This window comes from Corynebacterium sp. HMSC064E08 (genome assembly GCF_001811805.1).
GTDB lineage: Bacteria > Actinomycetota > Actinomycetes > Mycobacteriales > Mycobacteriaceae > Corynebacterium > Corynebacterium jeikeium_D.
In genome coordinates, this window is record NZ_KV806700.1 from 314,042 (window position 1) to 371,712 (window position 57,671).

Genomic DNA, 57,671 nt, shown 5'->3' on the forward strand with positions numbered 1-57,671 from the left:
CCCCACCCCCCACAACTGGCCACGCCCCAGAGCCAATCAAACCAATCCGTACTAAGCGGGCTATAGCACTCTCGACACAGATACACACACCCTCTTACCTTGGGTTTTTCCAAAACTTTGCAATAGACAGCTTGGTTCACTATTGTTTGTAAGCAACGTTTTGAACAATCTCAAAAACCGCAAGGAAGTATCTGAAATGACCACCAAGTACGACAACAGCAACGCCGCCAACTGGGGCCTGTCCACTCGCGCTATTCACGCCGGCTTCGCTCCGGACGCACAGACCTCCGCGCGCAACCTGCCGATTTACAACACCTCCTCCTACGTCTTCGATTCCGCTGAGCACGCTGCCAACCGCTTCAACCTCTCGGATGCAGGCCCGATTTACTCCCGCCTGACCAACCCGACTGTGGATGCCGTCGAGCAGCGCATCGCCAGCCTCGAGGGCGGCGTCGCTGCCGTACTGTTCTCCTCCGGCCAGGCAGCTGAGACCGCTGCTGTCCTCACCCTGGCTCGTGCAGGCGACCACTTCGTCGTTTCGCCACGCCTCTACGGCGGTACTGAGACCCTGTTCAAGGTCACCCTGCCGCGCCTTGGCATCGACTGCACTTTCGTCGAGAACCCGGATGACCCGGAGTCCTGGCAGGCAGCAGTTCAGGACAACACCGTCGGTTTCTACGGTGAGTCCATTGCCAACCCGCAGATCGATGTCCTCGATATCCCGGCCATCGCCGAGGTTGCACACCGCAACAACGTTCCGCTGATTGTCGACAACACGGTTCCGACCCCGGCCCTGCTGCGCCCGCTCGAGCACGGTGCTGACGTCGTGGTTTCCTCCACCACCAAGTTCCTGACTGGTAACGGCTCCTCCCTTGGCGGTGTCATCGTCGACGGTGGCAAGTTCGACTGGACTCAGACCCGCAACGGCCGTTCCATCTTCCCGAACTTCACCGAGGCCGACGAGGCTTACCACGGCCTGAAGTTCGCCGACCTGGGCGCCCCGGCCTTCGCACTGCGTGCTCGCGCTGGCATTCTCCGCGACACCGGCGCTGCCCCGGCTCCGTTCAACGCCTGGGTTCTGGCTCAGGGCCTCGACACCCTGGCTCTGCGCATCGAGCGCCACAATGAGAACGCCAAGGCTGTCGCTGAGTTCCTCGAGAACCACCCGCTGGTCGCCAAGGTCAACTACGCCGGCCTGCCGAGCTCCCCGTGGTACGAGACGCTGAACAAGCTGGGCCTTTCCGGCGCCAGCGGCGTACTCTCCTTCGACCTGAAGGATGCCGACACCGCCAAGGCTTGGAAGTTTATTGACGCTCTGAAGCTGCACTCCAACGTCGCCAACATCGGCGACGTCCGCTCGCTGGTTGTCCACCCGGCCACCACCACCCACTCCCAGTCCGATGAGGAGGGTCTGACCCGCGCCGGCATTTCCCAGGCCACCGTTCGCCTCTCTGTCGGTATCGAGAACATCGATGACATCATCGCCGATCTCGAGGGCGGCTTCGCAGCACTCGCGTAGACCGTTTGTACACAGACACAGAACGGACTAAGTAGTCTATAAGGCATGAGCTTTTCCCCATCTACCCCGGCCGCCCTCCCACCCGAGGGCGAGCCGGGGCGTGTCTTTATCGGCGATGTCACAACCGAGGCTGGCGCGGTCATCCCCGACGTCACTGTCGAGTTCGAACGCTGGGGTCGGCTTAACGACGACTGCTCGAATGTCATCCTCCTCGAGCACGCTCTAACCGGCGACGCCCACGCTTCCGGCCCCTCGGATGAGTACCACCCGACTGCGGGTTGGTGGAACGGGATGATCGGCTCTGCCCGCGCACTAGATACCGACGAGTACTGCATTATCTGCACCAACGTCATCGGTGGCTGTCGCGGTACAACCGGCCCTTCCAGCCCACATCCGGACGACGGCAAGCCCTGGGGCTCTCGCTTTCCCGCTATCTCCGTGCGCGACACGGTGACGGTGGAGCACCTTGCGCTGCAGGAACTGGGAATTTCCCGCCTCCAAGCTGTCATTGGCGGCTCCTTGGGTGGGGCCCGCGCGCTTGAGTGGTCACTGATGCACCCTGATTTCGTCGGCAAGGCATTGGTGATGTGTGTCGGCGCACGTGCGTCTGCTTGGCAGATTGGTATTCAGTCTGCGCAGATTCAATTCATTGAGTCCGATCCCGATTGGCATGGCGGCGACTACTACGACCGCGGTGTGACTCCGGCTCGAGGTCTGGGTTTTGCACGCAGGGTCGCGCATTTGACGTACCGTGGCGAGCTGGAGATGGATGATCGCTTTGGCGCGGCAGCGCAGCCCGGTGAGGATCCGCTGGGCGCGATGCGCACGGAAGATCGCTTCCAGGTAGAAAGCTACTTGGATCACCAAGCGGAGAAGCTTGCCCAGCGTTTCGATGCAGGCTCGTATGTCGTGCTCACCGATACCTTGAATCGGCACAATATTGGCCGTGATCGCGGTGGCCTCAATGAAGCGCTGCACTCGTCAACCGTGCCGACCATGGTTGCCGGTGTGGACACGGACATTCTCTACCCCTTCCACCAGCAGGAGCACCTCGCCCGCAATCTGGGCAACTGCTTGGGGCTAGAAAAGATTGAATCCGCCGTGGGGCACGACGGATTCTTGACGGAGTTCGAACGAGTGGATTCGATTGTGCGTAATTTCCTCGCTCGCGATGTCAGTTAATGTCAGCTAGCTTCCCAGCGCATCCACGCTGACTGCAAGGAATACGATTCCCATCCCGATTATGGAGCAAAACCAAAGGTCAAAGGCCCGGGATCGCACAGAGAACACACCTAGAATGCTGTCCGGCAGGTACTGCCTAGCCACACCGAGCAGCATCATTGTGCTTCCCAGCATGAATGTGGCGCGTCGCCACCGCTCCAGCCCCAGAAACACAACGAAGGCGGACATGCCGAAAAAGAGCGCGCCGTAAATCGTATACTGCACCCACATTGGCCACGATGCCCCCGGCGGCGGGGTCTTCGGGCTGTGCGGGTTCAGCATTGGATCCGGCAGGTCTTCCCGCCGGGCACGCTGCGCAATTTCCCTTTTCGACACGAGTTGTTCCTCCTGGCTGGCTAGGCCAGGCCAGCGAGCTTTTCAGCGCGCTCGACGACATTGCGTACGAGGAAAGCGCGAGTCAGTGGGCCGACACCACCTGGGTTCGGGGATACGTAACCGGCAATGTCCCAGACGTCATCGGCAACGTCACCGGCCAGCTTGCCGTCGACACGCGAAACTCCCACGTCGAGTACAGCAGCGCCAGGCTTGACCATGTCTGCAGTAAGCATATGAGCGACACCAGCGGCTGCGATGATGACATCAGCCTGACGGGTTTCAGCGGCCAAGTCCTTGGTGCCGGTGTGGCACAGCGTCACGGTGGAGTTCTCGCTGCGGCGAGTGAGCATCAAGCCGATTGGGCGACCAACGGTGACACCGCGGCCGATAACAACAACCTTGGCACCGTTGAGCTCGACGCCGAAGCGTCGCAGCAGGTGGATACAGCCGTTTGGGGTACACGGCAGTGGTGCTGGCTCGTTGAGGACCAGCTTGCCCAGGTTTACCGGGTGGAGGCCATCGGCGTCTTTCTCCGGATCGATGAGCCCCAGAATACGGTTTTCATCCAGGTGCTTCGGCAGTGGCAACTGAACAATGTAGCCTGTGCACTCCGGGCTTTCATTCAGCTCGGTGATTACTGCCTCAAGTTCTTCCTGCGTGGTGTCAGCCGGAAGGTCACGGCGGATAGAGGCGATACCAATCTGCTCACAGTCGCGATGCTTCATCTTGACGTAAGAGTGGCTGCCCGGATCATCACCAACCAACACGGTGGCCAGCCCCGGGGTGTAGCCGGCTTCCTTCAAACGCTCAACGCGCTTTTCCAGGTCTTCAAAGATTTCGTCTCGGTAGAGTTTGCCATCAAGCTTTGTCGCTGCCATGGCATTTATCTTAGGCACAGGAGCGAATAATGCCCAGAAACGCCCCGTAACCGCCCTCGCCTTGGCCCTATTTACCGCCCACAAAGCCCTGCTGACGCCAGACTTCATAAGCAGCCACTGCTGCGGCGTTGGAAAGGTTCATGCTGCGACGAGCTGGCAGCATCGGAATTCGGATTAATTGTGTAATTCGCGGATCATCGAGCACTGACTGTTCCAACCCGGTTGGCTCTGGACCAAAGAGCAGTACATCGGTGTTCGTGTACTCAATATCTGTGTGCCACGTGTCAGCGTGTGCGGTAAAGGCAAAGATGCGGCACCCTTGGCTGGCAAAGGCCTCCAACGCTTGATCGATGGAATCGTGAATACGCACATCGGCCAGGTCATGGTAATCCAGCCCGGCGCGACGCAGATTCTTGTCATCGAAGTTGAACCCCAATGGCTTGGCCAGATGCAGCATAGCTCCAGAGCCCGCACACATGCGGATAGCGTTTCCGGTGTTCGGCGGGATGACAGGCCGGTCAAAAAGCACGTGGCAGGTGTGGCTCGTAATCCAGTCTGTGGAGTTGGTTGGCTCGGCGTTCGTTGGCTCGGTCGTGGCGCTATTCATTTCTTCCGTCAGTTCTTTTCCGCTGTTTCTTTTACTGCTCGTTGTTGGTTTCTGCTGCCGCTGTCGTGGCAGGCGCCGCATCGCACACACCGTGCTCGGTGAAAAACGCGATGATGGTCTCACCGATTAGCGCTCGGCTCCTCGGCTTCGAGAACTTATGGCCCTCTCCCTCGACCACTAGAAAATCGGTGGGCACGCCGTATGCGTCCATGGCGTTGCGCATCTGACCGGACTCTCGCGGAGGCACGTTGGTATCCCACTCGCCGTGGATAAAGAGAGTTGGAACCTTCATTTCCTCCGCACGGTGCAGCGGCGAGATATCGCGCAGAAGCTCAGCATCCTGGTACGGGTAGCCGTATCGGGGGAACGCGGCCTGCGCCAACCAGGGCTCGGTGGATTGGTAGTAGGTTTCAAAACTTGTCATTCCGCAGGCATCGACGATGGCCGCAAACTGATCCGGATACCATGCCGAGGCCAACAACGACATGAAGCCACCGTAGGATCGCCCGCCCAGAGCAATGCGTTCTGGGTCCGCCAACCCGGCATCAACGAGGAAGGCACGCGCCGCTGCGATATCCGCAATAGCGGCAAAGCGTCCATAGCGGTCACCTGCGTGCTCGAATGACCTACCGGACCCCGAGGAACCGCGCACGTTAGGAGTGAACACCACGAAGCCCGCCTCCACAATGCTGGCTAGAACATCGTGGTGGATGGGTTTCGCCTGCAGCTCTGGTCCGCCGTGGATGTGGATAAAAGCCGGCGGTAGTGCGTTTCCGGAAACGTCATTAGAACTATTGCGCACCGACTCCGGAAGGTAGAGCCAACCAGACAGTTCCAACCCATCGCGGGAGACAAAGTAGACCAGCTCTGGGGCCGGCATAGTCTCCAGATTCTTCTCTTCCAGAGCCAAAATCCGTTCGGTGCGATCCATGTCCAATGGCTCAATGACACCACCGATATTGCGCAGAATCTCCACCGTTGGCGCAAGGCCTGGCCCTTCTACTGTCAGGGAGATCAGCTCACCGTCACCGGAGATTGACAGCTCACGCGCAACCATGCCCGGCAATTCCACATTGCGGCGCACCATCACCCGCATGTCGTCAGTCTGCGGGTGAAGGCCAAGGGTAAGCACCTCAAGCGTGCTGACCCCACCGCTGTTCCACAGCACAGCCGCAGTGGAGGAATCCTCACTGATGACAAATTCTTCGACGTCTTGATCCGGATTGCCAATGAACTCCTCGACATCAACTTCGATGCCGATCTTCATATCCAAAATCTCCGCTGCGGTCGATTCCGCTGTGCGCGGCTCAGTAGTGCTGATACCGCTATCGGGAGTAATACCCAGGCGCAGGATGCGACGCTGTTCCGCGCCATGATCTGAGAGTACGAATGCGGTCAGCTTCTCCTGCCCCGGATGCGCCAATAAGACACCGGCATCTGTGGTGGAGCCGGGATCGGACGGCAACAGCGGCTGCCACTGCTGCCCCGGCCCGACCAGCAGTAGCTCACGGTGGCCTCGCGGCCCCACCCGCACGAGGCCAAACCCGCCTTCAGCCGCTACCAGCTGGCTGTCAGTGCGTTTATCAATGACCTCATACTTTGAGTCCGTCGGGTTGACCAAACGCGCATAGTTAATGCCCTGGGCATCGACCGCGTTCATCGCTAGGAGATCGTTATCCCATTCCACCAGTGTGGCGCGCATATCCGCATCCATACGCAGGGGGCGGGCACCGTCGACCTCCGGATCGGTGGATACCAGCCAGGTCTGCAGTCGCTCCGTACCGTACGGAGAGACCTCGCAGGCGATCCACTTTCCATCCGGGGAGTGCAGCACCCTGGTAACCGGGCCTTCCACCGGCAGTTTCACGGGGCGCTCCGCCCCTAGCCCCTCCGGAGTAATCTCCTGCTGTACCGCATGCGGGTAGCCGCTATCGCGGACAATAAAGGCGATTGCACTCCCATCCGGTGCTAACGAGGATTCATAGGTCTGGCGCATGACAATCCATTCTAGTAGTCAGCGAAAATCTCTACTTCGACCTGCCACCACTGGCCGCCCCAGTGCCTCGGACATATCCACCAGACGATCGGCCACGATTGTCACCGCACCAGAGGCTGTCTGCGCGATACCGCGCACCACCATCGCCCGCGAATTCACCGCTACCGGCCGAAATCGATTCCACAGCCCCGGCGTACACAGCACATTCACCAGCCCAGTTTCGTCCTCCATTCCCAAAAATGTCACTCCGCCAGCGGTCCCCGGACGTTGCCTATGCGTCACGACTCCCGCCACTTCTACTCGTGTTCCATCGGGCACTGTTTTCAGTTCCGCCGCAGGCACCACTCCACGTTCCTGCAGGTCTGCCCGCAACGCGGCCACCGGGTACTGCCCCGGGGTCACTCCCGTTGCCGTCAAATCGGCAGCTGCCAGCTCAAACTCCGTCATGCCGGGCAACGCAGGTGCGTCGGCAAGCGTGAGCCCCGGCAGCATGCCCTCACTTTCCGTCGCCGCCACGCCCGCCGCCCACAGTGCTTGACGACGGTCAATCCCCAGCGACCCAAGTGCTCCTGCGCGCGCCAGTGCTTCCATGTGCCCAACACCCAGCCGAGCTCTGCGGGCGACATCTGCTGCGTTGACAAATGGCCGCGCTGCGACGATACGTTCCGCCACGTCATTGCCCACACCGGCAATGGCGCCGAGCCCCAAACGAATACGCCCATCGATGACGCGGGCTTCCACGCCTGAAACCGCGATATCCGGACCATCGCAGCCGATACCGTGCCGGCGGGCATCGGCAATCAACGACTGCGGAGAGTAAAACCCCATGGGCTGAGCACGGAGCAATGCGACACAGAACTCCGCCGGATAGTGGTACTTAAACCAAGCCGAGAAATACACCAAGGAGGCAAACGACTGCGCGTGTGATTCCGGGAAACCGTAGGCGGCAAAGGCCACTATCTTGTTCCACAGTTGTTCCCCAATATCCGCATCAATGCCACTGGTGCGCTCCAGCCCAGCCAGAAAACGGGCATGAAGCGCTTCCATTTTGGCCACTGAGCGCTTCGACCCCATAGCGCGACGCAGCGAGTCCGCTTCCGCCCCACTGAAACCCGCCGCATCGACGGCCATTTGCATCAGCTGCTCTTGAAATAGCGGGATGCCCAGTGTCTTCCCGAGGGACTTCTCCAGCACTGGATGCTCATAGGTCACTGGTTCGAGTCCATTTCGGCGGCGAATGTAGGGGTGCACGCTACCGCCTTGAATGGGGCCTGGGCGAATGAGTGCCACCTCCACCACCAGATCAAAGAACTCCCTCGGCTTCAGTCGGGGCAAGGTGGCCAGCTGCGCGCGCGATTCCACCTGAAACACGCCCACCGCGTCCGCGCGTGCCAACATCTCATAGACCCCCGGCTCGGCGACATCTATTTCCCACAGGTTCACTCGGCGCCCATGCTGTTCATAGACCAAGTCAATGCAATGGTGGATGGCCTCCAGCATTCCGAGGCCAAGCAGGTCGAATTTCACCAGTCCCGCTGCCGCACAGTCATCCTTATCCCACTGCACTACCGAACGACCTTCCATGCGTGCCCATTCCACTGGCACGACATCCGCAATCGGCCGATCACAAATCACCATTCCGCCAGAGTGAATGCCTAAATGACGAGGCTGCCCACGAAGATGCTCCGCCAGTTGCTGCACCGGCTCCGGCGGGCACACCTCCCGGTCTCTGACCCACGCATCGATAACGCCCGGCGAGTACCCCAACACCCGCGCCGCATCGCGCAATGCACCGCGCCGCCGGTAGGTAATGACATTGGCCACCTGCGCGGCATTGTCACGACCATACTTTTCATAGACGTATTGGATGACCTCTTCCCTACGGCCAGACTCGATATCTACATCGATATCCGGTGGCCCATCCCGTTCTGGCGACAAAAACCTCTCAAACAACAGCCCGGCACTAATGGGGTCAACATTGGTGATCCCCAGCGCAAAACACACCACCGAGTTAGCGGCCGAACCGCGGCCCTGTGCCAGAATTCCCGCCCGGCGACAGAACTCACAGATGTCATGCACGATGAGGAAGTAGCCCGGAAAACCCAGCTCTCGAATCACAGTCAGCTCATTCTCTAACTGCGCCCACGCCCGCGCTTGCACGGAGCTATCCCCAGCTCCATCGACCGGACCATACCGCCGCCGTGCCCCTGCACGAGCAATTTCCCGCAACCATGAGTCCTCATCGTGACCAGCAGGAACCTCCCAGCGAGGCAACTCAGGCGCAATGAGATCAAGCGTAAAAGCACACTCACCTGCAATGTCCTGTGTTGCCTGCAGTACCTGCGCCCCCAGATACCGTGTTGCCGCCGATAGCTCCTCCCACGAACGCAACCAAGCTCCGCCTGCGGGCTCCAGCCGTGACTCGAACCCGTCTAGGTCCTCCCGCACAGCAAGGGCCTGCTTCGCCCCGGCCAACCGGCTTGCCGCAGGCGAGGCCGCCGTCGCAGCAGAGGAAACCACCTCTCGCAGGCCATACTTCACAGCTGCGGCCGAAATCGCCTCCGCGTCATCGGCCACCTGTGCGGTGGGGCTCAGGCGGTGCTCGAGCGCCACGTTCTCCGCACCGAAGGCCGCAATGAGCTCTTCCAAGTCGCCGACCCAGCTGACGTCGGCAAGCACCTGCCAGAAACCACCTGCGGCCTCCCCTAACTCTGGCAGCGAGGGATAGCGGACGACGGACTTCTCCCCTGCCGACATATGCGCATCACACAGCGTGTGGCTCAGGCGCCGATAGCCCTCGGGCCCCCGCCCCAGCACTGTGAGGGGCCGCTGCGGAAGCCCCAGCTCCGCGCCGATGATTGTGGCGATACCAGCCTCCGCTGCAGCCTCGGCAAAACGAGCGATTCCATAGAAACCATCGCGATCTGCGAGCCCCAACACGTTTAACCCCAAACGCGCAGCCTCGGACACCAATTCTTCCGGATCCGATGCGCCATGCAGGAATGAATAGCTCGAACGACAGTGCAATTCCGCCTTAATATCCGCAGGCGAAAATGACACGCCACCTCCGCCACTAACACCGCTTTCCGGAGCTTCAAAAGCCCCAACGATGGAATCTGACAGCTGCCCCCGCCAGCCATTGAAGCTGCCATTAGGCTGTAGTTTTCCTGAAAATTTACCCGATAGAATACGCTCAATCCGCGACCAGCTCAGTGGCCGACCGGACTGCTCCGACTGTCCGTCCGAGATGTTTTCCATGCCATGAACATTAACCCACCCTACGGACTGCATTCAAACGTATTTTCGATTAGTATGTGCATTAAGCGCCACCCCCGGGACGCATCCGTAAGTCACACCTCAGCCACGTTCGACTGTTTAGGCTGAAGTTGAATTTTCAGCACTACCTGGGCAAGTGCTAGCCTTAACCCCAGAATTAAAGACAGCTTGGTCTAGTTCTGCCTTAAAACTTCAGCTAACAAATCCCATTAAATAAGGAGACCCCTCGATGAACCTCAAGCGTTTTTCCGCCGGTGTACTTACTGTCGCGTTCGCCGCAACCGGCCTTACCGCCTGTGGCAGCTCGGATGATGCCATTCGCATCGGCACCACGGATGCCGGCAAGAAGGCCTGGACCGTTTTCGAGCAGAAGGCTTCCGAACAGGGCATCGATCTGGATGTTCAGTCCTTCTCCGACTACCAGACCCCGAACCGCGCACTCGATGAGGGCCAGCTCGACGTCAATCTCTTCCAGCACATCAAGTTCTTGGCTGAGTACAACGCCGGCGCTAAGTCGGACCTGACTCCGATTGGCTCGAGCGAAATTGTCCCGCTGGCTCTGTTCTGGAAGGACCACAAGTCGGTTGATGAGCTGAAGAAGGGCACCGAGGTCGTCATCCCGAACGACCCGTCCAACCAGGGCCGCGCTATTAACGTGCTGGTTCAGGCTGGCCTGCTGAAGCTGAAGCAGGATGACCTGCTGACCCCGTCCCCTGCTGACATCGATAAGGAAGCTTCCAAGGTCACGGTTCTGCCGGTGGATGCCGCTCAGACTCCGGCCGCCTACGGCGAGGGTAAGCCCGCCATTATCAATAACTCCTTCCTGGACCGCGCCGGCATCGACCCGAACACCGCCATCTTCCAGGATGACCCGAACTCCACGGAGGCAGAGCCGTACATCAACGTCTTTGTCACCAAGGCTGAAAATGCTGACAACCCGAAGTACGCGGAGCTCTCCAAGATCTGGCACTCCAAGGAGGTCCAGGACGCAGTCGCTGAGGACTCCAAGGGCACCTCGGTTCCGGTTGACCGTTCGGCTAAGGAGCTGCAGGACATTCTGGATCGCGTCGAAGAGCAGCAGCGCGAGCAGAACTAACGCCACTGCCACCTAAGCACCGCCCAACACCAGGGAACACAGACCAAGGGGCACTGATTCACTCGTGACCAACAAGGGAACGAAGCTCGAATTCCGCGAGCTGAACAAGCAATTCGGCGACGTCACCGCGCTCGCCGACATCAACCTAACCGTTGAACCCGGCGAAATCCTCGGCGTCATCGGTTATTCCGGCGCTGGTAAATCAACGCTCATCCGTATGATTAACGGCCTGGAAAAGCCAACCTCCGGGCAGGTTTTGCTAGATGACACCGACATCGTCGGCATCTCCGAGCGCCAGCTACGGGGCTTGCGCCGCAATATCGGCATGATTTTCCAGCACTTCAACCTCTTCCATTCGCGCAACGCGATTCGCAACGTTGAATACCCGCTGGAACTGGCCGGTATGCCGAAGGCTAAGCGCCGCGCTCGCGCCCAGGAGCTGCTGGAGTTCGTCGGTCTCGGCGACAAGGCGGAGTCCTTCCCCGAGCAGCTCTCGGGTGGGCAGAAGCAGCGTGTCGGCATCGCCCGTGCGCTCGCCACCGAACCGACGCTCTTGCTTGCCGACGAAGCCACCTCGGCACTCGACCCGGAAACTACTTCCGGCGTCCTGGATCTGCTGCGTCGCATCAATCGCGAAATGGGTGTCACTATCGTGCTGATTACCCATGATATGTCGGTTGTACGCGGTATCGCTGACCGCATGGCCATCATGGAAAATGGTCACATCGTCGAAACCGGTACGGTCCACGAGGTTTTTGCCAACCCCAAGACTGAGGTTGGCCGCCGCTTCGCCACCACCGCACTGCGCGATGTTCCAATTGGTCGTGAACGCGATTCGGTGAATCAGTCTGCCGAGAGCGCAGCAGCTCGCCTGGTCACCATCACTATCAATGACGGTGTTGACCTCGGTGCCCTGGCACAGGCCACTAGTGCCCACGGTGTCGCCGCCTCGGTGGCACACGGCGCGGTCGCCAATGTGCAGGCGAAGTCCTACGGCCGCCTTACTTTGCGGTTGACTCCGCTGACAGGTAATTCCGCCTCGGATTCCTCTGATTTCGATGCCGCCATTGCTGCTATTTCCGAACTGACACAGGTAGAGGAGCTTGCATCATGATCGGTCTCTTAAACTCTCTGCCATCGGTGAGTGGCAAGGACACCAACTGGGATAGCCTCGGCCCGATGCTGGGCGAGGCATTCGGCCAGACGCTCTACATGGTCTGTGTCGCCATGCTGATTGGCGGTGTCGCAGGTCTAGCAATCGGCGTGCTGCTCTACACCACCCGCGATGGTGGCGTACTGCGCAACAAGTTTGTCTACCAGGTCCTCAATGTCCTGATTAACTTTGTTCGACCAATCCCGTTCATCATCCTGGTTACGGCCATCGGCCCACTGACAAAGAACGTGGTCGGCACCACGATCGGCACCGAAGCCGCAGTGTTCGTCATGTCGATTGCCGCCACCTTCGCCATCGCGCGCCTGGTGGAGCAGAACTTGATGTCCATCGACCCCGGCGTGATTGAGGCCGCCCGTGCGATGGGCGCAAGTCCGTGGCGCATCATCCGGACGGTCGTCGTGCCGGAGGCACTGGGCCCGCTGGTACTGGGCTACACCTTCGCATTCATCGCCGTGGTCGACATGTCAGCTATGGCCGGCTACATCGGCGGTGGCGGACTGGGCAACTTCGCAATCACCTACGGTTACCAGGCATTCGACTGGAACGTCACCCTGGTGACAACCCTGGTCATCATCTTCATCGTCCAGTTGGCGCAGATCTTCGGCAACTGGCTCTCCAAGAAGATTATGCGCAGGTAGCCGCGCACATTAGCTAGCCACTAGCTAGCGGCGGGTTACCTCGACCGCAGCCCAGCCCTTCTTTGGCCCTGGAGCATCACCGCAGGAAGACACAACGCCTTCCGTGGTGATTTTCTCCAGGGCCACTTCATATTCCACGACCTTGTCGCGGTCGCTGGGGCCGTCGTAAAGCGCGACGACTGCAGTCGTGCCGTCGACGTCAACGCGTGCGACATCGTCTACGCCCCACGCATCTGCTTGACGACGCACAGCCAACTCGGCCGCCTGCCCCTGCGGGGTGTAGATACCACGGCCGCGACAGCCCTCTGCATGCACGATGCCCTGCTGAGCGTCTTCGATGACCCCCTTGGCATCCACCGCACTCAGACGTCCAAAGCTGTAATTCCATGGCAACAGCACGCTGGCCGGCGCAAAGCGGTGCCCCTTAGAGTGCGAGGTTTCCCACACAACCTCTGGGTAGAGATTGTGCATCGCAGCAGCGAGCGGGCGACCTTTAATCGCACAGCAACGATCGCGCTTACCGTGCGTACAGATGAGAAACAGTGGATGGTCCAGACGAGTGGCCCCCTCGGTGGGCTGGCCAGGGCGGATATCCAGAGTCATCAGGTCTTCAACATCGGCAACCATGCGATGTTCGAGAAAAACCTCAGAGCCATCCACTGATTCACAATGCGCGATATAGACGTTAACGCCATCACACGGCTGCTGGCCGATTCGGCCTGGCTTTCGAATCAGCTGCAACGCGCCGCCGCGTTCAGACAACCAGGCCTCTACCTGACCGGTGATCTCTGCTCCCCATACCCCGCCGTCAAAAATATCGTGCGACCAACCGAGTTGGTGCTCCAACGCAATAAAGAGCTTTCCGGTCTTCGCAGTACCGGGAAGCGGCTCAGTCATCTGAGCGGAACAGGTGGTATCAAATTTGGCCTGGCTCATACGCCTAAGCGTAATTGAGTGCCCCCTGCGATTGGGTCTTAGGTCGCAGCGTTCACCCCTGTTTTGTTACTGTTGTGCAACACTTTGACAACAAATACTTCTGACCTCGACTTTTGTAGTTCAGCTTGTTGAAATTCCGTAACTGCGCACATACCGTCAGACGTATGAATACGAAATCGCTGGATGTTTCGCGCACCCGTACCCGTATCGCGGCATCCCTGTGCCTCGCATTGGGCCTGGCTCTCGGCGCTTGCTCCTCTGACTCATCCCCAGACTCGGCTGCTGCAGTGTCTATGAAGACTGACTCAACCGCTGGCACCTCCGATTTGTCAAGCAGCTCTAGCAGCTCCACTAGCTCATCTGCGGCGGCGCAAACCACCATGGATGACGATGCTGCTCCGGAGGGCGATTTCAATAGTTCCTCCTCAGAAGCTGCCCCTTCCGATGGCGCTTACTTGGGTATTGAAGATGTCCGTGTCGGTTCCCACGACGGTTACGACCGCATTGTCTTTGAACTCACGGGCGAGGGCACTCCGGGATATTTCGTCCGTTACGAGGATGTGCCGACCCAACAGGGCTCCGGCAAACCGATTTCGGTCGACGGCACAGCCAAGCTGGTAATCGACTTGCGGGGCATGGGTTACCCCTTTGATTTCCAGATGGAGGACTTCCCCTCTGACCCGGTCAAGCCGACATCGACGTCCGTTATTAAGGAAGTCGTTGGCGCCGGCACCTTCGAGGGACAGACTCAATATGTCGTCGGGCTCAAGGGAGATAAGACCCCATTCAAGGTTTTCTCGTTGAGCAATCCGAACCGCCTGGTTATTGACTTCCAATCGAAGTAATCGGGTTGCCCACCCCGGCGCCGGCCCCTCGCTAAGCCTCTACGCGTAAGCACCCTCGATTCTCCATACGCCGGCATGCCCTATGAGCAACCAGGCGGCGATGGTACCGTCATACGCTACCGCACGGATTTGTAGTCTTGCCGCTCGACGAGCCTCATCGGGCGCCCACCAGCGCTCATCAATCGGCCAGGGCCCAGCCCACGATGACACGCGGTACGTTGTCACTCCATGCCGCACCAGAGATGGTTCCGCCGTCATGGTCGCTCGCCCAGTTACGCCCACGGTCTGCCCATTGGCATCGAGCACTTCCACCTCAGCATTAGCAGTCGCGGGAATAGTTGCCGGATTGGGGGCAAGAACAGCTCCCGGCCACGGCTGATTATTTTCCGCGGTTTTTGTGTTTTTGGGGTTTTCTCCGAACGCGACAAATCCCACTCTTTCCCCTGGGCCACGCCCGCCCTGCATGATTGGTTGCTGTACTGCCTCTGACCCCAGTAACCCCTGCACACGCTCGGCAGCCCGGCGCGCTTTGGCTCGCGCATCATCACTACCGTGCCACAGATCCTGCTTTACGGTCCCGGCGGCGACCACATCCAGTGGCTCTAACTGCAGCTCTACAATTCCGCGGCTGTCATCTCCATCATTTTCCTCAGCGCCGTCAACAGTTCCAGCAACAGTGCCGCTGTCCCCTCGTGGCTGCTGCCGATTCCTGTTATTCAGCCAGCCATCGAGCTGCCACCGAACCCTGTCAGCCGTAGTCTGTTCTGCCAGTGGCTCAGTGCAGCGCCATACTCTGCGCACCTCTGAGCCGTCACTAAATTGCGCCACTACCGCTAAGCGGTAACACGAATACCCATGGTTAAAAAGTTTTTCATGCAGTTGCCCAGCTAGAAAGCGCGCGACGAATGAGGCCTCATCCACTCTCCGGAGTGGACTCTCCCAAGACTGGTAACTCACAGCCAGTCCGGGCGGCAAAGATCGCGGCGCCACCAACCGCACTTCCCCACGGCAGGCCAAATCGTGCCATCTAGCCCCCTGCGCCCCAAACCTGTTGGCTATATCCCGCTTCGGTAACGCAGCGACATCCCCCAATGTGCGCAGGCCGAGTTCCTGCCACGACTTCGCAAGCTCTGCGGGCATCTCCAGTGCACTTTCCGCCCTCAGCTCCACCAGAGAGATTCCCTGCCGAAATCTTTTGCCTTCATCTTCCCCGGGAGCTACCAGCACTCCCCTGCGCGCTGCCAAAATAGCTGTCACAATATCGTCCGCGAGCCCCAAGCTGCAGTCCACGCCCGGTACCGCAGCGGCATCAAGCAGCTTTTCCAAGGCCACATCCTGGCCGCCGTAATAACGCATTACCCCTCGCGCTGCCACAACCGCCAAGCCTGGCCGTAGAGCTTCGACCCCAGCTGCCACCGCCTCCAACCGTTGCAGCACGGACTCGAATTCCGCAGCGTCGCGCACCGCACTTTCCTCGACAATCTCCAGCTCCGGGCACAACGCTTCCGCATGGCGACGGCTTTGCCCGCGCCGTACCCCTGCACGGCGCGCACTCGGAGAACAAGCAGCTACTCCGCTATCACCCACGATCGCAACTGGACTGAGCGGATTAGCCTGCGACGTCACAGATGCTAGATGCGCTGCCTGCACTGGCCAATCAGGAAGCCAGAGCGCCACCACACGATTCGATTCCGCCGCTGCCATTAGGACCTCCTCTGTGCGGGAAACGCGACCACATTGTTCTGTTCCACCTGTTCCCCCACCCGCCAACGGCACTGCCTCCGCGGAAACCGCGTCCCCGACACACTGACTTGGTAATCCACTGCCCGAATCCGGCCATAACCAGTACCAAGCCCGGAAACACCAGAAACAGAGCTGGAAATTTCCGCAGCAGCGCCCGGCCACTGCTGCCCGACAAAAACCAGAGCACAACCACTCGTGCGCAGTCGTGCCTGCAGCGGACGTGCCTGCGACGGCGGCGGAGTGCGCGCCAACGAAGCCACCACCAAGTCAACGCCGTCCGCCAACAGCCCAATTACTTCAAGTGGCTGCATCCCAGGATCTGGCACACAGACGATATTCGATAGCTTCCCGCCCAACTCCACCACGGAGAGCAACCCCTGTTCAGCGAGTCCAACTAGCGCAACATGCCCTGTCTTCGTGACTTCCGCGATTAGGCCTGCCAATACTGCACCGGGCTGTTCAATGACACTGACAGCCCCTTTTCGCACTGCTCCCGCCAACGTATTTTCCAACGCCTCCGGCACCGGCAGAGCCTCACCGAGCCCAAAGGTTGCACCAGTTGCAGTCCCACCAGACTGGGCTGCCATCGCCTGCCGCAATGCCGCAATAGTCTGTTCCTTAGACTGCCCCGCAGCAATATTGACCGCCGTTGTCACTTCTTGTTCCACCTCATCCCGCTGCTATCCCACTGCCATCTCACTGCCCTGCCCACCACGAACACTGCTCGAATATTCTTTCCCAGCAAGCGGATTAAACACTACCCTAAATAGAACGTACGTTCGATATTAATGTGCGAAGAAAAGCGCCGCACACCACCGCGCGACGCTCTAACCTCAGCCGAGTACTACATTTCGTACTACTTAGGCCTTCACATCCAGAACTACATCGAATTCGAGCAAATCAGCCGACGACGACACCGGCTTGCGCTTTTCGCCCTCATGCGAAGCCTTGAAGGCACGGCCCTCACGCCACCCCTGGTAGGCCTCCTCACTCTCCCACTCGGTAAAGACGAAGTAGCGGCTCTCTCCTGCAGTCGGACGCAGCAGTTGGAAACCAATGAAACCCGGCACATCGGTCATCTTTGAAGAGTTAGCGGAAAAGCGACGTTCGAGCTCTTCTCCCGCACCCTCAGGAACGGTAATAGCGTTAATTTTTACAATGCTCATGGTCATAACACTAGCCACACAACTCTCAACAATCTATAGTTCCATCGCTACTAAAATTAAGAAGTATGACAGATTCCAGCCGGCACCAACACTCTTCAGGCTCTTACCAAGACGGGGCCGAACGCACGACAAAATTTATCAATAGTCCCGTGCGCCTGGGGACGGCAATTGGCGTCACCACCGCAGTGATCGCACTGCTCGCATTGCTTAAAGCCCACATCATCGGCTCCATTGGCTGGTGGATCATGATAGCGCTTTTACTGGTACTCATCGGCACCACACTTTTCGTGCGCCAGGCAAAAACACCCACCAAAGAAACTCGGCCCTCCTACTTCGCAGAGCCGATGCGTGAGTCACCAAACGACATCTCGTGGAATAGCAGTATAAGCGTGCTGCTCATCTTCCCCGGAGCATGGATCATTGCCGCCGTCGCCGAACGAATTTCCTCTACACCGGTCGCCTGCATAATGACCCTAGTTCTGTCCGCCATCACCGCTACCTGCGCAATCCTGCCGCGGCAATTCGGATTCCTCCCTCTCGCCGCGCATCTTCCTGACAATTTCGCCCAGCGCTGCCCCTACCCCGCCGACTCACCAGAGGCCCGCATCCTCACAGTCCTCTTCATCGCACGTCTACGCGACGGCTACGTCTTCTTCACCGACCAGCTCCCCTATTTCGCCATGCTTGACGACGATACCGTGAGCGCAGCTCTCCACACCCTAGCCGCCGATAAGCGCATCACCATCGCCAAGAACAATTCGGCCCTGACGGAAAAGGGCCGTGCCCGCGAGTTTGCACAACTCACAGACACGGCCCTTGCCAACTAGTGGCTTACTCCCACTCAATGGTTCCCGGTGGCTTGGAAGTCACATCCAGGACCACGCGGTTGACCTCAGGCACCTCGTTGGTGATACGAGTGGAGATTTTCTCCAAAGTGTCGTACGGAACGCGGGTCCAGTCAGCGGTCATCGCATCCTCAGAGGAAACCGGGCGCAGCACGATTGGGTGGCCATAAGTACGACCATCACCCTGGACACCAACCGAGCGGACGTCGGCAAGCAGGACGACCGGGCACTGCCAGACAACCTCGTCCATACCTGCGGCCGTCATTTCCTCGCGTGCAATGGCGTCGGCGCGACGGAGGGTATCCAGACGCTCCTCATCGACAGCGCCGATGATGCGGATACCAAGACCCGGGCCCGGGAACGGCTGGCGAGCGACGATTTCTTCCGGCAGCCCCAGTTCGCGGCCGACCGCACGGACCTCGTCCTTGAACAGCAGGCGCAGCGGCTCAACGAGGGTGAACTCAACGTCATCCGGCAGACCGCCGACGTTGTGGTGGCTCTTAATGTTGGCGGTACCAGAACCGCCACCGGACTCAACCACATCCGGGTACAGGGTGCCCTGGACCAGGAAGTCCACGGTCTCGCCCTCCGGAGCGCCCTCCAGCGCCTGTGCGACAGCGCGCTCGAAGGAGCGGATGAACTCACGGCCGATGGTCTTACGTTTGGTCTCCGGATCGGTGATACCAGCCAGAGCATCCAGGAAGACCTTGGAATCGTCGACGGTAATCAGCTTCGCACCAGTTGCGGCAACGAAATCCTTCTCAACCTGCTCGCGCTCACCCTGACGCAGCAGCCCATGGTCGACGAAGACACAGGTCAGACGGTCACCAATAGCGCGTTGCACAAGCGCGGCGGCAACTGCGGAGTCAACGCCGCCAGACAGACCGCAAATTGCGCGACCGGTCTCACCGACCTGATTACGGACCTGCTCAATCAGCTCTTCCGCGATGTTAGCGGCAGTCCAGTCCGGCTCCAGGCCAGCAATCTCATACAGGAACTTCTCCAGAACCTGCTGACCATACGGCGAGTGGTTGACCTCCGGGTGGTACTGCACACCGGCCATGCGCTTTTCCAAGCACTCGAAAGCCGCTACCGGAGCACCCTTGGTGGACGCCGTAACGGTGAAGCCCTCCGGTGCCTTAGACACCGCGTCACCGTGGCTCATCCACACCTCGTGTGTCTCCGGCACACCAGTGTGAGCGACACCGCCACCGTCGACGACGTTCAGCTGCGTGCGGCCGTACTCACGGTCACCGGTAGCAGCAATCGTGCCGCCGAGCACCTCAGTCATCGCCTGGAAGCCGTAGCAAATACCAAACACCGGAATGCCCAGCTCAAGCCACTCTGGGTTGAGCTTCGGGGCACCTTCGGCGTAGGCACTGGACGGGCCGCCGGACAGCACCAGCGCGGCCGGGTTCTTGGCCTTAATTTCTTCGGTCGTCGCATCATGCGAGACCACTTCGGAATAAATTTTTGCCTCGCGCACACGTCGCGCGATGAGCTGCGCATACTGCGCACCGAAGTCCACGACGAGGACGGGCTTAGTCACCTGTTCAGACACGCCCTAAAGCTTATCAAGACTTACGGACTGCAGGCATACCCAGGTTCAGTGCAGCCGGAGCATCTTCCGGCACAGCCGGGTTCACCGGAGCAATCGGATCCAGGCGCACGTAGGACTCACCCTGCGCCGGACGCTGATCTTCCTCACCCTTATTCGGCCACAGCGACGTTGCACGCTCCGCATTCGCGGAAATCGACAGTGACGGGTTCACTCCCGGGTTGGCTGCCATCGCCGAACCGTCGTGAATCGAGAGCGTCGGGTAACCCCACACACGCAAGTACGGATCAACGACGCCGTTTTCAGGCGAATCCGAAATCGTCGCACCGCCAATGAAGTGAGCTGTCAAAGGAATATTTGCCAACTCACCGATAGTGCCCCCAGCCAGCACACGACCATTCCGACCACGTGCACTGAGCTTGTCCGCCGCACGTTGCGTAGCTTCGTTACCCGACGGAATCCACGTCGGATTCGGCTCCCCCTCGCCCTGCTTACTCATCAGGAAACGCACCGGCCCAATCTTCTGCAGGTACGTCGTAATCGAGTTGTCGCGATTCTGCATCACCAGAGAAATCACGGTGCGCTGCGACCACTTACGCAGATTCACGAGCTGCGTCAGGTAGTTAGGATGCTTTACGACGGTTCCCACAGCCTGCAACCATCGCGGAGTCCGACGACCTCCTTCGGTCATAATCATCTGCAGCATTGCGATGGCATTAGAACCCTTGCCATAGCGCACTGGCTCGATATGGGTGTCCTCGTCTGGGAAGAATGACGAAGTGATGGCTACACCGTTAGAAAAGTCATTTTCCGGATCCACCTTCGTACCCATCGCGCCCAAAATAGCCTCGGAGTTGGTGCGGGTCAGCTTGCCCAAAGATTTCGGTAGCAGCGGCAAGTGCCCATCGGCCTGCTGGCGATGCAGCAAATTCTGGGTGCCCCATGCACCGGCGGCGAGAATGACGCGCTTAGCGCTAAACTGCTGCTTGCCCTTAGCTACCCAACGGCCAGTGCGCTCAGTGTCAATAACCCAGGAGCCATCAGCCTGAGGATGCAGGCCGGTAACGGTAGTGCGGTCAAAGACCTGCGCACCAAACTTCTCCGCCAAGTAGAGGTAGTTCTTAACCAGGGTGTTCTTGGCATTGTGACGGCAACCAGTCATACACTCACCACATTCCGTACAAGCAGTACGGTCCGGGCCAATCCCCCCGAAGTAAGGATCGGAAACTGTTTGCCCTGGCGCACCCTGTCCACCTGTCTTGGCGCCAAAGAACACACCCACCGGAGTCGAGCGGAAAGTATGGCCCACTCCCATATCTTCGGCTACCTCACGCATGACGACGTCGGCAGGCGTGTCGGATGGGTTGGTGACCACCCCGAGCATGCGAGATGCATTGTCATAGTGCGGAGTGAGTTCTGACTCCCAGTCGGTAATGTGCCCCCACTGACGGTGCTGGAAGTATTCAGTACCCGGCTTATACAGAGTGTTTGCGTAGTTAAGAGAACCACCGCCGACGCCGGCACCAGCGAGAATCATGACATCTTTCAACATGTGCACACGCTGGACACCAAAGAGTCTCAGCTTAGGAGCCCACAGGTACTTGTGAAGCCGCCAGCTGGTCTTGGCAAAGTCTTTATCTTCGAACCGTCGACCAGCTTCGAGAACTGCCACTCGGTAGCCCTTTTCAGTCAACCGCAAAGCAGAAACAGAACCACCGAAACCGGAACCGACGATTACAACATCGAAATCGCGTTGTTTACTCATGGGAAAAGCCACCTTCTCTAAGGGCGTAACGCTAATGCGCGGAACTCATGTTCCTAACCCTAAGCGGAGGTGGCTTTTCAGTAAGGTAGTTTTGCGAAAAAACTATCCGATTACTTTAATTAAAAACCCTTTGGACGTACCGACAGCTCAACGCGGTGGAAGGACTTCAGGTTGGTAAAGCCGCATTTGGCCATTGCGCGACGCAGGCCACCGGCGAGATTGCGGTCACCGAACGGCGAAGCGGAAGGGCCAAACAGAGCCTCTTCCAGGCTGACCAATTCCTTCTCATCGTCGACGACCGGCCACACCGCACCGCGCGGGTACTTCGGGTGTGCCGCAACAGACGGCCAGGCGTAGCCCTGCCCCGGAGCTTCGTGGACGGTTGCCAGCACACTGGACAGTGCCACAGCATCCGCACCGCAGGCGATTGCCTTGGCAATGTCACCGACGGTATCAATGCCGCCATCGGCAATGATGTGGACGTAGCGCCCCTCGGTCTCATCGAGGTAGTCCTTACGGGCAGCTGCAGCATCCGCAATAGCGGTAGCCATTGGCACATCGATACCGAGCGCATCCGGAGACGTCGTAAAGCCCGTACCGACAATCACACCAGCGGCACCTGAACGCATCAGATGCAGCGCAGTCTGGTAGTCGACAACGCCACCGGCGATAACTGGAACGTCCAGGCTGCCGATGAAGTCCTTGAGGTTTAGTGGTTCACCCTGAGCCGTGACATGCTCTGCGGAAATCAGCGTGCCCTGGATAACCAACAAGTCGATGCCGGCCTTGATAGCCAGCGGAGCCAGCTCACGGGCATGCTGCGGGGAGACACGAACTGCAGTGATCGCGCCGGTTGCGCGAATCTCCTTGATGCGCTCAACCAACAGGTCAGTATCAATTGGAGCAGAGTGCAGTTCCTGCAGCTTGCGGTTCACTGCCTCGGATTCACGCTTGGTGGCGGCATTCTTTGCCAACTCCACCAGCTCGGCGATCTTGTCCTGCGCATCGGCGTGACGGGCCCAGATACCCTCGGCGTTGAGAACCGCCAAACCGCCCAGGCGAGCAAACTCAGCGACGGATTCCGGGCTGGCGATGGCATCTGTCGGATGCATCATCATCGGGAGTTCGAAATCGTAGGCATCAATTCGCCAGGAGGTATCGACGTCCTTGGACGACCGGGTACGCCGAGTGGGAACGAGTGCAATATCGTCCAACTCGTAGGTCCGGCGTGCCTCGCGGCCAATACCGATTTCAACGATGTCGCGCATGAGCTTTCCTCACATGCCCTTTCCGTGGAATTTAACTCGACTAAGCCAGTTTAGCGCTGGTAGTAGTTCGGCGCTTCGACAGTCATCTGGATATCGTGCGGGTGCGACTCGCGCAGGCCTGCAGCGGTGATCTGGACGAACTGTGCGTCGTGCAGCTGCTCGACGGTAGCGGAACCGGTGTAGCCCATAGCTGCACGCAGACCACCGACCAGCTGGTGAACGATGGAGTCGATGCTGCCGCGGAACGGAACACGCCCCTCAATGCCTTCCGGAACCAGCTTCTCTTCGCTCTTGACATCAGCCTGGAAGTAGCGGTCCTTGGAGTAGGAGCGCTTCTCACCGGTCAGGCCGCGGCCCTGCATGGCCCCCAGCGAGCCCATGCCACGGTACATCTTGTACTGCTTGCCGTTGACGAAGGTGACCTCACCCGGAGCCTCAGCGGTACCGGCCAGCATCGAACCGAGCATGACGGAGGATGCCCCGGCTGCCAGAGCCTTGGCGATGTCGCCGGAGAACTGCATACCGCCATCGGCGATAATCGGAACGCCAGCCTTCTTAGCTGCGACAGAGGCTTCCATGATGGCGGTGATCTGCGGGGCGCCCACACCTGCGACAACGCGAGTGGTGCAAATCGAGCCTGGGCCGATACCGACCTTGATGGCATCTGCACCCGCGTCAATCATGGCCTGTGCAGCGCCACGGGTAGCCAGGTTGCCGCCGATAATCTGGATGTTCTCGCCGAATTCCTTCTTAACGCGGGAGACCATCTCAAGTACACCTGAGTTGTGGGCGTGAGCGGTATCAACAACGAGCACGTCTACGCCTGCGTCAGCCAATGCGTGCGCGCGCTTCCAGGAGTCCTCGCCGGTACCGATGCCAGCACCGACCAGCAGACGGCCGGAACCATCCTTGGAAGCATTCGGGTACTGATCTTTCTTGACGAAGTCCTTGACGGTAATCAGACCAGTCAGGCGGCCTTCGCCATCGACGATCGGCAGCTTCTCCACCTTGTGAGCGCGCAGCAGGTTCAGCGCCGCATCGCCAGACACACCCTGCTCAGCCACGACCAGCGGCATCGGGGTCATGATTTCGGAAACCTTGCGGTTCAGGTCTGCCTCAAAACGCATGTCGCGGTTGGTGCAGATACCGACCAGCTTGCCGTCCTTGTCGACGACCGGCAGGCCCGAGATGCGGTAACGAGCGCACTTGGCATCTACTTCGGCGATGGTGTCATCCGGGGAACAGGTCACCGGGTCGGACACCATGCCAGCCTCAGAGCGCTTCACAATCTCGACCTGCTGCGCCTGCTCCTCAATGGACAGGTTGCGGTGCAGGATACCCATACCGCCCTGGCGGGCCATAGCAACAGCCATGCGGGCCTCGGTGACGGTGTCCATAGCAGCGGACACAACCGGAATGTTCAGACGCAGCTCACGAGTGAGCTGCGTCGAAGTATCAACGCCGGAGGGGATAACGTCCGAAGCATCCGGCAGCAGCAGGACGTCATCGAATGTAAGGCCGACTAGTGGAATCTTGTTGGGATTGTCTCCGCCGAGGCTAATTCCCGTGGGGTTGGTCATGGACTCCTCCTGCTCCACCCTTGCCGACATCCGGCCAGGGGCGCTATCGCTTCGTGGTTGCCAAACGTTATATACAGGGTAGTCCTTCAGTGATGAAACGCGACAATTAGGCGGAGCGACAGGTGCCCGACAAGGGTTAGCCGAAAGCTAGCTGAGGGTTATTCCAAGGTGAACTAAACCCCAACTAAGTGCATCGCCAATCGACAGGATTGCCGTACAGAGCTGTTACGGTAGTGGTTGTGAACCACAACTTTTTCTCATCCATGCCGCGGGATCCGTTCGAAGGAGATCCCAATGACCCGGCAAGCTTTCTCGAGCCGGATGAGCCGTTTGCTCCACTGACAGACCAGGAACGTCGAGAGGTTCTTGAAGATCTGGCCGCAGTTCGCCTATTCCGTACCGCTTTGAGCCCAGAGGGATTACTGGGCGTCTGTATGTTGTGTGAGGACTGCGGTGACGAGCACTTTTATAACTGGGAGGTTTTGGAAAACCACTACCTGATGCTCCTGTCTGGCCAGGCATCCCCGGTTCACGAGCCACAATTCGATCCAGACCCCTCCCGTTACGCCCCATGGGACTACTGCGCAGGCTTTGTCGACGGTTTGCGTTCTCGCCGACCTGGCCGTTTCTAAAAATTTGGTAAGAGTTTGACGGAATTGTTTGCGTAGTATCCCGGCTGGTCTCCTTAGGTTTACCAACCGTTCATTGTTGGCCTCCACACTTGAGCTCACTGCTTCAAGAAAGCTCAATGAAGGAGACATCAATTCCGATGACGTACATCGACCACTTGCCCGGGCCCAATGCGGATTTGTGGGATTGGCAGCTGCACGGCTCGTGCCGCGGGCAGGACTCCGCGACCTTCTTCCACCCGGAAGGCGAGCGCGGACGCGCACGCAGCCTGCGTGAAGCCCGTGCGAAGGCTATCTGCCGTTCTTGCCCTGTTCTTATGCAGTGCCGTAGTCACGCACTCAAGGTTGGTGAGCCATACGGTGTCTGGGGCGGTCTCAGCGAATCTGAACGAAATGAAATCCTTCGAGCTAAGCCGGCCGCACGTGAACGCGAACTTGAACGCGTTCTAGTTACTGCCATGTAGTCCCCCCTCTCTCGGACTCCAGCCAGTTCACATAAAAACCAAAATGCTCCCCACCCTCAGATTGAAAGGTGGGGAGCATTTTACGTGCCAAAGGCCAGGGCACTAGCACACTTGCGATTAGTGAGCGTGATCGTGCTGTGGTTCTTCTTCCGGCTTATCCACAACGGAAGCCTCGGTGGTCAGCAGCATACGCGCCACGGAGGTTGCGTTGACGACTGCGGAGTGAGTGACCTTGACCGGGTCGATGATGCCGGACTCAATCAGGTTCTCGTAAGTGTCAGTAGCAGCGTTGTAGCCGTTGCCGTTCTCCAGCTCACCAATGTGGTAGACAACGACAGCGCCGTCCTTACCAGCATTCTCAGCAATCCAGAAAGCCGGACGGGTCAGAGCCTTGGCAACTGCACGGACACCGACTGCCTCGTCGCCCTCGAACTCGTCAGCGAATGCCTCGAGTTCACGGGAGATCTGCACCAGTACGGAACCGCCACCGGCGATGACGCCTTCCTGAGCTGCCGCACGAGCAGCGTTAATGGCGTCCTCGACGCGCAGCTTGCGCTCGTTGACCTCGGTCTCGGTAGCAGCGCCGACCTTAATGACAGCCACGCCGCCAGAGAGCTTCGCCAGACGCTCTTCCAGCTTCTCGCGATCCCAGTCAGAGTCAGTGCGCTCAATCTCGGCACGGATCTGGTTACGACGCTCTTCCACAGCCTCAGCGGTGCCAGCACCGTCAACTAGGACGGTCTCGTCCTTGGTAATGGTGATGCGGCGTGCGTTACCCAGCACCTCAAGTCCAACGTCCTTCAGCTGCATGCCAGTGTCAGCCGTAACGACGGTTGCACCGGTGACAACTGCCAGGTCATCCATGAACGCCTTACGACGGTCACCGAAGTACGGTGCCTTCACTGCGGCAACCTTCAAGGTCTTGCGCATAGCGTTGATGACCAGCGCGGACAGAGCCTCGCCCTCGATATCCTCAGCCATGATCAGAGTCGGCTTGCCGGACTCGGCAATCTTCTCCAGAATCGGCAGGAACTCCGGCAGGGAGGAAATCTTCTCGCGGACCAGCAGCACCTGTGCACCGTCGAGAATTGCCTGCTGAGCCTCAACGTCGGTAATGAAGTACGGCGAGAGGAAGCCCTTGTTGAAGGACACGCCCTCGGTCACGGTCAGCTCGGTGGCAATCGACTGCGACTCCTCCACAGAGACGACGCCGTCCTTGCCAACCTTGTCCATGGCACCTGCAACCAGGTCACCAATTTCAGTGTCGCGCGAGGAAACGGTTGCCACCTGTGCGATGGCACCAGAGCTGCTGACCGGGGTGGCGCGCTGCTTCAGCAGCTCAACTGCCTTGTCGGATGCAGCGTGAATACCGCGGTTCAGCGAAATCGGGTTTGCGCCGGCTGCAACGTTGCGAAGACCCTCGTGGACCAGCGCCTGTGCCAGCAGCGTTGCGGTAGTAGTACCGTCACCGGCAACGTCATTGGTCTTGACCGCTACGGACTTAACCAACTGCGCGCCGAGGTTCTCAAACGGATCCTCAACGTCGATGTCGCGGGCGATGGTCACACCATCATTGGTGACCAGCGGACCGCCGAAGGCCTTGTCCAGGACAACGTTGCGACCCTTCGGGCCAAGCGTGACCTTGACTGCGTCGGCAAGCGTGTCCACACCGCGCTTGAGGCCTTCGCGAGCCTCTTCGTTAAAAGCAATAAGCTTCGCCATGTGTGGGTACGTCCTCCCTTTAGTTCTCGATAACAGCCAGGATGTCGCGCTGCGACAGCAGCAGGTACTCTTCGCCCTGGTACTTCAGCTCAGTGCCGCCGTACTTGGAGAAGATGACGATGTCACCCTCCTTGACGTCCATAGGAATGCGGTCATCGTCATCGGCCCAACGACCCGGACCAACTGCGATAACGGTAGCCTCCTGCGGCTTCTCCTTAGCGGAGTCCGGGATAACCAGGCCAGAAGCCGTGGTGGTCTCTGCTTCGTTGATCTGGACGAGGACACGGTCCTCCAGCGGCTTGATGTTGACGTTCGCCACGATGAATTCCTCCATACATGCGGTGATGTGATGTTCTTGTGCCGGTTGGTCTGCCGTGCACAGCCGTCGTCGCGGGTGAACAACTGTGTGTCAAACAACCTTCGTTAGCACTCTACCCCTGCAAGTGCTAACACTCAACAATAGTGAGCGCTAATGCTAATTGGTCAGCTTGTCGGGGTTACACGCCATACGACCGAACACAGTAACCGTCATTCCGTGTTCCTTGATGTACTCATCGCTAAAGCACGGGCCACCAGAACCGGTTGTGTAACGACTGTCTGGCTCCCTCCTTTGCCAGGCACCTTCGTCCCATTGGTAGACCGCCAGTCCACCACTGTTTGCGCGCCCACCCAGCGCCCACCATCCGTCACAGGCGACAATCGTAAAGTTTTCCTCCGTAGTCGGGAACGCCGATGCCTCACAGTCTCCGCTAATTGGATAATCGGGCGTAGCCGTACTCGTAGTTTCCTTCTCCACTTTCTCCGGCGACTTCACCTTCACGGTCTCCGTCGCGGTCGCAGTAACAGTGAGCTTCGGCGTTACTTCATCCTTGGCACCTGCACCTAGCCATTGCTCACCTCGACCACTCACAACTAGGTAAAGCACCGCCGCTACAGCGACAATCACCACAAGCAGCAACGCGATGACTGCCCATAACACGCCCCGAGCACGACCGCGCTGATGTTCAACTTGCGGTGCTTGCGTTGTTTGCGGTTCGCCCTGCGGTGCAAACAGCTCAGTCTGATTTTGCGAATTATCGGATGGCTGAAGTTCCCACTCGCTGTAGTCTTTACTCATTTTTGGGCAAGCGCTTTCCTGTAATTGTCCTGCGATCCATGGCAGAGAAACAAGTCAAAGTCAGTTAACGAAATTTAACATGGATCCGAGGGGCAATCACTGCTTATTGCATTACAGGATCTTCCACTGGCATCGATGGGTCGGTCGGGCAGGCGTAGCCAGAGGGCTTGACCCCCGCGGCAATGAGGTAGGCGGCAGCTGCGCCAATCATGACACCGTTGTCGGTGCACAACTTAATCGGTGGCACGTGCAGCGTAATTCCCGCCGAGGTAGCTCGCGCCGCTGCGAGTTCACGCAACCTCGAGTTCGCAGCCACACCACCACCGAGCAGCAGCGTAGTGGCCCCCACATCCTGAGCTGCGCGAACGGCCTTCTTGGTCAATACATCGCAGACCGCCTCCTGGAAGGAAGCACAGACGTCCTCTACGGAGTATTCACGACCCTCCTTCTCTGCCGCCTCGACATAGCGGGCCACGGCGGTTTTCAAGCCGGAGAAGGAGAAGTCATGGCGCGCATCCTGCTGGCGCATCATGGCGCGAGGAAACGCGATGGCCTTGCGATTTCCCTGCTTAGCCAACTTATCGATAATCGGGCCGCCCGGGTAACCCAACCCAAGCAACCTCGAAACCTTGTCGTATGCCTCTCCGGCTGCGTCGTCAAGCGTCGATCCGAGCTCCTCCATCGGACGACCAACCCCCTGTACGCGCAGCAGCTGCGTGTGCCCGCCGGAAACTAGCAGCGCCACTGCGTTGGATAGATCTGCGCCATCGAGAGCTCCGACAGCAACGTGGCCACCAAGGTGATTAATGCCGTAGAAAGGCACACCCCAGGCGGCGGCATAAGCCTTCGCGCCTGCCGAACCGACCAGCAGCGCACCGGCGAGACCGGGTCCCACGGTAGCGGCGACGGCATCTGGGATAAAAGTATCGATACCGAGCTTGGCAGCTGCTTGCGCGCGCGCCTCGGAGACTACTGGCTGCAGGGCTTCCAAATGAGCGCGGGAAGCAATCTCCGGAACCACACCGCCGAAGCGGGCGTGCTGTTCCATGGAGGATGCGACGACGTCGGCAAGCACTTCCACCTCGGGAATGGCGGGGGTGCTGGTGTCGGTGTCGTCGTAGCGCACACGCATCACTGCAGCGCCAGTCTCATCGCAGGAACTCTCGATTGCCAGCAGGGTCAACTCGGTCATAGCAGTCATGGTACTAGCGCACCACCGGGTCACTTACCAGCGACCGAGTTTAAATTTCGAGGCGACCGAGGTTCCGCACAGCGGCACGCCAGAGAGCGTATTCCTCTGGGTAGTCATCGCGGTAGTGGCGCACGGCGCGCATACCGTGCTTAATACGCTCGATTTCCTCGTCGCCGATATCCTTGCCCTCGGCGTCGACAAATACGACCGTTCCGCAAATTGCGGTGGTGGGGTCGGTAAAGAAAGCCGAGTTGCCCGTAGCAGCCTCATTGCGGCCGAGGGACGCGACCGGATTCGGTTCAGCGCCCTCAGCCTTGGCCGTCGGGTTGTAGAGAGCGGCGTAATCGGCGCCGTCTTCCTGAAACGCCACCGAAACACGGTCGGAGGAAACTCCGCCGAGGAATGTAGCAGCGGCCTCCAACTCAAATTCGACGATGCGATGCGTCAGGTCAGGGTTCACCAGAAAACCTTTAATCATGGAAACAGAGGTACCGCACCGCCCCCACTCCCGCATCTCGAGAGCGCTACCCCCACTATGGCCGCGGGATGTTGCGGAGGTTCGACCGTGCCATGTTGATCATCTGACCAACGCCGCCGCCGAAGACGGTGCGAGTAGCGGCCTTGGAGAATCCCATCAGCATGTCCCAGGTGATGTTTGCCGGGATGGACAGGGCATTCGGGTCGGTGATCATATCCACCAGCACCGGGCCGTCGTATGCCAGCGCCTCTTGAATCAGGCGAGGCGCATCGGCCGGATCTTCAATTCGGATGGCCTTGATACCCAACGACTCTGCGACTCCGGCGTAGTCCACTGCGTCGTGGTCGGTCTCGTGCTCCGGCAGCCCCTGAACCAGCATTTCCAGCTTGACCATGCCGAGCGAGGAGTTGTTGAACACAAACATCTTGATGGGCAGCTGCTCCTGCTTCACGGTGATGAGCTCACCGAGCAGCATTGACAGGCCACCGTCACCGTTGAAGGTAATGACCTGACGGTCCCGGTCAGCAGCCTGCACACCAATGGCCTGCGAAAGTGCATTGGCCATAGTGCCGTGACGGAAAGAACCAATCTGCTCTCGCTTGCCATTCGGCGTGACGTAGCGTGCAGCCCAGACATTGCCCATACCGGTATCGACGGTGAAGACGGCATCGTCATCGGCGTACTTATCAATCAGGTCGGCTACATACTCCGGGTGAATCGGTCGCATGTTCTCAACGTCGTGGGTGTATGCCTCGATGACGTGGCTGAGCAGGCGCTCGTGGTTCCGCAGCTGCTTGTCCAGGAAGGAACGGTCAGTCTTTTCATCCAGGTGCGGCAGGATGGTTTCAATCGTGGCAGCCACATCGCCGACGACTGGGTACTTCACCGTGGTACGACGACCGATGGCACGACCATCGATATCGACCTGGGCGACGTTCTTGGTCGGCAGGAAGTCGTTGTACGGGAAGTCAGTACCGAGCAGAATCAACAGATCAGCATCGTTGGAGGCATCGTGGCAGGCGCCGTAGCCCAGCAGGCCGGACATGCCGACGTCATAGGGGTTGTCGTACTGGATGTACATCTTGCCACCCAGCGCATGTCCCACCGGCGACTTAATCTTCTCCGCAAGCTTGAGCACCTGTTCGCGGGCGTCCTTCACACCTGCGCCACAGAAAAGCGTGACGGTTTTAGCCTCGTTGATTGCGTCGGCAAGCGCGGCGGCCTGGCCGGCGTCAGGGAATACGACTGGGCGACCGCTGCTGATAGTGGAGGTGACGAACTCATCATTTTCCACTTCATGCGTTGTAATGTCGCCCGGCAGAACCAGCACGGAAACACCGTGGCCAGTCATGGTCGACTGGATAGCGTGATGCAAAACGACGCCACCCTGCTCAGCGGAGTTGACCATCTCGCAGTAACCGGAGCACTCGTTGAAGATGAACTCCGGATGGGTCTCCTGGAAGAAGTTCGAGCCAATCTGGCGGGAAGGAATGTGCGATGCCAGCGCCAGCACCTTTGCGCCGTTGCGGTGGGAGTCATACAGGCCCTGAATGAGGTGGGTATTACCCGGGCCACAGGAGGCCGCACACACTGCTAATTCGCCGGTGACCAGGGACTCCGCGCCGGCGGCGAAGGCGGCAGCCTCTTCGTTGCGAACGTGCACCCACTTAATGGAGGACTCGCGCACAGCGTCGACAATGGGGTTCAAACTATCTCCAACGAGTCCGAAGATTCGCTTGACACCCTGCTTCTCTAGGGTTTCTACGAGCTGTTTTGCAAAGGTTTTAGCCATGTGCCTGGTTTAACGCAGATTAGTCAATACGTCAACATCTAGCTGGCTGACTCAGGCCGACACATCGTGTATGCATCCGCCCCAGAGCCCGGATAATAGTTCTTTCGCAGCCCCATATTCTCGAAGCCATAGCGCCGATACATGGCAATCGCGGGTTCGTTATCTGTGCGAACTTCCAAAAACACCGGGCCCGAATCCTCCGCCACAGCTGCCATCAGCGCGTCCATCAGCTGCGTCCCAAAGCCCCGGCGCTGCCACTTCTTCCCCACCCCGATGGTGTGAATCTCGTACTCGGCGGCACCCGCAGGCCCCAGCTTGGTAATCCCCGCATAGCCGCACAGTTCTTCGTCCTCGTCTACATCTGCAATCAGCCCGACGTAGAAATTGTTCGGCGCGGCCAGCTCGGCCATAAAGGCCGATTCCGACCAGGGATCGTCGCCGGCAAATAGCTCCGCCTCAATCGCCGCACACGCCTTGGCCGCAGGAGGCCCGAGACGCACTAGCTTGACGACGCTCATCTCATAGCCTTCGGGACAACGGCATCCGGACGGCGCAAGTACAGCGGCACCAGTGGGCCCGGCGCGGAGTCAAAGTCGACCGCTTCAACCATGGCTGTCGGAGTGGGAAAGACTTGTTCGGCAGCAACCTCAAGCCCGGTAATTTGCTCGATGTGGCTGAGGCTGCCGCGGGCCTGGCTCGGCGCGAAGTCGGCGGCTTCTGCTGCAAGTTCTTCCTTGAGCAGCTCCATGACGTCGGCTGGCTTGGCCACTGCCGGACCAAAAACCCGCTGGCCATCGCGGTAGGCGGCGAAGTACACTTCGCGGCGGCGGGCATCGGTGACGACCAGTTCATCGCCAACACCACCCGCGAGCGCATCCAGGCTGCAGATGCCGTAGCAGGGAATTCCCAGAGCGTCGGCGAAGGAGGCTGCGGTTGCCATACCAACGCGCAAGCCCGTAAACGGCCCCGGCCCACAGCCGACAACCACGGCATCTAGCTCGGTTGCCACCACCCCACTGTCAGTGAGGCACTGCTGAATCAGCGGCACCAGCACCTCGTTGTGCGCACGGGCATCCAGGTGCAGCTTTTCGGCCACGGTTTCACCATCGCGGACAATTCCCGCGGTGACCTGTGGAGTCGATGTGTCAACGGCCAAAATGTTCATACTCAGTAACCTACTTGAACCGACTTGAAGCTACTTGCTCCACGTCCAGGTGACGACGCGGGCATCGTCGTCACGCGAACGATCGATACTCACCTGTAGATAGCGCTCGGAGAGCACCTCGGCGAGCCCCATTCCCCACTCGGCGACCACGACGCTGTCCTCAAGGTCGGTGTCCAAATCGAGCGAGTCCAGCGCATCGAAGGCCTCGCCATCGGAGCCGGGTCCCTCTTCGCCGAAGAGTCGATAGGCGTCGACGTGGATGAGGGTGACGCCGTCGGTTGCCAGCGGACGGTGCTCGCGGGCGATTGTGAACGTCGGCGACGTCACGCGACCGCGCACATTCATGCCGCGGGCGATGCCCTGCGTGAGGGTCGTTTTGCCCGCGCCGAGTGGGCCATCGAGAATCACCAGATCCCCAGCTGCCAACTCCCGGCCAATTTCCTCGCCGAGGTCACGCATGTCCTCTGCGGTTGGCGCGATGCGGCTGCGCACCCACTTTCGCTCGCTGCGTCCCTTCGGCGCGGTGAGGATTTCATAGTTAATGGTGCCGGATGCCTCCGCGAGGTCATCGAGACCGGGCTCCCCCAGTGCGGGATCACCAACGATAACCGCAGTGTCGCCGGCCTCGACATCGGTGTCGGGTCCCAGGTCGACGACGAATTGATCCATACACACGCGCCCTACCTGCGGATAGCGTGTGCCATTGATGCTGACCTCGAAATGCCCGGAGGCCGAGCGCATCATGCCGTCGGCATAGCCACAGGGCACGATGCCGACGGTGGTATCGCGGTCAGCTGTCCACGTCTGCCCGTAGGACACCGACTGCCCCGCCGGCAGCTTCTTGACCAAAATGACCGACGCCTCCCACCGCATCGCCGGACGCAATCCATGGGTGGCACCCACAATTGGCTCGCCACCATAAATCGCCAGCCCTGGGCGCACCATGTCGAAGGCCAGGTCCGGACGCGACAACGATGCCGGCGAATTCGCCGCATGGTTAATCAGCTCGTCCAGCCCCGCCTCACGCAGTGCCGCAATCGCAGCACGGAAATTCTGTGCCTGCTTATCGACGCTCTCGTGGCCCGGCTCATCCGCGCACGCAAAGTGCGTGAAAGCACCGGTGACGTTCAGAGCACCGATCTTGTGCAGCTCAACCAGCTGAGCGACCGCATGCTCAAAGTCCCCATTGGCCATAGAGAATCCCGAGCGGCCCAAACCCGTATCGACCATCACCGTCACACGTGGTGTCACCGACAGCGCCCGCCCGGCATTGGCCACGGCCAGCGCATGCGCCATCGACGGCAGACCGAGGTCAATATCTGCAGCCACAGCGCGCTGCACCAACGAGGTGGCTGCTGCGTCCCAGATCCAGGCGAGGATGGGGATGGTGTGGCCGTCGTCAAGCGTGGTGCGGAGTTCCTCGCGGAGGGAGAGCGCCTCGTCGATTGTTGCGACACCGAGTTGTGTTGCCCCGCCGGCCAGCGCGGCCTGCGCGGTCTGCAGCGCACCCTGCGAGTAGCCGTCCGCCTTGACGACGGCCATGAATTCCGACACCCCTGCGATGGCCTTGACGGTCTTCACATTGTGGGTGATTGCGTCGAGATTAACGGTATGGGTCAGGATGGCTGGTGCCGAGGAAGTCATAGCCGTATTTTGCCACTGCTGCCTTCGTTGGTGAACCATGCGGTGGCATCTCGGATGGATTCGGCGATGTCCTGGGCGCTGCAGGGTGCTGGTCCGAACTCTGTCTGCGCGGCCAAAAATGCGGCGCGTGCATGAATAATTGCTGGTAGATAGAGGGCTTCGCCACGCGCTACCCAGGCGCCGAGGAGCCCGGACAGTACATCGCCAGAGCCCGGCGTGGCTGCCCAGGAGCTACCCGCGTCAACCACGACTGTGCGCTGCGTTGTCGGATTGACCATCACAGTGCGGCGTCCCTTGAGCAACACTTCGGAGGAGAACTGCTCGGCAAGTTCACGCGCATCTGCGATGGGGTTAGTGACCTCGTGCCCGGTCAGGCGCTCGAATTCACCGGCGTGCGGCGTGAGAACAGTGCGCAGGTTGCGCTCCTGGCCGCGCTCACGAACGAGCTGTCGGATGTCCTCATGCTTCGACAGCAGTGTCAGTGCGTCAGCGTCGATGACCACTGGTTTGTCAGTGGTCAGAATGTCTCGCAGTTCCTCGGCGGCTTTCTCATCAGTGCCCCGACCGGGACCGACGACCCAGGCATCGACGCGTACCTCTTTGCGATCCACCGAGTCCTGCTGCGCAATGACCGTCGGCAAGGCTGCGGTGATGCGGTTGCGTGCGGCCGCGTCGCCGACATAGATGACCGCGGGACTGGTCGCATGCACGGCAGCGGTGGCGCACAGCTGACCTGCGCCGGGATACGCCTCGCTACCGGCGGCGATTCCTGTAACTCCAGTGGAGTACTTGTGGTCTGCAGCACCGGGTTCGAGCGGGGTCATCGCGCCAAGTGGTGCCGGAAAGCTCCCGCCTAGGGCTTCGTAGAACTCCACGGTCGGAGTCTGGTGGTGGACGGCATTATAGGTACCGTTTTCATAGAGCGTCTGCCCCAGTCCTGGAAGTTCGAGGGAGAAGGAGTCGAGGGAAATTTCATGTAATTCGACGGTGCCACAGGATTCGGACAGCGAGTGCGCGTAGCGCAGACCGCCGAAAGTCACCGTTGTCGTGGCCTCGACGTGGGATGGCAGGTACGGGTTCTGTCCTTCCTCCAGATCAGGGTCTGGATTGATGGTCTGGGCAGGCGGGTCAAAAGTACGCCCAGTATCGGCTTCTACGCCGCTCGGCACATCAACCGCGAGAATGGGAACTTTGCCCAACCGCGCTTCGCGCACCAACCACGCGGCCTCTTCACGCAGCGCGCCGTGACCTCCGAGCCCCACGATGCCGTCGATGATCAGTGCGTAGTCTTCACTAATCGACCACAGAATCTTCGATAAATCCGTCTCCCGGTCACACCCCAACGGCAGCACCCGCCCACCTGCGAGTTCAAAAGCTTTCAGCGCCCGTTCATGCGGCTTCGAGCCCAGCAAAACCGCATCCACGCCATGCCCATCCGAGGACAAGTTTCGGCCAGCATAGAGTGCATCGCCACCATTGCCTCCCGATCCAACCAACAGCAGCACGCGACCGCGACCAGGCTCCGGAGATGCCTCTGAGAGCATCCGCTCCGCCACCTCCGACACAGCGGCGGCTGCGTGGCGCATGAGTTCGTCGTCACGCGTTTGTGCGTCCAGATAGGGCTGTTCCGCGGCGCGAATTTCGGCAGCTGTGTAGCAGTACGTCATAACCCCAGCCTACGATTAGCCCCTATGGATGACTACTCCCCGAGCACGCGAGTTTTCGGCCCTCTACTGCGCGCCTTTCCGCAGGCATATCTGCGCTCGTTGCGTCATCCCGAATGGATCCCCCACGGCGTGCAGGACGTTCGCGAAATCCTCGACGGCAAAGTCACTCCTGACCTAGACAGATACAACGGTCGCACACCAATTGTCCTGGTTCACGGCACCTGGATGAACTCGTTCAACTCCTTCGCCATGTTGGGGCCGTTTCTCGCCCGGAATCGCCCCGTATTCTCACTCGATTACGGCTCCGACCCCGCCGCGCTGGTCAGCCGTCTCCGTAGCGTCAAAGCCACCACCGATTTGAGCGATGCGCTCGCTGAAGTCACCGACCTTCTCGACCGCTTCCGAGCCCAACTCTCCCTTCCCCGCATCGACCTCATCGGTCATTCCCAGGGCGGTCTACACTGCCGCAGCTACGCTAACGCGAGCATCGATTCGCTTTACGACGACGCACTCAACCATGGCCTCAACGAAGAAGAGGCCGAGCAGTACGCCTCCGACAACAGCCCCGTGCGTGCAGTCATCTCGCTAGCGGGAAACCACCGAGGCACTACTGCGTGGGGCATGCGCCGAAGGCTCAGTGCCCTTGAGCGATGCGGCCTACCGATGCACAAACTCGTCGACCGCCTTGTCGGCCGTGCCTGCATTCAACAGCTGCTGGACTCTGACTACATTGCGACTCTGAACCGCGCAGCGCGTGGCATTACCCGACGTGGTCCGCACTACCTGAATATCGGCACCCCTTTTGACACCGTGGTTCGCCCGTGGACCGGCGCCTTTTTGCCCGAACAAGAGGGTCACCACATTACGAACGTCAACAATGCCACTGGCGGTGGCGACTGGTCTGATCACCTCGCACTGCTCTACTCCCCCAATACGCTCGAACGCATTCACGAGTTCTTGGAGGAACTGGATGGCGCTGAAGCTGGTAATGTCCCGCATCATCCGCGACAGCGAGTCCTGCCTATGTACGGCGCCCTGCCGAGGGGCCTCGGACGGAGGAGGCTCGGACGGAGGGGGTCCGGGCAGAGGGGGTCCGGGCGGAGGGGCCGGATCTAATTCAGCACAGAATTTTAGAACATATTTCCAGAATTCTATTGACACTGCTTCAAACAGGTGTACGATTTGGACTGTAGGGAAAATTTGTAAGCAAAAGTTCATTGTCCGGTGCACAGGGGCTGGCGGGACTGGTCGACACAGCCTCTCCATGCTTCTCTCCACCACAGAACTCAATCTTCAATTCTCCGGCGGACACGTAGTAATCAGGGGGATAACCAATGTCATCGCCGCCCACAGAACTTCCAGCACCAGGTCAAAAGCCCTCATGGGCCAACCAGCAATCCGACGATCCCATTAGCATCGCGGCCCGTGCCATCAACGCCGCAGACCTTCAACTCATCGATATCTGCGCTCCCGGCGACGAGGTCGACGTCAATCACCATCTTGCCCGTATAAGCATTCGAACCGGCCTTAGCCGCGGCAAGTGCTCTACGCTGTGCGAAATTGCGCTGATGTTCGAACGCCTACCAAAAGTCCGGGCTCTCATCGAATCCACCTTCTGTTTCTCGTTAGCCCATCTCCGCGCCATCGCCAATGGCGTTGCCGGGCTGTCACCAGATCAGTTCGACACGGTAGAACCCCATCTTTTGGAAATGCTCACTCCGACGCGACCTCGACAAGCAATGGTTGGTGTCTACACGCTGTCTCGTCTAATCGGCGACTTGGTTTCTGAGTACAACGACTGCGCCCGCAACGACGGCACCCAACGGGTTCCAGAAGGCGAAGCGGTCGCACTCGCCGACACGGGCGATGGCAAGCACAAAAAGGTCACAGCAATCCTTGAAAACGACCGCGCGACCGAGCTCATGGCCAGGATTCAGGGGATTCGCAACACAGCAATCAATCGTGGTGAACAGTGCACGCAGGCGGAAGCGCTACTACAGCTGGCACAGAGATCGACCAATGCCGAGATTGTCATCAATGTATACCGCGAGGTCGGCGGTGGGCCAGCATGGATTGATGGCGTCGGCTGGTTGAGCGAGGTAGCCACCGAAGAATGGATTGCTCGCGCAACTCACATCCGTATCTCCGCCGATAGCAAGGTGGATGGTTACCGCCCCACCGAGAGCCAGGTGGCTCGCGTCCGTGGGCGTGACGGTACCTGCCGCTTCCCCGGCTGCGACGTCCCGGCAGCCAAGTGCGACCTGGACCATATTCAGCCGTATAACCACGACAATCCCGAGCAGGGCGGGCCGACTGACACGGAGAATCTGCACTGTCTCTGCCGCCGACACCACAACCTAAAAACGCACGAGGGCTGGAACATCGACAGGTACCCCGACGGAACAGAAGTGTGGACTTCCCGTGATGGAGACACCGCGACTAGCATTCCGGTTGGGCCGCTAAAGAACGTCGGCAAGCAAACTTTTCATCAGCGCGTGACACGGAAGATGAAGACGATTCAGAAACGCAACCTCGATTGGATGTTGTCATTTTGCGACGTACCTGACGAGGTCTGGGAGCTAACAGAGGAGGAAGAAAAACGCATCGAGTCCCTCACGGATGAAGAACTCGATGCGGAGATTGAGCAGTACCGACGAAAGCAGGACGAACTACTCGACGGTGACTGACTTAGCCAGGTTGCGCGGCTTATCGATGTCCTCGTTACCGCACTGGCGAGCGATCTCAGCTGCCAGGAACTGCATCGGAATCGTAGACAACAGCGGCTGGAGCAGCGTGGACGTCTCCGGGATTTCAATCAGGTAGTTCGCAAAAGGAACCACCGACTGATCCCCTTCTTCGGCAATCACGATGGTCTTGGCGCCTCGGGCTCGAATCTCCTGGATGTTGGAGACAATCTTGGAGTGCAGCACGGCGCGCCCCTTCGGCGATGGCACTACGACGACGACCGGAAGATCATCCTCGATGAGTGCAATTGGGCCATGCTTGAGCTCGCCTGCCGGGAACCCCTCTGCGTGAATGTAGGCAAGCTCCTTGAGCTTCAGCGCACCCTCAAGTGCGACTGGGAAACCAACGTGACGGCCGAGGAAGAGCATCGTCGGAATAGCACCGATTTCCTTGGCCATGTCGATGAACTCATCGCCCTTAGCGACGACCTTGTCAATCAGTGCCGGGATGGTCTCCAGCTCTTCAAACTCGCGAGTGACCTCATCCGGGTACTTAGTGCCGCGTGCCTGGGCAAGAGCCAATCCGACCAGGTAGTTTGCGGCTACCTGCGCCAGGAACGACTTGGTTGCAGCAACACCAATCTCCGGGCCGGCGTGCGTATAGAGCACGGCGTCAGACTCACGTGGAATCTGTGCACCGTTGGTGTTACAGACAGCCAGCACGCGGGCGCCCTGGCTCTTTGCGTGTCGCACGGCCTCAAGGGTGTCAGCAGTCTCGCCCGACTGCGAAATAGCGACCACCAGCGTCTGGCGGTCCAGCACCGGATCGCGGTAGCGGAACTCGGACGCGACCTCAATCTCGACCGGGATACGAACCCAGTGCTCAATGGCGTACTTGGCCAACAAACCGGAGTGGTATGCGGTACCACAGGCGACGACGAAGACCTTCTCGATGTCACGCAGATCTTGGTCACTCAGGCGGGACTCGTCGAGAACGATGCGGCCGTCAACGAGGTGACCGGCCAACGTATCGCGGACGGCGGCAGCCTGCTCGTGGATTTCCTTCATCATGAAGGAGTCATAGCCACCCTTTTCGGCTGCGGCGAGATCCCAGTCGATGGTGAATGGTCGACCCTGCTGCTCGTTGCCGGCGAAATCCAGGATGCGGTAATCATCTGCGGTGATGATGACGACGTTGTCCTGACCCAGCTCCACGGCCTCGCGGGTGTGCGCGATGAAAGCCGCAACATCGGAGCCGAGGAACATTTCGTTTTCGCCCACACCGACAATCAGCGGAGTGGAGCGACGAGCAGCGATGATGCGATCCGGGTGGTCTGCATGAGTAAACAGCAGCGTGAAAGCACCCTCGAGGCGGTTGAGCACGGACAGCGCAGAGGCCTCGAAATCACCAGCGGTAGATCCGCCGTCGGAACCGTCCAGGGCACGGGCGAGCATGTGCGCGGCGACCTCGGAGTCGGTTTCGGACTTCAGCTCAATGCCGGCATCCTCCAGCTCCTGACGTAGCGGAGCAAAGTTCTCGATAATGCCGTTGTGGACGATAGCCACCTTGCCGTCATAGGACTGGTGTGGGTGGGCATTCTCATCAATTGGGCGACCGTGGGTAGCCCAGCGGGTGTGCCCAATTCCGGTGGTTCCAGTGATTTTGTCGCGCCCATCCGCGTCAAGGGCAGCCTCGAGGTTGGCGAGTTTACCGGCCTTCTTCTCTACAGTGATATGCCCCTGATCGTCGACAATGGCAACACCCGCGGAGTCATAGCCACGGTATTCCATGCGTCGTAGCGCATCGACAGCAATATCCAGGGCGGGCTGATGGCCCACATATCCAACGATTCCACACATGCCCTACAGAATAACCCGCGAAGCGGAAAATCGTCATAACGAAATAGACATTCTCGCTCATCCTGGCACTTTTTCAGCAAAGGTATGCACCTTATAGTTAAGCTATTCACTGTGGCTGACAACTTGAAGACTCTGACATCTAATCTTTCCAAGCGTGGACCGCACCGCGTCATGGTCGGTGATCTCGCTTTTACTGGCCTGCCGGGAAAGGTCTACACGCCTGCCGAGGGCAATGGCATCCCCGGTATCGCCTTCGCACACGATTGGCGCACACCGATTGAGGAGTACCACGCCACGCTGCGTCACCTAGCTTCGTGGGGCATCGCGGTCGCTGCTCCGGACACCGAAAATGGCATCGTGGCAGATCACCGTGGTCTCGCCAACGATTTGGAGACAGCGCTCCAGATTCTCGCTGGTGTCCGCCTCGGTGAGGGCAAAGTCGTCGTCCACCCGAAGAAACTCGGCGTTGCCGGTCACGGCATGGGCGCGGGCGTAGCCGTCCTCGCCGCTGCTGGTCACGACCTCATCTCCGGCGTTGGCTGCGTCTTCCCCGCAACTACCGCGCCTTCCTCCAGCGCCGCTGCAACTAATGTCTCGGCTCCGGGCCTCGTCCTGGCCCCTGGCGAGGATCAGTGGCTCGATCGCGGCAACCCGGCTCGCCTGGCTGTTCAGTGGAAGGGCGATGTCGTTTACCGCGAAGTAGACAAGGCTGACCAGGGCAGCTTCTCGGAGACAACTCTTCTCCGTCGTCTAGCGGGCTTCTCTTCCTCCAAGGTGAAGTACCAGGAGGTTGCGCGCGCCGCGCTCACAGGCTTCCTGCTGGCCACGGTCGGCGGCGACAAGAAGTACTCGGATTTCGCAGACCCGACCGCCACTATCAAGGGCACAACTAACCGCGATATGGAGTGGCTCATCAAGGAGCTGCCGGAAAACCCGGAGCACTCGCTGATTCCCGGCAAGTAGTCACTAGGCCACGCTTCAGGACACGCCCCGAATCGACTTCACCGTCGGCGTCCCTTTCCCCGCCCGCCCGAATAGCCGCGTAACGGTTCCCTTCGGTCGGGTGGTTTTTTGTTGCTTTTCGACGCCCGCCGCCACCTCCCTCTCCTTAATTTCGCGTGCTTTACGACGCTCTTCCAAACCCTGCAGTTCTTTCTGTGCCCTCTGTATCGCCGTATCGAACTCCTGCCTGGTCATTGCAGCAGCGTCGTAATAGGCCTGCCCAATCCGGTCATATTTCGCGGCATGCTTACTCCCCATTACCACTCACCTGCCGTTGGCGAATTGACCGCGCCCACAAGCTCCTGGGCGTTGGGCTGCTCAGGGGGTTCGGACACAGCGGAAGCAGATTCCTGCACTGATGCTGCCGAATCCTGGGCTGGTGCTGGCTGCGGCTCTGCTTGTTGTTGTTCTGGCTGCGGTTCCGCTCGCTGTTCTGCTTGCGTCTCCTGTGGCAGCTCGATTCCCAAGTGCTTTAGTTTCTCAGCTGGAGGAGGCGGTTCAGGAACATTTTCAGGTTCGGGCTCGGGTTCAGGTTCGGGCTTGGGTTCAGGTTCGGGCTTGGGTTCTGGTTCGGGTTCCGGCACACAGTCCTCCGGCGCAGGAGCTGGTGCTGGTGCTGGTGCTGGCGCAGGTGCCTGTTCGCACACTGGCTCTTCCGTCCCCGTGCACATGTCTAAGTTGAGCAGTGAGGACGCGACACTGCCTGCAACCCCGACAGCTCCCGCAATTCCAGCGATACTGGCCGCCCCGGCAGCGCCAATGGCACCTCCAACGGATATTCCAGCAGCAACGCCTGCCTCTATCCCAATATCAACGTTGGCAACGACCCCAATTCCACCAGCGGTAGCACCGTTGCCACCGGTTACAGTAGCTCCTTCGCCACTCCCAGACTCAGCCACCTCTGCACAGGCCGCCGAGGTAGCACCCGAACTGGCTGGAACAGTAGGAGGCTGCGGCGGGGTGGCGACCACCGCGGCCTCAGTGTCACACGCTGCCTGCTCAAGACATTGCTCGATGCAGGCATTGCGAGCATCGTAGAGCTGACCAGTGGAGTCGACGAGACTGTTACACACCTGCTGGGCCACTTGTGCTGCTTCGGCGCCGACCTCCGGATCGTCGACAAGCGCTTCGCACTGAGAGAGGACGCCGTCGGTTTGCTCGGCCATATCTTCGGCCTGCTTTTCGCAATCCTCAAGGACCTCGTCGACTTTCTTGCCGCACTCGCCGACGCTCTGCGCGCCATTCGCGGACTGCTCATCCTGATTCGCACAGTCCTGCGCGGCTTTATCACAGCGTTCCTTGGCGGCGTCGGCGGCATCGCCTTTCAAACCGCCCCAATCGAAAGCCATAGCAATAGTTATCGCGGAGGCTATCAACCCCACGGAGTTGGAGAACTTGGATAGGGCGCTGCCCTTCCAGCCGTCAGCGCGTCGCACCTTATCCAAGACTTTGGGCAGATTCTTGCCGATGCCGCCGACCCCGCGCTTGGCTCCAATACGGCTTCCACGGCCAATAACACGCACCAATATCGGAAGAATTCGAGCAACCCATGGCATCAGTCCACTACCTCAATTCCACCGAGGTCGGCGCTCCCGTCGCTGTCACAGCCTGCAAAGACACGCCACTGTTCCCGCACTGCCGGAGCATGATTGCCAAGTCCCGCGTACATCGATTGCCCGTGCTCACGCAGCCGCGCTGCCGCCTGCTGCAGACGACGCCCCTGGGCGGCAAAACCCTGGCCACAGTCTGCCGCGGAAATATCGGGAGCGCTTCCCCACCGCTCATGGCCTTCACGGCCGCGCTGCTCGATCTCTCGGGCAGCCGCTGTCACTGCATCTTCCGAAAAGTGCAGCAAGCCTCCGCCACTGCCTCCAGTAAAACGTGCGGACACGAAAAATCCCCTTCCCCGCGAAAAACAGTTCTTATTACTGTTAGGCGCGAAAAAAGGGGATTCGGTTCCGTTGAGGTACTAGCGCGGGTGCCCCCGGGGCTAACGAGCGCGGTAGATGCGCTTACACCCCTCAACACCAGTGAAGCTGAATGGGCCGGTGCCAATCAGGGCGTCGTCTCCCAGGTTGGAGTACTCACCCGGATCTTCATGCGTCACCTGAGCGTGGCGGTAGTAGGTCGGATCATCGAGCTTTACGCGTTCATCCAGTTCACGAGCATTATCTTCGGCGCGCAGCTGGGACTCGTAGCCCTCGACCACATTGCCGGTGAGGAACTCAGCAACCGAGCCGGAACCATAGGAGACAACAGCGACCTTCTTACCAGCCAGGTCCTTCTCGGTGTCCAGCAGCGAGAGCAGGCCGAAGTAGGCCGATGCTGTGTAGGAGTTACCGATGATGCGGTTGTACTCAGTAGTTGGGCCGAGCTGGCGGGCCTCGTCCTCTGCGGTGAGCTCCACACCGTTATTGGCCGAAAGCTGCCGGTGCGCCTTGTAGGCCATTTTGGTAAACGGCTGGTGGTAGCTGAAGTAGTCAATCTCGCTGAAGTCCACACCGCCGCGGGCACGGTAGTCCTCGTAAGCACCCTGAACAGCGTCGATGTAAGCACTAATAGAGAGCTTGCCCTCCACCAACGCCTGGCTGCGGTGGTTCGGACGCCAGAAGTCCATAACTTCGCGGGTAAAGACGCCCGAAGCCGCATCGATAGCCAGGATGCGCGGATTAGCGGTCACCAGCATGGCTACAGCACCTGCACCCTGGGTCGGCTCCGCAGCGGAGTCCAGGTCATAGCGGGCAATGTCGGAGGCGACAACGATGACCTTCTCCTCCGGATTGCGGGCCACCAGAGCGCACGCGAACTGCAGCGCCGCGGTACCGGAGTAGCAGGCCTGCTTCAGCTCGACAGAGCGCGCATGCGGGTCAAGACCGACCAACTCATGCACATAGACAGCAGCGGCCTTCGACTGGTCAATACCGGTCTCAGTGGCGAACATGATGGTGCGCACGCCGTCGATACCGTGGCGGTCCACAATCTTCTTCACCGCGGTCGCGGCCATCGTCACCGGATCTTCATCAGAGGCAACCACGCTGGAGCGTTCCTGCCCCAGGCCCTTGTGGTACTTTGCCGGTTCCGCTCCGAGTCGGGGCGCAATATCGGCGAGGTCAATGCAGTACGAACCCGTCGCAAAGGCGATATCATCAATACCGATCGGGGTCACATTGCTTGTTGTCATCAAAACCGTGCCTTCACTACCTCTACAGATTTTTAAGAAATAACGGGCAACGAAACATCCCTATGTCATCAGAACGGCCATCAGAGCAGTCATCAGACCACGGGATATTTTGCCCACAAAATGTTAATTGCCTACTACAGAAATCTAGCGCGTTTACCTGAGATTTGTCTTAGGTTTTGCGAATTGTCGCAAACGACTATTCACAAAGCACTACTTCGCACGCTCGATAGAAACGTGCGCCTCCATCAGCTCACCCGGGTTCGTCTGTGCCGCGAGCAGGGAAAGCTCACCACACCAGACGATTGCCGCGCAGCACGCTGCTAGACGACGGGCATTCTCGCCCGGCTCACGGTCCTCCTTGCAGCCCAGCGCCGTGAGATTCTTCTCCACGAAGTCCAAGCCCTTGCCGTTGCCCACGGAACCGACGATCAAATGTGGCAGGGTGCAGCTAAAGCGCACGGAGCCGTCGTCAAGCGCCTCTACCTGCGTCAGCCCCTGCGAGCCTTCGACGATATTCGCAGCGTCCTGACCGGTAGCGAGGTAAAAGCCCAGCAGCATATTGGCGTAGTGCGCATTACCGCTGCGCAGCGAACCGGCCATGATGGAGCCGACGAGGTTCTTGCGTTCGTTGAGCTCAGCCAGGCGCTTGGCAGTTGTGCGCAGACGCTCGCGGACAACCGGCTCCGGAATGACGGCCTCGGCGATTACGTACTTACCGCGGCCCAGAATGCCATTGACTGCGGAGGTCTTCTTATCGGTGCAGTAGTTGCCCGAGATGGAGCCATAGCCCAACTCTGGCATCTGCTCCATCAGGTAGGACATCAAACGCTCAGACGCCAGCGTGGCCATGTTGTGGCCCGAGGCATCACCGGAGAAGAAGTCAAAGCGGACAAAGAGAAGACGCGATGCGATCTGGAAGTGAATATCTACCAGCTTGGCAAAACGCGAGGAGGACTCCACGACCTTCTTCAGCTCGTCATAACGAGACAGGATGTTGTCGCGCGCAATGACGGCATCCGCTGCCGAGTCGAGAGTGAAAATCACCGATCGGGTCATCTTCTCACCGACGAAAGTGCAGGTAATGCCACCTTCGATCATGCGGGAGACCTTCGCACCGCGACCACACGACGGCCACAGCGGGGTCTCGTAAGTCGCCAGCGGAATCTTCACCTCGTCATTCATGACGTTGCCACTAATGCGCACCGGACCAATCCAGCTCAGCGGTACGTGTGCATATTCCAGGTCGTGCGAGCTCTTTTCAGCCATTGTCCTAAGCGACCCTTTCTAGCTGCATGCAGCTTCGGTTCCCAGCTTCTGTAAATTTCAGCTGTCTTAAATTCTACGGTCAAAAAACTGTGGTCAAAGTTGAGCGGCCAGCTTCAGCGGCAACGGCTGGATGCCAGCGGCTTGCCAGCGCGCGGTGATGTCCGCGGCAGTCTCCTCGGCATCGGCATCTTTTGAGACTCCCACCAGCGCGATTCCACAGTCACCACCACCGGAGCCACTGCTCTTGCCCGCAGACCCCGCGCCATCGGCGATGTCGGCGAGCGCTTTCAGTTTCTCCGTCTCGATGCACACAGCACGCTCACGCTCATAGTCCTGCAGCAGCGTCCGATTCTCACGCAGGCAGGCAAACGCCGCGGTGTGGTCGCCGTCGGCAAGCGCCTGCCAGAGTCTTTCGCTTATCGACGAGACCCCGCGCACAAAATCACGGTCTGCGCCACCGGCCTTCTTCAACTGCGAGTCCGTCTTCACCGGACTGCCCGTCCAGCCGACCAACAGTTGTAGCCCACCGAGGTCGGTGCGGGCGTCAATGCGAAGATTCGGCCACGGTGCCGCCACGGCAGCGACAGGATCAGCCGCCGCGAGCTCTGCGAGCGCCGTCGGATTCGGCCGGCGATAGAGCACCACCCCGCCATGCGCGGAGCACGCGATATCGCCGCCGGAACCAGCTGCACCAGCCAGAAGCGTGGCCACCATCGCAATCTTGTACACGTCCAGTGAATCCAGCTCCAGACCTAGGTGCGTCCCCAGCGCACGAGTCACAGCCACAGCGACAGCCCCGGAGGACCCCAGGCCATACTTCGCACCGCTGTCGGCGTCATCGAGGTCTGATTCAATGACGATATTGATGGGGCGCTCTGGGGTGTTTTCCAGCTCGCCCGCAGCAATGCGATAGACCAGGGAAATCGTATGGGTAGCGATGTCATCTGGTGCATCGATATCAATGACGCGCCCCTGCGGGCCGTAATAGCTGGAGTACACGCGAGAGACCGGCTGCGATGGGTCGGCACCGTGGCACCGAACCGTCACATAGCGGTTGACTCCTGCGATGACGGCCAGTCCCTCGACATCCATCACCGCATATTCGCCGGTGAGATACAGTTTGCCACAGCCGCGGCCGATGGACTCGCCTTCGATAGGTCCGCCTTTAGCGTTGCTCAACTACTCCCCCAGCTACACCAGGTAAGCGCCGGGGCCGGAGCCGGAAACCAGCACGTCAATATCCTCGAACTCTGCGCGGAAACGATCCGCGATGGTCTCGGCATCGCCGGTGCGGCACAGCACCTTCACGTTCGGGCCGGCATCCATGGTGGCGTAGCACTCAGTGCCCTCGTCACGCAACGTAGCGACGAGATCGAGAGCCGCCACCGAATCCGGATTCCAGTAACGCACCGGAGGAAGAGCCCCCAGCATAGTGGCGTGCATGCGCATGGCATTGGCCTCGGCAAGCTCGCCGACCGCCGTGAAGTCCGCAGCGGCGATGGCGGCCTTCATGTCCTCGATATCGCGGGGCACCTGCTCCACCCAGGCCGGGAAGAACGGTGATGTCTCGACCGTGCGACGCATGGCGGCACGGCTGTCAATCTTCTTGCGCCCCGGGGCCAAAACCGCCACGACCAGGGAGAGGTCCAGGCCGGAATCCGGCAGAGCCACTGCGTGGCTGGAAGCATCGTCATCGCCGGGCAGCCACTCAACGAGGCCGCCGAAAATAGAGCGACAGGCCGAGCCCGAACCGCGACGGGCCAGAGCCGAGAGCTGTTCCGGGGTGTAGTCCAGGCCGTAGGCCTTCGCCGCGGCCAGCGCGAGAGCGCCAAAACCCGACGCGGACGAAGCCAGACCCGCACCCGTCGGAATCTCGTTGGTGCTGGTCACCTCTGCGAAGCTAGTGCTGCCCGCACGCTCGCGGACCAAATCCAAAAACTTCTGGACACGGGAGAGGTCCTTGCCCACCATCTCCTGGCCGTTCAGAGTGCCCGAGTCGGCGGTGACGCTGGGATCGTCGATAAGCGACACCGTGGTCGTCGTCGGAGCGATGCCCAGAGTAAGGGACAGCGAACCTGTGGCCGGTAGCTGCACGGCCTCATCGCGCTTGCCCCAGTATTTAATCAGGGCGATGTTGGGATGAGCGACGGCGGTAACGGTCGTGGTCACGAGGGATTTACCTCCACAGTCCAAGTAGCAACGGCATTGGCGCCCATCATGGCATGGCTAATCAGTTCCGCGTGATCGGCGGACTCTGCCAGCGCCATCACACAGCCACCGCAACCGGCACCAGTGAGCTTTGCCCCGTGGGCACCTGCCAGTCGGGCGGCAGTGACGAGATCGGTGATGGACTCATGCCCAACACCTAGTTCCTCTAGCGCTTCCTGCGCCGAGTCCATGCGATGTCCCAGACGGGCAAAATCGCCCTTGGCCAGGTTGTGCACCGCGCCATCGGCCAGCTGCCCCAAGTGGTCCAGCAACTCTTGGCCGTGGACTCGGTGGGAATCGACGAAACCACGCACGCGGGCAACGGCCAGCGACGTCGAACCACGCACACCGGTATCCCCCAGCACTAGCCACATCTTCTTGGCCACCTTCAGCGGATGGAACTCACCCTGCTTGAAGTAAACCGGACGCGATGCGCGGGCAACCGTGGCATCCAGGCCAGAGGGGTTACCGTGCGCCAGACGCTCAGCTTCCTGCACCAGGTCAAAGCGCTGACGCTCGGTCAGAGTGCCATCGGCGAGGTCACGCACTGCGTCGATAAGCGCATGTGCCACTGCGGCAGAACCACCCAGCCCTGCAGCGGGTGGGATACCGGAGCGGAGACGAACCAGCAGGTCGCGTTCGGGAATACCGAAGGTGCGCAGGCCAGCGCGGAGTGCAGCGGCGATGGAGGCAAAGCGCTCCGGCAGCTCGTCGATGTCGATGACCTCGCCGTCCATGGAAAACAGGACGGGAGAATCCTCCACGCGGTCAATCCACGCCATCGTGCGCAGCGACGTCACCGGCAGTGCGATAGCCGGCTTGCCGTAGACGACAGAGTGCTCGCCCAACAAAATCGACTTGGCATGGCCTTCACCGAATGCGGCACCCTGTTCATTGGCCAGGGCATAGAACTCCCCGGTCTCCAATTCCTCGGACTTGTCGAGGCCGAAGTCGTCGACGCTGGCGTTTTCTACGCTGGTCACGAAGCTACACATCCTTTTCCGAAACCGACTGTGCGGCAGCCTGCGCCTCCGCTGGGCCATGGATACCCGGCACACCCGCAATGTCGAAACCGTACTTGGAGAACTTCTCCGCCCCGACACCCCAGACGTGGTTAAACCACTCCGTCATCGGTTCGTTCGCACGACGTTCTGCGAGCTCCTGCGGGGTCACGTACACCACTTCATCGACCTCATCGGGGTTGATATCCACCGACTTCGGATCGACGATGCCGGCGTACACGTGGTTGTACTCGTGCTCCGCCAATCCCGAACGATCATCGATGACCTGGTAGATAACAATGCCGATTTCCTCCAACTGGGAGACATCCGCACCGAGCTCTTCCTTCGCACGACGCTCAACGGCATCGGCCACCGGCTCCCCCGGCAGCGGGTGCGAGCAGGTCGCATTCGTCAGCAGCAGTGGTGAGTGATACTTCGACTCCGCACGGCGCTGCAGCAGCATGCGTCCCTGCTCATCGAAGAGGAAAAGAGAAAAAGCACGGTGCAAAATTCCCGGCGGAACGTGTGCTTCAAGCTTGCCGACGGTACCGAGAACCCGACCGTCACGATCGACTACCTCTACCTGGATGTCGGCTTCACCCGGGGCAAAGCGGGCTTTAATGTCCTCTGGCGCATCATTCATTTCCACACTCCTGACTCTAGACTGCGGCCACAACCGCAGCTAACTCCCCGGCAATCTTGCGGGCCGATTCCGCATCGGCGGCCTCCACCATGACGCGGAAGAGCTCCTCGGTGCCGGACGGGCGCAACAGCACGCGACCGGTGGAACCCAGCTTCTCCTCGGCTGCATCGATGGCGGCCTTGACGTCATCAGACTCCAGAATTGCGGCCTTGTTGGACACCGGCACGTTGATAAGAGTCTGCGGCAGCACCTTCATTACGGAGGCCAGCTCAGCCAGAGACTTACCGGTGCGTGCCATCCGCGCCATGAGGTACAGACCGGTGAGGGTGCCGTCACCAGTGGTGGCGTGATCCGGAATGACCACGTGCCCCGACTGCTCACCGCCGAGCGAGTAACCGCCAGCGTTCAAATCAGCCAGCACATAGCGGTCGCCGACCTTGGTGGTACGCAGGGCGATATCGTTTTCCTCCATCGCCAGCTTGAGGCCGAGGTTACTCATCACAGTGGCCACCAGCGTGTTGTGGTGCAGTAGCCCCTCTTCCTTCATGGCGACGGCCAGGATGGCCATGATTTGGTCACCATCGACGATGTTGCCCTGCGAGTCCACAGCCAGGCAGCGGTCGGCATCGCCATCGTGAGCCAGACCCAAATCCGCGCCGTGCTCCAGCACTGCCGCGCGCAAAACCTCAATGTGGGTGGAACCGCAGTTGTCGTTGATGTTGTAGGAGTTCGGCTTGTCGTGAATAGCGACGACGTCGGCACCGGCGGCCGCGTACGCCATGGGGGCGGCCTGCGAAGCAGCACCATTTGCACAATCCACCACGACGCGAATGCCGTCGAGCTTGGTGCTGACCGCACGGGAGAGGTGGAACAGGTAGCGGTCGAGCCCGTCTGGGGCCTCCTCGATGACACGACCCACTCCGGTGCCCGTGGGGCCGGTCTCCGGCAGGTTGTGGAGAGCGTGTTCGATTTCCTTCTCCACCGCGTCGTCAAGCTTAGTGCCGCCCGCGGCGAAGAACTTGATGCCGTTGTCCGGCATGGGGTTGTGAGAAGCCGAAATCATCACACCCATGTCGGCACCGTAGTCGTCGGTGAGGAAAGCGACAGCCGGAGTGGGCAGCACGCCGACACGCAAAACGTCGACGCCCTGGGAAGCCATGCCGGCAGACAGCGCTGCGGCAAGCATCTCACCGGAGACACGCGGATCGCGGCCAACAATGGCCAGGGGACGACGCCCCGACGGATTCGTGCCGCTAGTCAGCACAGTGGCCGCAGCAGCACCCAGCCGCATTGCCAGCGGTGCGGTCAGAGTCTTATTAGCCAAACCGCGGACGCCATCAGTTCCGAAAAGACGTGCCATTGTTGCTAGACCACTCCTTGGGGGTTTTATGAGTTTTGGTATCGCGGACTATTGCATTGTCAATGCTGTATTACTTTAGCCGGTCGCGCAGGCGAATCCAGACTAGCCACAGGACACAATTGGCTGCGGGTCATAAACCGTAGTCTGAGTTTCACGCGATATCTCCGCGCCCGAGAGGTCCCGAATGACGCGTGTATCAGAAGTGGTGAAGCCCTGCGCACCCGACGACGGCTGGCAAGAGCTGCCACTGACCTGCATACGCTGTGGTTGCGTGTATGCCCAACGGCCACCATTGATGGACTCAACGTTGACCTTCTTCACACCCTTGATGCGCACAGTGACGTCGGAGCCAGTAGTAACGGCCTCGATGAGAATCGGAGTGTCGGAACTGTTCTTAAACGCTAGGTCGATTGCGCCCTCGTACACCGTCGCCTCACGGCCGGCCGGGTAACGCGAAATGTAGTAACTGTGCGGGGTGTGCGCGACATCCTCCATGCCCGCAAAGTACGAAGCATTGTACAAAGTGGTGGCGAACTGGCTAATGCCACCGCCGACAGCCTTATCCGCATGGCCGTTGAGGATGATGCCCGACTCGACAAAACCCTGCGCAGTACCGCGCGGCCCCGTGTAGCCGTTCAGGCTGAATGTATCGCCCGGCGCCACGAATGCGCCGTTGACCATCTGCGACACCAGGGCAATGTTTGTTCCCGATGCCGAGCTGAAGCCACCGGTGGTGAACTCACCAATGACATCATCGAAGGTGGCACTTTCCGCTTGTTCTGTAGTGTAGGTGGCGGGCTTGTCCTCGTAGACCGCATCGAACTCGCGCTCATCCGTCGAAGTCACACGCTCGGCGAAGTCCTTCATAGTTTCATCCCACTTCACGGCTACGCCATCAACCGAGGGGACCACTTCACGCGAACCACCGCTGAAGCGTATCGACGCATTGCGCTTATCAACCTCGGAAGCAGCCAGCCCCTCCTCGAGGATCTCGCGTGCGCGGTCGACATTAATATCGGCGGCCAATCCACCGTCGCGCGGCACAAAGCTGATGATTTCAGCCATGCGCTCCGGCGGAATTACACCCTCTTTGCCATCACGGCCCTTGGCAACAATGGGGCCCGACACCGCATCGGCGGCCTCTCCCTCAGCTGCCTCACGGACCTGCTCCTCACCGATAGCCGGGTCGTGCGCGGTGGTCTCTACATCGATACCCTCCGGCGACAACCACTTGGCGGCCAAATCCCCGCTGACCGCATTGCGGTCGACATCTTGGCCGATGACCGGTGGAGTTGTTTCCACGCGGCCGTCGACAAGCTTGACCTCGCCATCGACGGGAGCAATAGTCAGTTCGCCGACGAGACGGTCGACCTGCGGCTCGAACTTAGAGCTATCGATATCGCTGACCAAATCCAGCTCACGAGTAGTAAAGAAACTGCGCACCCAGGTAACTGGGTTCGCCGTCTGCTTACCCGCCTGCGCGACCGTCTTCTCCCAGTCGATGCTCAGCCCCGCCTCCTCGGGCAGAACCTCCGCCGTGCGTTCGCCGGCACGAAACGCCACTGGATGAGTGGAAAGATCACCGAGCTGCTCTTCGAGCTTCGCCTCAGCACGATTCGCGCTCAGCGTGCTGATGTCAATACCCGCAACGGTAGACCCGCGCGGGACATGGTCCTTGTTCAGCACGTAATCGACAGCGTAAAACACACCGAAGAGCGCGAAGATACCGAGGACGATGCCGAGGAAAATCTTTAATCCACGGTGACTGGAGGAAGACTTTTGTTTGGCCACAGCCACTTACTTTACCGTGGAAACACTACTAACTAGATTTTTATTAGATTCCGCAGGTGCCCGGAATGCGTTTCTTGTTCTTCGCATACTGCTGGAAAGCATCGACCACGGCATTGGCATAGACCTCGGCGCCATCGGGGGTCGGGTGGATAAGGTCCGCGCGCAGCTTGGACAAATCATCACGCACACCATGGCACCAGTCAGCCACATAGACATTGTCGCGCTTCTTTGCCGCGTCGAGGACTTCCCTCTCCGACTGCGGCATCCACACACGATCACCGTACGGGTTGATTAGGACAATGATGCGGTCTTCACCCAGCGAATCGAGGATCTCATCCAACAGGTGTTCGTCCGATGCCGCAGCCGACTGATTGATACCAAGACCCAGCACGACGAATGGATCGAGCGTACCCACCGCCTTCATACTCGCGATGATCTCCGGGGCGGCCGGATAACCACGGGAAACAGCCGCATCGATATAGATACCGGGCAGCTTCTCTTCCAACGCGGACGCCGAGGCGAGCATCACAGAGTCGCCGATAGCGGTGATCTGGTCACCACGCGGCATAACGCGCTTGGCCAACTCGGCTTCCTCCGCCTTCTGAGCCTGCGCACGGCGCTCAGCTGCCTCCTGTAGCTGCGCCTCCAGACGTGTCATCTTCGGCGCCGTAGCCATTCCCACAACTGCACCAACCACGACGACCAGCGCCAGCCCTGCTGCAACGCGCGGCTTCCAGGAACCGGCAAACTGCGTGCCCGAAAACTGCGCCATCCAACGGCGGTAACCCATCCGGCGAATTGGCGATTCCACATTCTTGTATGACCAGTTCGCCAAAAGCAGCGATAGCGCAATACCTGCGCAGGCAGCGAGGTTCTCATACTGCATGGCCTCACTGCGCTCCAACAGTTCGCGGATGAGCACGATGACCGGCCAGTGCCACAGGTACAGCGAGAAAGAAATCTTTCCCAGCCAGCACAGTGGCTTGAACTCAAAAATCTGACGCACGGGTGAGACACCGCGAACGACAAGATAGAGAATCGCCGCCGACAGCAACGAGGCGAACACCAACCCACCGCGGTAAGTCGCCGACGCGGTATCCGACATCACCAGCAAAACCAACGAAAGGAAGATCAGCGGCAGCGAGGCCACTACGAAAGCTTGGGCAGAACTGCCAAAGAAGTCCCGCAGCAGGGGTTCTGTGCGTGGCCAGGAGTCCGCTTCCGCGCGTGACGACGTCGACGTCAACCACAATGCGAGGGCCGCGCCAAACAGGAGTCCAAAGGCGTGAGTATCGGTGCCGTAGTAGACCCGCGTGGGGTCGACCTTCGGATCGTAGAGCGAGACCATCCACACGAAAGAAGCAACCGCCCCAATGCCCGCCACTGCTGCCAGCTTGCGAGATGCCAGCTTCAGGGCGAGAAGAGCCACAAAGATCAATGGCCAGAGCAAGTAGAACTGCTCCTCCACCGACAGTGACCAGTAGTGCGCTAACAGCTGCACTCCGGAATCCGCGAAATAGGACTGAGAGCCCGCAATCTGCGTCCAGTTATTGACGAAAAAGACCGTGCCGAGAAACTGCGTCGACAAGCCAACAGCGGGATCCCCGCCGACCAGACCTGCGACGGCGATGGAAATAAACAACACGAACATCGCAGCCGGAGCGATGCGGCGCAGCCGACGAAGCCAGAAGTCCTTTAGATCGATGCGCCCAGTGACCGCGCGTTCGCGCACCAGAAGCGAGGTGATAAGAAATCCGGAGAGCACGAAGAAGATATCCACACCGATGTAGCCACCGGGCAGCACATTATCGAAGTAGTGGTAGATCACCACTGTGGCAACGGCCAGACCGCGCAGCCCATCAATGCCTGGTACGCGTCGAATGCGGAAGGGATGCTTCGCCACCGACGACGAGCTAGAGGAGCTCTTCGCGTCGGAGGTCTTGGTGGCTGTGGTGCTCACCGCCATACGATTTCCTTCTTCCCATCGCACTGCAATCGCACTTTCATCGCACTGCAATCGCACCGCGATAAACGATTCTCGTGGCAGTTTTTAACGGATAAAAGTCTAACGTACGGGGCTTGTCTCAAAAATGCAGCCATGCCTGGTCACGGCGGACTTTAACCCAAAAAAGCACCTCGGCTTGCGTGTAATACGCAAACTGAGGTGCTTTTCGAAGCAGTAAAGCTTAACGCTTGGAGTACTGCGGTGCGCGACGGGCCTTGTGCAGACCAGCCTTCTTGCGCTCGACAGCACGAGCGTCGCGGGTGAGGAAGCCAGCCTTCTTGAGAACGCTGCGCTCCTCCGGGTTGAACTCGTTCAGGGCACGAGCGATAGCCAGGCGCAGAGCACCGGCCTGACCGGACGGGCCACCACCGTTGATGTTGGCCTTGATGTCGAACTGGCTCTCGCGCTCGACCAGGACCAGCGGATCCTTGATCTCCTGCTGGTGCAGCTTGTTCGGGAAGTAATCCTCGAGCTCGCGGCCGTTGCAGACAATCTTGCCGGAACCAGCGATCAGAACGACGCGGGCGACAGCGCGCTTACGACGACCGACAGTCTGAATCGGACGATCCAGGGTCAGCGGTGCAGCCGGAGCAGCCTCAGCCTCGGTCTCGGTAGCAACTGCGTCGCCGATGGAAGAGGTGAACTCTTCAGTGGCAGCAGCAGCGGCAGCCTGAACATCATCGTAGGAAGCCTCGGTGGCCTCTACGTTCTGGTTCTCATTGACGTCCTGTGGGTTGGTCACTGTGCCACCGCCTTGATCTCGTAGTTTTCAGGCTTCTGACCGGCGAACGGGTGCTCGGAACCGGCGAAGACGTGCAGCTTCTTGATGGACGCACGCGAAAGCTTGTTGTGCGGCATCATGCCCTCAATAGCCTCAGCGATAACACGCTCCGGGTGAACCTCGAGGGAACGACCCAGGGTCATCGACTTCAGGCCGCCCGGGAAGCCCGAGTGGCGGTAGCGCATCTCACGTTCCCGCTTGTTCGAGGAGACGTGCACCTTATCGGCGTTGATGATGATGACGTGGTCACCGCAGTCGACGTTAGGGGCGAAGTAAGCCTTGCCCTTACCGCGCAGCAAGTCTGCGGCGTGAGTAGCCAGACGGCCGAGAACAACGTCGGTAGCGTCGATGACGTACCACTTGCGCTCGATGTCACCGTCCTTCGGATGGAAAGTAGACAACATGACTCCTTTTAGGGTCCGTGTAGATTTGCCAGCCACCGTGCACACTGTTGTTATTCCCCGGCGGCCGGTGGAGACCCGAGGCAACATTCACGTGTGCGCACACAGTTTGCCTACTCTACCTTGAGATGGCACTAGAACAAAAAATGCCAAAGCCAGTCTCAGCCGCAAACTGCTGAGACTGGCCTTCCCCCCCCTGGAGTGCTGCTAGCAAGAATACTTCAAAGGCAGATACCTAACTGAAGATCTCAATTGAGCAATGTCCTCCCCTCCCCCGGTTACATAGCTCAATCAAAAGTGCCTCAATCAGGAACCAAGTTATCCCCAGCTAGCTGCCGCGCGGCGGTTAATATCCGCCATTCGCTGGCTACCTGCGCTGACCGTATCCGCGATAGTCGTGAGAATCATATTGAGCTCCTCCGCTGCTGTGTCCCATTCACGCTGAGCCTCCTGGTAAGAATCCGAAGAGTCACCCTCCCACGTAGAGACCATCGGCGCGATGCGCTTCTTCAAATCTCCGAGCAGCCCGTTGATGGTGCCAGAAGTGGACCGAATGTCATCGGCAGCACCGTCGATGCCGCCAAAACTGTACCTAATTGGTTGCATTAAGAACCCTTTCCCCAAGAGGTGATGTGTGTTGTGTGATTCAGTGTTGTGGTTGTGCGATTCGATAAAACGTTTAGAGGTTCAGCAACGACGCACCCGCTGCTGCCACCTGCTTGAACGACGACGCCCCCTCGTCCTCGCCCGCATCGAAGCTGCTGGAATTGGCGCGGATGTTGTCCGCGATATCCGTCAGCGCATTGGACAGACGCATAGCTGCGTCATCCCAACGAAGCATCAGATCATCGAAGCTGTCTTTAGCCTGGCCCTTCCATTCCCCCGCCAGACCGTCCACGACGCCTCGAATGCGACCCAGCTCGCCCTGTACTTCCGAGTTGACGCCATCGACGTCCCCCGCGGTAGTGGTCATTTGATCTGATTCGGCTGCAAATAGGTTTGCCACTGTTTCCCCCTTATTCGTGTTGAGTGACTGATTAACGACGGCATTTTTACCTCCCCGCGCGAGCCAGCCAGCTTCCCGCGTTAAAAACCCGTCATATTGTTTGGCGCGAAAAACCCCGATTCGGTTCCATTTTGGTTTTTCAACCTTTACCCCTACCTACCCCCG

52 protein-coding genes are annotated in these 57,671 nt (G+C 59.6%); 12 read left to right on the plus strand and 40 right to left on the minus strand.

What is annotated here, in order from left to right:
* Positions 1 to 196 precede the first annotated feature (196 nt).
* Together HMPREF2820_RS07005 and HMPREF2820_RS07010 are read left to right on the plus strand one after the other, a co-directional pair.
* The gene (locus HMPREF2820_RS07005; protein WP_048731554.1) at positions 197 to 1,519 is read left to right on the plus strand and encodes an O-acetylhomoserine/O-acetylserine sulfhydrylase; all 1,323 of its coding nucleotides are present in this window, start codon (positions 197 to 199) and stop codon (positions 1,517 to 1,519) included.
* A gap of 45 nt (positions 1,520 to 1,564) precedes the next feature.
* The gene (locus HMPREF2820_RS07010) at positions 1,565 to 2,701 is read left to right on the plus strand and encodes a homoserine O-acetyltransferase MetX (RefSeq protein ID WP_016422137.1); all 1,137 of its coding nucleotides are present in this window, start codon (positions 1,565 to 1,567) and stop codon (positions 2,699 to 2,701) included.
* Positions 2,702 to 2,707: 6 nt separating this feature from the next.
* Here HMPREF2820_RS07010 and HMPREF2820_RS07015 read toward each other — a convergent pair whose 3' ends face one another.
* From HMPREF2820_RS07015 to HMPREF2820_RS07035, 5 genes are all read right to left on the minus strand, one after another.
* Positions 2,708 to 3,076, minus strand: coding sequence for a DUF3017 domain-containing protein (locus HMPREF2820_RS07015; protein ID WP_005510063.1), 369 nt, complete (start codon positions 3,074 to 3,076; stop codon positions 2,708 to 2,710).
* Between the two features lie 20 nt (positions 3,077 to 3,096).
* Positions 3,097 to 3,954 carry a bifunctional methylenetetrahydrofolate dehydrogenase/methenyltetrahydrofolate cyclohydrolase gene (locus HMPREF2820_RS07020; protein WP_005510041.1) on the minus strand — a complete coding sequence of 286 codons (858 nt, stop codon included), beginning with the start codon at positions 3,952 to 3,954 and terminating at the stop codon, positions 3,097 to 3,099.
* Between the two features lie 67 nt (positions 3,955 to 4,021).
* Positions 4,022 to 4,561 (minus strand): tRNA (cytidine(34)-2'-O)-methyltransferase, encoded by a 540-nt coding sequence (locus HMPREF2820_RS07025; protein WP_070603507.1) that lies wholly within the window; start codon positions 4,559 to 4,561, stop codon positions 4,022 to 4,024.
* Between the two features lie 31 nt (positions 4,562 to 4,592).
* A complete protein-coding gene (locus HMPREF2820_RS07030; protein WP_070603508.1) occupies positions 4,593 to 6,557 on the minus strand; it encodes an alpha/beta hydrolase family protein in 1,965 nt (654 codons plus the stop codon).
* 18 nt (positions 6,558 to 6,575) lie between these two features.
* Entirely contained in the window at positions 6,576 to 9,815 is a 3,240-nt protein-coding gene (locus HMPREF2820_RS07035; protein ID WP_070603656.1) for an error-prone DNA polymerase, read from the minus strand.
* A gap of 247 nt (positions 9,816 to 10,062) precedes the next feature.
* Between HMPREF2820_RS07035 and HMPREF2820_RS07040 the strand changes: the two genes are divergently transcribed.
* The 3 genes from HMPREF2820_RS07040 (at position 10,063) to HMPREF2820_RS07050 (ending at position 12,741) form a co-directional block, all read left to right on the plus strand.
* Positions 10,063 to 10,929, plus strand: coding sequence for a MetQ/NlpA family ABC transporter substrate-binding protein (locus HMPREF2820_RS07040; RefSeq protein WP_049193263.1), 867 nt, complete (start codon positions 10,063 to 10,065; stop codon positions 10,927 to 10,929).
* 64 nt (positions 10,930 to 10,993) lie between these two features.
* Complete coding sequence (locus tag HMPREF2820_RS07045) at positions 10,994 to 12,043, plus strand: methionine ABC transporter ATP-binding protein (RefSeq protein WP_049190340.1); 1,050 nt, start codon at positions 10,994 to 10,996, stop codon at positions 12,041 to 12,043.
* A 65-nt stretch (positions 12,044 to 12,108) separates the two neighbouring features.
* Entirely contained in the window at positions 12,109 to 12,741 is a 633-nt protein-coding gene (locus HMPREF2820_RS07050) for a methionine ABC transporter permease (protein ID WP_224433327.1), read from the plus strand.
* Between the two features lie 24 nt (positions 12,742 to 12,765).
* On the opposite strand, the gene HMPREF2820_RS07055 is transcribed toward HMPREF2820_RS07050, so the two are convergent.
* Positions 12,766 to 13,677: a sucrase ferredoxin gene (locus HMPREF2820_RS07055; protein ID WP_070603509.1), complete on the minus strand. Its 912-nt coding sequence runs from the start codon at positions 13,675 to 13,677 to the stop codon at positions 12,766 to 12,768.
* Positions 13,678 to 13,841: 164 nt separating this feature from the next.
* Between HMPREF2820_RS07055 and HMPREF2820_RS07060 the strand changes: the two genes are divergently transcribed.
* Positions 13,842 to 14,522, plus strand: a complete 681-nt coding sequence (locus HMPREF2820_RS07060; RefSeq protein WP_070603510.1) for an AMIN-like domain-containing (lipo)protein — start codon at positions 13,842 to 13,844, stop codon at positions 14,520 to 14,522.
* Positions 14,523 to 14,561: 39 nt separating this feature from the next.
* Here the strand turns inward: HMPREF2820_RS07060 and HMPREF2820_RS07065 are convergent, their stop codons facing one another.
* From HMPREF2820_RS07065 to HMPREF2820_RS07075, 3 genes are all read right to left on the minus strand, one after another.
* A complete protein-coding gene (locus HMPREF2820_RS07065; protein ID WP_070603511.1) occupies positions 14,562 to 16,226 on the minus strand; it encodes a Y-family DNA polymerase in 1,665 nt (554 codons plus the stop codon).
* On the minus strand, positions 16,226 to 16,921 hold the full coding sequence (locus tag HMPREF2820_RS07070; protein ID WP_070603657.1) for a hypothetical protein: 696 nt from the start codon (positions 16,919 to 16,921) through the stop codon (positions 16,226 to 16,228). The genes HMPREF2820_RS07065 and HMPREF2820_RS07070 overlap by 1 nt, the downstream gene beginning before the upstream one ends.
* Positions 16,922 to 17,125: 204 nt before the next feature.
* Positions 17,126 to 17,431 carry an antibiotic biosynthesis monooxygenase family protein gene (locus HMPREF2820_RS07075; protein WP_038629377.1) on the minus strand — a complete coding sequence of 102 codons (306 nt, stop codon included), beginning with the start codon at positions 17,429 to 17,431 and terminating at the stop codon, positions 17,126 to 17,128.
* Positions 17,432 to 17,496: 65 nt separating this feature from the next.
* Here HMPREF2820_RS07075 and HMPREF2820_RS07080 point away from each other — a divergent pair, with 65 nt between their 5' ends.
* On the plus strand, positions 17,497 to 18,258 hold the full coding sequence (locus tag HMPREF2820_RS07080; RefSeq protein WP_016422123.1) for a hypothetical protein: 762 nt from the start codon (positions 17,497 to 17,499) through the stop codon (positions 18,256 to 18,258).
* Between the two features lie 4 nt (positions 18,259 to 18,262).
* On the opposite strand, the gene guaA is transcribed toward HMPREF2820_RS07080, so the two are convergent.
* From guaA to guaB, 4 genes are all read right to left on the minus strand, one after another.
* Positions 18,263 to 19,837 (minus strand): glutamine-hydrolyzing GMP synthase, encoded by a 1,575-nt coding sequence (gene guaA, locus HMPREF2820_RS07085; RefSeq protein ID WP_042388426.1) that lies wholly within the window; start codon positions 19,835 to 19,837, stop codon positions 18,263 to 18,265.
* 13 nt (positions 19,838 to 19,850) lie between these two features.
* Entirely contained in the window at positions 19,851 to 21,599 is a 1,749-nt protein-coding gene (locus HMPREF2820_RS07090; protein ID WP_070603512.1) for an FAD-dependent oxidoreductase, read from the minus strand.
* A 119-nt stretch (positions 21,600 to 21,718) separates the two neighbouring features.
* Entirely contained in the window at positions 21,719 to 22,867 is a 1,149-nt protein-coding gene (locus HMPREF2820_RS07095; protein WP_016422120.1) for a GuaB3 family IMP dehydrogenase-related protein, read from the minus strand.
* 50 nt (positions 22,868 to 22,917) lie between these two features.
* Positions 22,918 to 24,447 carry an IMP dehydrogenase gene (guaB, locus tag HMPREF2820_RS07100; RefSeq protein WP_016422119.1) on the minus strand — a complete coding sequence of 510 codons (1,530 nt, stop codon included), beginning with the start codon at positions 24,445 to 24,447 and terminating at the stop codon, positions 22,918 to 22,920.
* 263 nt (positions 24,448 to 24,710) lie between these two features.
* Between guaB and HMPREF2820_RS07105 the strand changes: the two genes are divergently transcribed.
* Both HMPREF2820_RS07105 and HMPREF2820_RS07110 read left to right on the plus strand, forming a co-directional pair.
* On the plus strand, positions 24,711 to 25,079 hold the full coding sequence (locus HMPREF2820_RS07105) for a DUF5319 domain-containing protein (protein WP_038629374.1): 369 nt from the start codon (positions 24,711 to 24,713) through the stop codon (positions 25,077 to 25,079).
* Between the two features lie 137 nt (positions 25,080 to 25,216).
* A complete protein-coding gene (locus HMPREF2820_RS07110) occupies positions 25,217 to 25,540 on the plus strand; it encodes a WhiB family transcriptional regulator (protein WP_016422117.1) in 324 nt (107 codons plus the stop codon).
* Between the two features lie 117 nt (positions 25,541 to 25,657).
* Here HMPREF2820_RS07110 and groL read toward each other — a convergent pair whose 3' ends face one another.
* From groL to HMPREF2820_RS07160, 10 genes are all read right to left on the minus strand, one after another.
* Entirely contained in the window at positions 25,658 to 27,262 is a 1,605-nt protein-coding gene (gene groL / locus HMPREF2820_RS07115) for a chaperonin GroEL (RefSeq protein ID WP_070603513.1), read from the minus strand.
* A gap of 19 nt (positions 27,263 to 27,281) precedes the next feature.
* Positions 27,282 to 27,581: a co-chaperone GroES gene (gene groES / locus HMPREF2820_RS07120; protein WP_005510054.1), complete on the minus strand. Its 300-nt coding sequence runs from the start codon at positions 27,579 to 27,581 to the stop codon at positions 27,282 to 27,284.
* Positions 27,582 to 27,737: 156 nt separating this feature from the next.
* Positions 27,738 to 28,379 carry a hypothetical protein gene (locus HMPREF2820_RS07125; protein ID WP_070603514.1) on the minus strand — a complete coding sequence of 214 codons (642 nt, stop codon included), beginning with the start codon at positions 28,377 to 28,379 and terminating at the stop codon, positions 27,738 to 27,740.
* A gap of 103 nt (positions 28,380 to 28,482) precedes the next feature.
* Positions 28,483 to 29,562 (minus strand): tRNA (adenosine(37)-N6)-threonylcarbamoyltransferase complex transferase subunit TsaD, encoded by a 1,080-nt coding sequence (tsaD, locus tag HMPREF2820_RS07130; RefSeq protein WP_070438201.1) that lies wholly within the window; start codon positions 29,560 to 29,562, stop codon positions 28,483 to 28,485.
* A gap of 58 nt (positions 29,563 to 29,620) precedes the next feature.
* On the minus strand, positions 29,621 to 30,049 hold the full coding sequence (locus tag HMPREF2820_RS07135) for a hypothetical protein (protein ID WP_042388422.1): 429 nt from the start codon (positions 30,047 to 30,049) through the stop codon (positions 29,621 to 29,623).
* Positions 30,050 to 30,104: 55 nt separating this feature from the next.
* Positions 30,105 to 31,841 carry a pyruvate dehydrogenase gene (locus HMPREF2820_RS07140; protein ID WP_070603515.1) on the minus strand — a complete coding sequence of 579 codons (1,737 nt, stop codon included), beginning with the start codon at positions 31,839 to 31,841 and terminating at the stop codon, positions 30,105 to 30,107.
* A 38-nt stretch (positions 31,842 to 31,879) separates the two neighbouring features.
* A complete protein-coding gene (gene rimI, locus HMPREF2820_RS07145; RefSeq protein WP_070603516.1) occupies positions 31,880 to 32,359 on the minus strand; it encodes a ribosomal protein S18-alanine N-acetyltransferase in 480 nt (159 codons plus the stop codon).
* Positions 32,356 to 33,006: a tRNA (adenosine(37)-N6)-threonylcarbamoyltransferase complex dimerization subunit type 1 TsaB gene (gene tsaB, locus HMPREF2820_RS07150; protein WP_070603517.1), complete on the minus strand. Its 651-nt coding sequence runs from the start codon at positions 33,004 to 33,006 to the stop codon at positions 32,356 to 32,358. The genes rimI and tsaB overlap by 4 nt, the downstream gene beginning before the upstream one ends.
* Before the next feature lie 30 nt (positions 33,007 to 33,036).
* The gene (gene alr / locus HMPREF2820_RS07155) at positions 33,037 to 34,650 is read right to left on the minus strand and encodes an alanine racemase (RefSeq protein WP_070603518.1); all 1,614 of its coding nucleotides are present in this window, start codon (positions 34,648 to 34,650) and stop codon (positions 33,037 to 33,039) included.
* Entirely contained in the window at positions 34,647 to 36,317 is a 1,671-nt protein-coding gene (locus HMPREF2820_RS07160; protein ID WP_070603519.1) for an NAD(P)H-hydrate dehydratase, read from the minus strand. Before HMPREF2820_RS07160 ends, alr begins: the two co-directional genes overlap by 4 nt.
* 24 nt (positions 36,318 to 36,341) lie before the next feature.
* On the opposite strand from HMPREF2820_RS07160, the gene HMPREF2820_RS07165 reads away from it, so the two are divergent.
* On the plus strand, positions 36,342 to 37,433 hold the full coding sequence (locus HMPREF2820_RS07165) for an esterase/lipase family protein (protein WP_070603520.1): 1,092 nt from the start codon (positions 36,342 to 36,344) through the stop codon (positions 37,431 to 37,433).
* Between the two features lie 218 nt (positions 37,434 to 37,651).
* A complete protein-coding gene (locus HMPREF2820_RS07170; RefSeq protein WP_070603521.1) occupies positions 37,652 to 39,004 on the plus strand; it encodes an HNH endonuclease signature motif containing protein in 1,353 nt (450 codons plus the stop codon).
* Here the strand turns inward: HMPREF2820_RS07170 and glmS are convergent.
* Entirely contained in the window at positions 38,987 to 40,861 is a 1,875-nt protein-coding gene (glmS, locus tag HMPREF2820_RS07175; RefSeq protein WP_049190374.1) for a glutamine--fructose-6-phosphate transaminase (isomerizing), read from the minus strand. The genes HMPREF2820_RS07170 and glmS overlap by 18 nt on opposite strands.
* 111 nt (positions 40,862 to 40,972) lie before the next feature.
* Here glmS and HMPREF2820_RS07180 point away from each other — a divergent pair, with 111 nt between their 5' ends.
* Entirely contained in the window at positions 40,973 to 41,824 is an 852-nt protein-coding gene (locus tag HMPREF2820_RS07180; protein WP_246822237.1) for a dienelactone hydrolase family protein, read from the plus strand.
* 15 nt (positions 41,825 to 41,839) lie between these two features.
* On the opposite strand, the gene HMPREF2820_RS07185 is transcribed toward HMPREF2820_RS07180, so the two are convergent.
* From HMPREF2820_RS07185 to HMPREF2820_RS07260, 16 genes are all read right to left on the minus strand, one after another.
* On the minus strand, positions 41,840 to 42,121 hold the full coding sequence (locus HMPREF2820_RS07185; protein WP_070603523.1) for a hypothetical protein: 282 nt from the start codon (positions 42,119 to 42,121) through the stop codon (positions 41,840 to 41,842).
* Complete coding sequence (locus tag HMPREF2820_RS07190) at positions 42,121 to 43,419, minus strand: hypothetical protein (RefSeq protein WP_070603524.1); 1,299 nt, start codon at positions 43,417 to 43,419, stop codon at positions 42,121 to 42,123. Before HMPREF2820_RS07190 ends, HMPREF2820_RS07185 begins: the two co-directional genes overlap by 1 nt.
* Complete coding sequence (locus HMPREF2820_RS07195) at positions 43,419 to 43,754, minus strand: hypothetical protein (RefSeq protein WP_016422101.1); 336 nt, start codon at positions 43,752 to 43,754, stop codon at positions 43,419 to 43,421. Before HMPREF2820_RS07195 ends, HMPREF2820_RS07190 begins: the two co-directional genes overlap by 1 nt.
* 99 nt (positions 43,755 to 43,853) lie before the next feature.
* Positions 43,854 to 45,044, minus strand: coding sequence for a hydroxymethylglutaryl-CoA synthase (locus tag HMPREF2820_RS07200; protein ID WP_016422100.1), 1,191 nt, complete (start codon positions 45,042 to 45,044; stop codon positions 43,854 to 43,856).
* Positions 45,045 to 45,254: 210 nt separating this feature from the next.
* A complete protein-coding gene (locus HMPREF2820_RS07205) occupies positions 45,255 to 46,310 on the minus strand; it encodes a hydroxymethylglutaryl-CoA reductase (NADPH) (RefSeq protein ID WP_016422099.1) in 1,056 nt (351 codons plus the stop codon).
* Positions 46,311 to 46,403: 93 nt separating this feature from the next.
* A complete protein-coding gene (locus HMPREF2820_RS07210) occupies positions 46,404 to 47,489 on the minus strand; it encodes a phosphomevalonate kinase (RefSeq protein WP_049169975.1) in 1,086 nt (361 codons plus the stop codon).
* 12 nt (positions 47,490 to 47,501) lie between these two features.
* Positions 47,502 to 48,479, minus strand: coding sequence for a diphosphomevalonate decarboxylase (gene mvaD / locus HMPREF2820_RS07215; protein ID WP_070603525.1), 978 nt, complete (start codon positions 48,477 to 48,479; stop codon positions 47,502 to 47,504).
* Positions 48,476 to 49,501: a mevalonate kinase gene (gene mvk, locus HMPREF2820_RS07220; RefSeq protein ID WP_101687816.1), complete on the minus strand. Its 1,026-nt coding sequence runs from the start codon at positions 49,499 to 49,501 to the stop codon at positions 48,476 to 48,478. Before mvk ends, mvaD begins: the two co-directional genes overlap by 4 nt.
* A gap of 4 nt (positions 49,502 to 49,505) precedes the next feature.
* A complete protein-coding gene (gene idi / locus HMPREF2820_RS07225) occupies positions 49,506 to 50,162 on the minus strand; it encodes an isopentenyl-diphosphate Delta-isomerase (protein WP_016422095.1) in 657 nt (218 codons plus the stop codon).
* 16 nt (positions 50,163 to 50,178) lie between these two features.
* Entirely contained in the window at positions 50,179 to 51,522 is a 1,344-nt protein-coding gene (gene glmM / locus HMPREF2820_RS07230; protein WP_070603526.1) for a phosphoglucosamine mutase, read from the minus strand.
* A gap of 102 nt (positions 51,523 to 51,624) precedes the next feature.
* The gene (locus tag HMPREF2820_RS07235) at positions 51,625 to 53,313 is read right to left on the minus strand and encodes a VanW family protein (RefSeq protein WP_070603658.1); all 1,689 of its coding nucleotides are present in this window, start codon (positions 53,311 to 53,313) and stop codon (positions 51,625 to 51,627) included.
* Positions 53,314 to 53,356: 43 nt separating this feature from the next.
* Positions 53,357 to 55,279, minus strand: coding sequence for an acyltransferase family protein (locus tag HMPREF2820_RS07240; protein WP_070603527.1), 1,923 nt, complete (start codon positions 55,277 to 55,279; stop codon positions 53,357 to 53,359).
* A gap of 220 nt (positions 55,280 to 55,499) precedes the next feature.
* The gene (rpsI, locus tag HMPREF2820_RS07245; protein ID WP_070603528.1) at positions 55,500 to 56,060 is read right to left on the minus strand and encodes a 30S ribosomal protein S9; all 561 of its coding nucleotides are present in this window, start codon (positions 56,058 to 56,060) and stop codon (positions 55,500 to 55,502) included.
* Positions 56,057 to 56,500, minus strand: coding sequence for a 50S ribosomal protein L13 (gene rplM / locus HMPREF2820_RS07250; RefSeq protein ID WP_005509852.1), 444 nt, complete (start codon positions 56,498 to 56,500; stop codon positions 56,057 to 56,059). Before rplM ends, rpsI begins: the two co-directional genes overlap by 4 nt.
* 318 nt (positions 56,501 to 56,818) lie before the next feature.
* On the minus strand, positions 56,819 to 57,106 hold the full coding sequence (locus tag HMPREF2820_RS07255; RefSeq protein WP_016422090.1) for a WXG100 family type VII secretion target: 288 nt from the start codon (positions 57,104 to 57,106) through the stop codon (positions 56,819 to 56,821).
* A 73-nt stretch (positions 57,107 to 57,179) separates the two neighbouring features.
* Entirely contained in the window at positions 57,180 to 57,506 is a 327-nt protein-coding gene (locus HMPREF2820_RS07260) for a WXG100 family type VII secretion target (RefSeq protein ID WP_005510029.1), read from the minus strand.
* Between the last annotated feature and the right edge of the window lie 165 nt (positions 57,507 to 57,671).

What these genes read in the sequence shown, in the direction of transcription:
- HMPREF2820_RS07005 (WP_048731554.1), top strand. Translation starts at nt 197, where the DNA reads ATGACCACCAAGTACGACAACAGCAACGCCGCCAACTGGGGCCTGTCC.
- HMPREF2820_RS07010 (WP_016422137.1), top strand. Translation starts at nt 1,565, where the DNA reads ATGAGCTTTTCCCCATCTACCCCGGCCGCCCTCCCACCCGAGGGCGAG.
- HMPREF2820_RS07020 (WP_005510041.1), bottom strand. Translation starts at nt 3,954, where the DNA reads ATGGCAGCGACAAAGCTTGATGGCAAACTCTACCGAGACGAAATCTTT.
- HMPREF2820_RS07025 (WP_070603507.1), bottom strand. Translation starts at nt 4,561, where the DNA reads ATGAATAGCGCCACGACCGAGCCAACGAACGCCGAGCCAACCAACTCC.
- HMPREF2820_RS07030 (WP_070603508.1), bottom strand. Translation starts at nt 6,557, where the DNA reads ATGCGCCAGACCTATGAATCCTCGTTAGCACCGGATGGGAGTGCAATC.
- HMPREF2820_RS07035 (WP_070603656.1), bottom strand. Translation starts at nt 9,815, where the DNA reads ATGGAAAACATCTCGGACGGACAGTCGGAGCAGTCCGGTCGGCCACTG.
- HMPREF2820_RS07040 (WP_049193263.1), top strand. Translation starts at nt 10,063, where the DNA reads ATGAACCTCAAGCGTTTTTCCGCCGGTGTACTTACTGTCGCGTTCGCC.
- HMPREF2820_RS07050 (WP_224433327.1), top strand. Translation starts at nt 12,109, where the DNA reads ATGCTGGGCGAGGCATTCGGCCAGACGCTCTACATGGTCTGTGTCGCC.
- HMPREF2820_RS07055 (WP_070603509.1), bottom strand. Translation starts at nt 13,677, where the DNA reads ATGAGCCAGGCCAAATTTGATACCACCTGTTCCGCTCAGATGACTGAG.
- HMPREF2820_RS07060 (WP_070603510.1), top strand. Translation starts at nt 13,842, where the DNA reads ATGAATACGAAATCGCTGGATGTTTCGCGCACCCGTACCCGTATCGCG.
- HMPREF2820_RS07065 (WP_070603511.1), bottom strand. Translation starts at nt 16,226, where the DNA reads ATGGCAGCGGCGGAATCGAATCGTGTGGTGGCGCTCTGGCTTCCTGAT.
- HMPREF2820_RS07075 (WP_038629377.1), bottom strand. Translation starts at nt 17,431, where the DNA reads ATGAGCATTGTAAAAATTAACGCTATTACCGTTCCTGAGGGTGCGGGA.
- HMPREF2820_RS07080 (WP_016422123.1), top strand. Translation starts at nt 17,497, where the DNA reads ATGACAGATTCCAGCCGGCACCAACACTCTTCAGGCTCTTACCAAGAC.
- HMPREF2820_RS07090 (WP_070603512.1), bottom strand. Translation starts at nt 21,599, where the DNA reads ATGAGTAAACAACGCGATTTCGATGTTGTAATCGTCGGTTCCGGTTTC.
- HMPREF2820_RS07095 (WP_016422120.1), bottom strand. Translation starts at nt 22,867, where the DNA reads ATGCGCGACATCGTTGAAATCGGTATTGGCCGCGAGGCACGCCGGACC.
- guaB (WP_016422119.1), bottom strand. Translation starts at nt 24,447, where the DNA reads ATGACCAACCCCACGGGAATTAGCCTCGGCGGAGACAATCCCAACAAG.
- HMPREF2820_RS07105 (WP_038629374.1), top strand. Translation starts at nt 24,711, where the DNA reads ATGCCGCGGGATCCGTTCGAAGGAGATCCCAATGACCCGGCAAGCTTT.
- HMPREF2820_RS07110 (WP_016422117.1), top strand. Translation starts at nt 25,217, where the DNA reads ATGACGTACATCGACCACTTGCCCGGGCCCAATGCGGATTTGTGGGAT.
- groL (WP_070603513.1), bottom strand. Translation starts at nt 27,262, where the DNA reads ATGGCGAAGCTTATTGCTTTTAACGAAGAGGCTCGCGAAGGCCTCAAG.
- HMPREF2820_RS07125 (WP_070603514.1), bottom strand. Translation starts at nt 28,379, where the DNA reads ATGAGTAAAGACTACAGCGAGTGGGAACTTCAGCCATCCGATAATTCG.
- HMPREF2820_RS07135 (WP_042388422.1), bottom strand. Translation starts at nt 30,049, where the DNA reads ATGATTAAAGGTTTTCTGGTGAACCCTGACCTGACGCATCGCATCGTC.
- HMPREF2820_RS07140 (WP_070603515.1), bottom strand. Translation starts at nt 31,841, where the DNA reads ATGGCTAAAACCTTTGCAAAACAGCTCGTAGAAACCCTAGAGAAGCAG.
- rimI (WP_070603516.1), bottom strand. Translation starts at nt 32,359, where the DNA reads ATGAGCGTCGTCAAGCTAGTGCGTCTCGGGCCTCCTGCGGCCAAGGCG.
- tsaB (WP_070603517.1), bottom strand. Translation starts at nt 33,006, where the DNA reads ATGAACATTTTGGCCGTTGACACATCGACTCCACAGGTCACCGCGGGA.
- alr (WP_070603518.1), bottom strand. Translation starts at nt 34,650, where the DNA reads ATGACTTCCTCGGCACCAGCCATCCTGACCCATACCGTTAATCTCGAC.
- HMPREF2820_RS07160 (WP_070603519.1), bottom strand. Translation starts at nt 36,317, where the DNA reads ATGACGTACTGCTACACAGCTGCCGAAATTCGCGCCGCGGAACAGCCC.
- HMPREF2820_RS07165 (WP_070603520.1), top strand. Translation starts at nt 36,342, where the DNA reads ATGGATGACTACTCCCCGAGCACGCGAGTTTTCGGCCCTCTACTGCGC.
- HMPREF2820_RS07170 (WP_070603521.1), top strand. Translation starts at nt 37,652, where the DNA reads ATGTCATCGCCGCCCACAGAACTTCCAGCACCAGGTCAAAAGCCCTCA.
- glmS (WP_049190374.1), bottom strand. Translation starts at nt 40,861, where the DNA reads ATGTGTGGAATCGTTGGATATGTGGGCCATCAGCCCGCCCTGGATATT.
- HMPREF2820_RS07185 (WP_070603523.1), bottom strand. Translation starts at nt 42,121, where the DNA reads ATGGGGAGTAAGCATGCCGCGAAATATGACCGGATTGGGCAGGCCTAT.
- HMPREF2820_RS07190 (WP_070603524.1), bottom strand. Translation starts at nt 43,419, where the DNA reads ATGCCATGGGTTGCTCGAATTCTTCCGATATTGGTGCGTGTTATTGGC.
- HMPREF2820_RS07200 (WP_016422100.1), bottom strand. Translation starts at nt 45,044, where the DNA reads ATGACAACAAGCAATGTGACCCCGATCGGTATTGATGATATCGCCTTT.
- HMPREF2820_RS07205 (WP_016422099.1), bottom strand. Translation starts at nt 46,310, where the DNA reads ATGGCTGAAAAGAGCTCGCACGACCTGGAATATGCACACGTACCGCTG.
- idi (WP_016422095.1), bottom strand. Translation starts at nt 50,162, where the DNA reads ATGAATGATGCGCCAGAGGACATTAAAGCCCGCTTTGCCCCGGGTGAA.
- glmM (WP_070603526.1), bottom strand. Translation starts at nt 51,522, where the DNA reads ATGGCACGTCTTTTCGGAACTGATGGCGTCCGCGGTTTGGCTAATAAG.
- HMPREF2820_RS07240 (WP_070603527.1), bottom strand. Translation starts at nt 55,279, where the DNA reads ATGGCGGTGAGCACCACAGCCACCAAGACCTCCGACGCGAAGAGCTCC.
- HMPREF2820_RS07255 (WP_016422090.1), bottom strand. Translation starts at nt 57,106, where the DNA reads ATGCAACCAATTAGGTACAGTTTTGGCGGCATCGACGGTGCTGCCGAT.